The organism is Pantoea sp. X-Soil-OKNW-713, assembly GCF_059730685.1.
The window spans coordinates 56290-113050 of sequence record NZ_AP035999.1 but is presented as its reverse complement, the minus strand read 5'-3'; the positions used below and the strand labels follow the sequence as shown (position 1 = coordinate 113050).

The window sequence follows — 56761 nt, the reverse complement described above, 5'->3', positions numbered from 1 at the left end:
TAAATCACAAATTGATCCTTTCTTCATGTATTTACAGATCAAGAAACCTTTATATTAATGGACCGTTAATCATTCAAGGTGCTGGCAGAAGGGTCGAAGCGGCCTTGGTTCCCCTTCCAGATACATCAGGGAATTTTATCTCAATTAACTGCCTTGAGTCACCAACCTTCTATGACCTCACTATTTCAGCCAGAGCAATTAGCCTGGAAAATAAACTAACGGGAGTATTCATATCGTCGAACAATACCAAGAAATACTCCCCATCAATCATTATGTATAATTGTAATATCAACAGCTTTACTGGTAATTGTTTATACTCCTCCCATGGCAGACATATGGGTGTCATTGAAAATTGTCAAATTGAGTACTCACATCTGGATTCAGTGGTTATCAATGGTGTTGATTGGAATATTTCGCATAGTTCGATTGGTTACACAAAGAATGGTAATGGAATTGTTATTACACAGCCGACGTATCGAATCGCTAATTGTGATATTTATTTTAACAGTGAAAATGGAGTCTTGCTTCAGAGAAATGCTATAAACGGATATTTTTCTAATAATGTAATTAATAGTAATGGGAAGACGGCTATATCTATAGAGTCTGTTTCTCCTAATACTCAAGGGCATATCATTGCTGGTAATTTTTTCTTCAATAATTCAAGGAAAGTCAGTGGGGTATATTCTAATGTCTTTTTAGCGAAGAACGTTGTTGGTGTTAATCTAAATGGAAATACCCATTATTCTTATTCTAAAAAAGCGAAAGACCCAGATTCCTTTTGGAGTTAAGTGAAGGAGCTGACGCTGAACTTCTGACAGACCTATATGACAACACTAGTTTTAGTAACAAAGTGGTCAGCGTGGCAGATTCAACACTGAATGGAGAGTCTTTGTTCCAGATTTCAAGCAGAAAGAAAATTAAAAAAATTGTTCAATCTGGACGTGGTGATGCTTTCAATGTCACAGATCTTGAGGGTAATGATGTTTTCAAAATTAATTCATTCGGTTCAATATCAATCTATAACAAGTCTAAAAAACCTGTTGTCATTGAGGTTGATCAGAATGCACAAAACCAGATGAATTTAATGTCAGGGTTTTCAGTAGGTGAAAAAGAAACGGAAGGTAATGATGGCTTGTCATATGTGAAAATTGGTCGATTTTTTTTGTGGGATGATTTGGGTGATTCTTTAAGGATAAGTAAATCAGAACCTAAAAACCTGCTAGACGGCATTCAACTTTATAAACTTTAACTTATCGTTCGATAATTAATTCATCGAGGTAAAAATGATACTTCCCGTTGTCATGGCTGGCGGAACAGGTAGTCGTCTTTGGCCTATGTCCAGAGAAACCTATCCTAAACAGTTCCTGCGTCTAAGTGGTGAGTTATCAATGTTGCAGGAAACGATCGTGCGTCTAAATGGCCTTGATACCCACGCTCCGTTGTTAATCTGCAATGAACAGCATCGCTTCTTGGCCGCTGAACAATTAAGACAGATTGATCTACCACATAGCGATATCATTCTTGAACCTGTTGGAAGAAATACTGCACCTGCTATCGCTCTTGCTGCACTTCAGGCCGTTAAGAATAATGACGATCCCCTTTTGCTGGTATTGGCTGCAGATCATGTTATAGAAGATAAGAATGCATTTCATGATGTAATAAAGAAAGCGCTACCCTATGCTCACGACGGGAAATTATGTATTTTCGGTATCGTCCCAACGGCTGCTGAAACGGGTTACGGTTATATCCAACGGGGTGAAATGTATAATGATACTCCAGTTTTTGGTGTTCAGCGGTTTGTAGAAAAACCAAATTTAGAAACAGCTAATGAATACTTTGTTAGTGGAGAGTATTACTGGAATAGCGGCATGTTTCTCTTCAAAGCCAAACGGTATCTCGAAGAATTAGGTAAGTTTCGCCCGGATATTTTAGAAGCCTGTAATAAATCCATGTCGAAACTTAACAGGGATAATTCGCAAGATTTCATTCGTATTGACACCGAGCAATTTAGAACATGTCCGGAAGAGTCAATTGATTATGCTGTTATGGAAAAGACATCCGATGCTGTTGTTATTCCACTTGATGCTGGTTGGAATGATGTTGGCTCGTGGTCAGCCTTATGGGAGGTTAACTCCAGAGATGAACGTGGGAATTGCATAACAGGAGATGTTTTCGTTTCAGATGCTGAGAACTGCTATATAAATACAGATGACACTTTCGTTGCCGCCATTGGAGTTGAGAATTTAGTAATTGTTAATACTAAAGACGCGGTACTTATTATTGATAAGACGAAAGTTCAGGACGTTAAGAAAGTTATTCAACATCTGAAAGTTCACAACAGAAAAGAGTTCAGACTACATCGAGAATCTTATCGCCCCTGGGGCCGCCATGATGAGGTTGTTACCGCTCCGCGATATCACGTTAATCGTGTAACCGTAAAACCAGGTGGGAAGTTTTCATTACAAAAGCATCTGCATCGTGCAGAGCACTGGGTCGTTTTATCCGGGACGGCTGAAGTGACCTTAGATGACAGAGTTTTTTTACTTACAGAGAACCAATCTACTTTTATTCCTCCTGGAGTGGTTCATATGTTGGAAAACCCAGGGAAGATCCCTCTGGAATTACTGGAAATAGAATCAGGTTCTTACCTGGGCGATGACGACATTATCAGATTAAAAGCTCATTACTAAACGAGAATAAAAATGACTAAAAAAATGACTTGTTTTAAAGCGTATGATATCCGCGGAAAACTGGGTGAAGAGTTAAATGAAGATATAGCTTACCGTATCGGCCGAGCATTCGGTGAATATCTTAAACCGGAAACGGTTGTACTCGGTGCAGATGTCCGTTTGACCAGTGAAACGCTCAAATTAGCTTTAGCCAAAGGATTAATGGATTCAGGATCGAATGTTATAGACTTGGGCATGACTGGTACTGAGGAGATCTATTTTGCTACCTCCTGGTTGAAAGCAAGCGGTGGTATTGAAGTTACTGCAAGCCATAACCCGATAGATTACAACGGAATGAAACTTGTCCGAGAGGATTCTAAACCCATCAGTGGTGACACTGGTTTAAACGAAATCCAACGACTGGCTGAGGTAAACAATTTTGCTGACGTGAATCCTTTTCAACGAGGTTCTTATCAGCAACATTCTGTCATGGAATCCTACGTCAACTGCCTTCTTGATTTTGTTGACCTTAAAAACTTCACTCGCCCATTAAAAATTGTTGTAAACAGTGGGAATGGTGCTGCTGGGCAGGTAATTGACGCCCTTGAAGAACGTTTCCAAAAATTCTCAATTCCTGTCGATTTAGTTAAGGTACATCACTCACCCGACGGCACTTTCCCTAATGGGATTCCTAATCCTTTATTGCCAGAATGCCGCCATCATACTAGTGATGCAGTCATTGCCAATCAGGCTGACTTCGGCATTGCTTTTGATGGTGATTTTGACAGATGTTTTTTCTTTGACCACCAAGGCAACTTCATTGAAGGTTACTATATCGTAGGGCTTTTGGCCGCTGCATTCCTGGAGAAAAATCCTGCTGCACGCATTATTCACGACCCCCGTTTAAGCTGGAACACTGTTGACATTGTTACCAGAGCGGGAGGGGTTCCTGTGATGTCGAAAACCGGGCATGCATTCATCAAAGAAAGAATGCGTAGTGAAGATGCCGTATATGGTGGTGAGATGAGTGCTCATCACTATTTCAGAGATTTTGCATATTGCGATAGTGGTATGATTCCCTGGCTTCTGGTTGCTGAATTAGTTTCATTACGTGGTTTATCTTTAAATGCTTTAGTCGAAGAGTGTGTTAATGCTTACCCTGCATCAGGCGAGATTAATAGCACTGTTTCTGATGCTCCTGCTGCAATCAAACGTGTACTGGATCTGTATCAATCAGAGGCCAATGTTGTCGATCATACTGACGGCATAAGTTTGGAGTTTGATGACTGGCGTTTCAATCTACGCAGTTCAAATACTGAACCTGTAGTTCGTCTCAATGTTGAGTCAAGAGGAAAGCCTTCTTTGATGCTTTCTAAAACTGAAGAGATTTTATCTGCGTTACGGCAGTGATAATAATACTAATTGTAAAGTGACACTTCATATTTATCGCGTATTCATTGCACCTATATAAATAGTAAATAGGGTAGGCGTCCTCTTTTTTGTTTTTCCAGTGAGGACGCCATTTAATCACTAATGAGATCCATATCATGACAACATTACAGCATGTAGCTTCCCCCAAACCCAATGTATCATTGATATCTATAGTGCAACGCATATCGGATGTGCTAATCATATTTGTAGGTCTTTATATTGTCACCTCATTTAATAATCAGCCTTTTTCTGCCCAATCGCAGCTAATCGCGATGGCTGGTATTTTTATCTTCCAGACGATAAGCGGAATCACTGACTTTTATCGTTCATGGAGAGGAGTGTCTATATCACTAGAGATTTTTACTGTTTTGAGAAATTGGTTGTTAACATTAAGTTTTACATGGTTTATTAGCAGGCAAGTACCTACTTCTTCTTTTTTAAATCTTCTTTTCGCACATTGGTTTATTTTAGTTTCTGTCGCATTTGTTGCAAGTCGTACTGGTATTCGTTTACTGGCAGGTATGCTAAGAAAATATGGATATAACACGCGACGTGTTTGCATTGCCGGTAGCATGCCTGCTGGTATCGCGTTACTAAAAAGTTTCGAAAAATCACCATGGCTCGGCTTCGTTGTAAAAGGTGTTTATGATGATGCTTTCTCGAATAACCTTGATGGTGTCCCTTATGCCGGCAACATCTCTAGTTTGGTAAATGATGCGCGTGAAGGGAAAGTTGATCGTGTTTATATTGCAATGAACATGAAAGATGAAGCTCGTATCAGTGAGTTGGTGAGACAGTTGACAGATACGACTTGCTCTGTTTTATTGGTACCTGATGTATTTACTTTCAATATTCTGCAATCGCGTACAGAAGAAATTAATGGTGTTCCTGTTGTGCCATTGTTCGATACACCTTTTATAGGAATCAATCGTATTTTTAAGAGAGTTGAAGATATTCTGGTGTCTGGATTTGTTTTGCTTCTTATTTCACCTGTTTTATTAACTATAGCTTGTGCCGTCAAGTTAACGTCTCCAGGCCCTGTTATTTTCCGACAGACTCGTTATGGAATGGATGGCAAACCAATATCAGTATGGAAGTTTCGTTCTATGTCTGTAATGGAAAATGGTAGCGCTGTTACACAGGCAACAAAAAATGATCTCCGTGTTACACCTATTGGTCGTTTCTTGCGCAATACCTCGTTGGACGAATTACCGCAATTTTTCAACGTATTTTTTGGTCACATGTCTGTAGTTGGTCCACGGCCACATGCTGTTGCGCATAATGAGCAGTATCGTTTTCTTATTCAGGGGTATATGTTGCGTCATAAAGTTAAGCCTGGTATTACTGGACTTGCTCAAATAAAGGGATGGCGTGGCGAAACTGATACTCTTGAGAAAATGCAGAAACGAATTGACTTTGATCTTGAGTATATTCGTATGTGGAGTGTCTGGGTAGATTTGAAAATAATCTTTCTGACTATATTCAAAGGGTTTATCAATAAGGCAGCTTATTAATCATGCCGAAACATTACTTGATGTGAGGTGATATCATGTCAAATCTACGTGCCTGGTCATTAGTTGTGGGGTTTTGTGCCACAGTTTGGTTTACATTAATAGTATTGCTCTTAACAGGTTTGCATTACTTATAAGTATGGCTATTTGCAAATTTACTTCGAATTTTACAGGTGATCAGTATTACCAATTACAACTGATTAGCTGAATTTTTATCTCGCAATGATATATTCAATGGTGACATTGTGATAAAAAAAGATCTATTTCTCATGCAGCTACATAATAAGTTTATAGGATCTGCAATTGATGGCTTGTTGCAAAGTATCAATCGCCCAAGACAATTTTATATTGTTTGTGATATTCATCATTTTTTGGTTTTATTGAGTCGTGGTGATGTCAATTCCAGAACAAAGAATGTTGTCTTGATTTTCAATAATGAACTGGAAGTTTTCATTCTTCAGTCAATCTGTAATGTTTCTTTTTTCGCTCTTGATGTGCGGAGTTATGATATATTCGATTTTTTTAAAGGTACCAAGGAATTCAAGAAAGTAAAACCCTTCAAGGAAAAAGACGACAGCGCAAGAATGCGTGTTTTTCTGCTTATTCTTCGCGGCTGGGACGATGAACGAATTTGCGAGACATTACTCATTACACTTAAAAAATTACGAGAGTACAAATCACAGCTCACCTATACTTTCTTTGAAAAAAGAAGAAACCTGTTTTATCTGACTCTTAACGGCTTTCTACAGACGGAAGTCATGGCAGCATAATGAGTATGGCAGGCGGCTCTTAGTAGCCGCCTGCTCACCAGTCAAGGATTCTATGTCGTAAACCGCTTCTTCTTGGTAATAAAACTGTTACTTCATCACTCCTCAATAGCCGTCAGCAACGCATTCTGAATAATCCTCTGCGCCAGCAGCGGATTCTGTTCCACCTGCGCATCCTGCAACGCGACAATATCTAACTTATCCAACGCACGATACACATGCTTCAGGAACCGAATCGACAGGTTAGCTGCTTCCACATTATCCTCGCGGAACGGGAACTGATCCAACTGCCAGACACCCTGCCAGTTATTGATCTTCAATACGTAGAAGAACTCGAAGATCTCGGTCATATGCACCGTTCCCACCACCAGGTCATCATCCCAGCCACGTAGGTTATCGTTCACATCCATGCCGAACAGGCGGCCATGATCGATAATCAGTTGCGCGGAACCGGCAGGGGATTCTCCGGCAAATAAGGCATGACCGAAATCCAGCAGGATACCCACATTATCCAGCCCCATTTCCTCAATACCCAGTAATGTACGTGCAGCTGAGTCCCAGGTCATTTTTACCCGAGGTTCACGCGGTTTGTATTCAATGGCAAATTTAACATCCGGGTTCGCACTCGCCAGCTCGCGCATGCCATCAACCGCCAGTCGCCAGAGATTTTTATGGTCGACCTGGAATGGATAATCCCAACCATCCTGACCTGGCCAAACCTTGACATAGTTAGCCCCCAATTCGCGTACCACACTGGCGGCTTCATGCATCAGTTCAAATGCCTGTTTGCGCAAAGTCGGATCCGGATTGGTAAATGCACCCCGTGAAAAACGACGTAAGTAGATCTCCGGGGTAACCCCGATAGCTTTTAAGCCTGCGTCCGCCAGGGCCTGTTTGACATCGCTGACACTGACACCTTCGGTAAAGGGATAGGGGACATCAACATACGAAAGATCTTCTACTGTACCAGCGATGCGAATCTGTTCCAGCGTACTCAGCGCGGGTCCATAACCATCCACCGCATAGCGGTCAACATAGTTAGCGAAGTGCCACAAGCCCGCGCCAAATTTTGGGTAGTTCCAGGTACTCATAAGATGTTCTCCTTAAACCACGGCTATGATGCGAATGCCGATGTCCGGCTTACACGCCGATCCATGCGGCTCGTCGAAGAATCCTGTACTGCATGAATATATATTCAGATAGGTATATATATTCCATTGTGTGAGATCCAGGCACCTGCCTGCTAGTGTGATAATGCGAATTTGTCGTGGGAATCACAAAAAAGGTCTGATTCACATCTTTTCAGATAACTTTCATGGTGCAAGAGCGCCGTAGGTTGACGTTCGTACTCCTGATTAGATCAGCGGCTAATAGGAGAGTCTAAAGAACTGAAAAGGTGGAAAATTACTCTTAATAACGCAAGTCTTAACATCTAATATCATGAATATACATATCTTGCTGTTGCGCCTGTCATGATGTTATTCATCATGCGGCTCTCTTCAGTACTGAGTTATTACCGTAGTTGAGAAAGATTATCGGGTATGTGCACTATAATAAGTACGCTATTCGAGAGTGTATCTCTTCTTTCACGAAATAAGTTTTCCGCGTTCCGCGTTTTAATATTTGGCGTCTCGGCTTTCAATGGGGTTTTTATGATCAGAATGCCTACATCAAATGTCGTTCCAGGCGCGTCGGCGACCCTGTCAACGGTAACTCCTCTTCAGTTACCCTTACAGCAGATAACGGTATCGCAAAGTTCTACGACGATATCTTCTGTAATTTACACCAGCGCATCGGAACTTGATGATATTATCATACAAAAATTTAAATTGCTGAGTAATCCCCTGACCCAAACTGAAGCGTTACAGGACATCATTTTCCATTGCGATGACTGTATATTAACCGTGCCGAAAATAAAAAAATTTATTTATAAAATGAATTGCCGTGGTTTGATAGTTAATCAGCAAGTTATCGAGGAGATTGTTTCGTTTAAACACAAGCGCGTTGATGAAGATTTTGTTGGAATATACAATAACATCACGAATACGTATCCTGAACTGGATCAGAGAAGAACCATGTTTCTTATGGCAGAGAAGTTAATTGAAAAAAATATCATGCTCACCCCTTCTGCCTGGCAGCAAAAGCTAAAAGCATGTGGCACGAATATACCTCATTTTAATTTTCTCAGTACTTGCTGGAGTATCGCTGACGCCGATATTACAACGGACATGGGTCTTTGGATACAACACAATCAGCCCGGAAAATTGGTCCGCAAGGTGGCTCAACAATTTGAATGGCTTGCAAAGCTTCTGAAAGCGTTTCCGGATGAGCACTTAACCTGGCACCAACTGACAAAAGCCGCCTTTTGGGCTGGTATCAATCCACAAGAGAAAGTTGTCCGTGAGGTAATAAAATATGCAAACGCTGAAAAAGCTCGGCTTATGGCTGCGCCAGCCTGTGACCATGAGAGGTCCCTGATGGAGGTGCGTTTTCCGTCGGCAACCATAACAACGGACTCATGTTTACCCTTTATCTCGCAGTTACCCGTATATTTGCCACCAGTTGACAGTGCTGTTCTTCCTGGCTCGGATCAGATTTTGTTGTGCTGGGAGTGCGTGAAGAAACGCTGCCATCTGTTACAGAAGTTGTTAAATATTATTATTAGCGATGAAATCAAATGGCTGATGTTAATTCATGAAGTGCAGTTACTTGCGCCTGATAAGGATAGACTCAGTTTAGAAAAGATCACCACGTCGCTGGTTGAGCATATTTACGCAGGGGAGTTAAACGGGGCTGCGGCTAAAGCGGCATGGGATGCCAGCAAAGCTGATTTGTCAAAGCTGGATCAGTCGATGTGTTCCGCATTTTTGCGCACAATCGATGTTAAGTCGGAGGCTGAAACAAGGGATAGCATCAGGACATTGTTTATTAGGTTTCCCTGGTTAAGGAATGAATCACCGGGAACGTTAATGCTGTTGTTGTATCGATACGAGATGTTGACGCATTCCGTCTCGCTGCTGAATTCCGTGAAGTACGAGCTGAACGACAACCCTCAACTATTACGGCAGCGTGACCCGTCATCTGCAAGCGCAGTGACGGGTCACAGATAAATTACGCCAGGTTTGGACCCGCCAGTGCAATACGGGCACCTTCCGGGGTTTGCGCATATTGACTGAAGTTAGCAACAAACAGGCTCGCGAGTTTGTCTGCTGCATCGTGCCATTGTTCCGCGCTTGCCCAGCCGTTGCGTGGGTCAAGCTGGTGAGACTCCACCTCTGGCACAGCATCCGGGATCAGCAGGCCAAATACCGGCAGCGTGTTATCACCGAGAACGATACTGTCGTCCAGAATGCCCCGAATAATATTGCGGGTATCACGCAGAGAAAGTCGTTTACCTTCGCCATTCCAGCCGGTGTTGACCAACCAGGCTTCAGCACCACTTTCCGCCATTTTCTCCGCCAGCACTTCCGCGTACTGCGTTGGATGCAACATCAGGAAGGCGGCACCATAACAGGCAGAAAAGGTTGGTGTAGGTTGGGTAATGCCACGTTCCGTCCCGGCCAGTTTAGAGGTAAAACCAGACAGGAAGTGGTATTTCATCTGGTCGGTCGTCAGGCGTGATACGGGCGGTAACACACCAAAACCGTCTGCCGCGAGGAAAATCACTTTGGATGGATTGCCCGCACGGGAAACCGGTTTAACGATATTTTCAATATGTGCCAGCGGGTATGAAACACGGGTGTTCTCGGTTTTGCTGCCGTCGGCATAATCGACTGAACCATCTTCACGCACCACCACGTTTTCCAGTAACGCATCGCGACGAATAGCACGGTAAATTTCTGGCTCTGCCGCTTCACTCAGATTGATGGTTTTGGCATAGCAGCCGCCTTCAAAGTTAAAGACACCTTCGTTATCCCAGCCATGCTCATCATCACCAATCAGCTCGCGCAGCGGATCGGTGGAGAGGGTGGTTTTACCGGTGCCGGAAAGACCGAAGAACAACGCCACATCGCCCGCTGCTCCACGGTTGGCAGAGCAGTGCATAGAGGCGATACCACGCTGCGGCAGAAAATAGTTCATCACCGAGAACAGGCCTTTCTTCATTTCTCCGCCGTACCAGGTACCGCCGATCAGCTGCATCTTTTCGGTCAGGTTAAATGCGACGAAATTTTCAGAGTTGAGACCCTGCGTCTGCCAGTTCGGATTGGTGCATTTTGACCCGTTCATCACAATAAAATCAGGTTCAAAATTTTCCAGCTCTTCCGCTACAGGCGGGATAAACATGTTTTTCACAAAGTGAGCCTGCCAGGCTACCTCGGTAATAAAGCGCACCGCCAGTCTTGAGTCATTGCTGGCACCACACCAGGCGTCCACCACGTAAAGTTGCTTGCCAGATAACTGGTTTGATACCAGATGACGCAGCTCAGCCCACACCGACGGGGAAAGTGGTTTGTTATCATTACGGCCAGTACCCGCATCAGACCACCAAACGGTATCTCTGGTTAGCTCATCACGGACAATATATTTGTCCTTCGGCGAGCGGCCGGTAAATTCACCGGTATCGACCGCGACCGCCCCGGAAGCAGTCATGATGCCGCGTTCATAGCCGTTAAGCGTTGCCGAGGTTTCATGTGCGATAAGCAGGTCATAATCGGGGTTGTAGATCACTTCGCTTACGCGGGTGATCCCTAAATCTGACAGGGCTGTTTTAATCTTCTCAGAGCTGGACATGTTATACCTGACTGATTGCTGGCTGAATATTGGGCTGCATAGCACTGCGGCCGATAGTTTGTTTGATAGTTAACTGAGCTGTTAATGAAATGGCGAAGTTCAGTTATGCAACTGTTCAGGATACTAGCACCAACATTCAGATGCATTGATTGCATAATTTCTATATGCCATGCATAATTTGCATGGCGACAAATAAGATTTTGTGAGAATCAGCACGATGGTCAGTAATCTGGAAGTGAAGTGGTTTTATGATGTTATCGCTCTGGAAGAGACGCGGAGCTTCACGTTAGCCGCTGAAAAGCGCAACATTTCCCAGTCTTCATTCAGCCGTCGTATTCAGTCGCTGGAATCAGCGATTGGCTTCGCCATTTTCGACCGCAGCGTTAATCCATTGCAGCTTACCCGGCAGGGTAAAAGTTTTGTCGGCTACGCGCGCAATATGCTGGATGATATGGATTACCAACTGAATCGGATCAAAGGACTGGACAATTTCCGTCAGAGTATCAAATTCGACGCCGCTCCCTCACTGTCGGTTTTGTTGCTTCCGACGTTAATTGCCGGTTTTGCCGATAGCGCTGAAAGGATTCACTATGTTGAATCCATCAACGTGGATGAGGCGGTATATAACCTCAAAGAAGGGAAAAGCGACTTTATTCTCACCTTCTACAACGAAGAGTTTATGAATTACCCCTTTATCCACCACAAAATATTCGATTCATTTTTGCATCTGGTTTCACCCTGTGATGTCGATGGCAGACCGTTGTTTCGGCTCAACGACGGCGGGTTGCCATTGATGAAATATGCCAACGACAGTTATATGGGCCGTCAGGTGAATCAGGTGATCGATAAAATCCCTGACAATACCTTTACCCTCAGCTTCGTCTCCTCGATGAGTGAGTTGCTTAAACGTATGATTGTAAACGGACATGGGGTGGGGTGGTTGCCGCAATATTCGATTCAGCGTGAACTGCGTGAGGGCAAGCTGATGATTCTGGATGGCACCTTGTCGTTACCGATCTCGGCCTATGTGTATCGGTCGGGCGCGAGGCTGAATCTGGCAGCGGAACGTTTTTGGCAACATATTAAATCGCAGAATATCCGGGTAAATTAATCATTGTCGTATTTTTTTACACGATATGAGAAATATGACTCCTCTTTATATATTCGTTGTACTTCAGGATTATCCAGGCTCTCATACGTCACATCATCTTTATCGAGGCCGTCTAATCCTTTTATTCCGCCAATCATTTTAGGCCAATCATTTCGGCTTGAAATTTCAACGATTAATGGATTCAAATATTTATCAAGATGGCCTTTGGAAGGCTCCGCTATTTCTTCACTAAGCGCACTTAGATATTCATCTTTGTTGGTCTTCCCCCAATCTATTGAGAAGCCAGCCCGATATGAAAGTTCCATAAAAACAAGAAGTAATGTTCGCCCATTGCCATCGAGAAAGGGATGTGCAAAAGCAAATGCCCCCATCACTTCCCTTGGCTTATCTTTAAAACAATCTTGATTTGAAGCCAGGCGTAAAGCGTAGTCAATTGCAGGTCGGATATAATGGGGGGTGTTCGAAAGTGGTATGTCGAGGATTTTCTGGCGAACCTTTAAAAACTGCCAGATGAGGAACTAATGCATTTCTGTCTTTACCCGCCCAAGGGTAAAAGCCAGAAAACAGGATCTCATGAACCTTCAGTACGTCGTCATAATCAATGACTTCGAGACTGGCCAGGTAATCCAGCGCATCTTCAATACTTGATTCAAAAGCCAGATGTTCTGACTCCTTAACTTCATTTGGATTTTTCAATCCTAACGAGTTCTGTAAGTAACCAGCAGTGTTGAAATCACCAAAAGGATCAAATGTCATGCATTCAGATTCTTATCAGCATCTCTTTTTTCTCTGAGATAATCTGCCTGGATGGAAAGGATCTCCGATTTTGTGAGGACGCCTTTACGTTTTAAATTCACAAGCATCTGTTCCACGGTGTCCAGTTCGACAGTATCACCAGCAAGACGTGTTATCGCTGCAGCCATTCTGCTGGTATCGTCGCGACTTGCAGAAACATGGTGAGCAGCTGCAAGGTTACGTACTTTATTTTCTACAGTTAAGTAAGCTGTTTTAGGCATGAGCAAGACCCTCTGGTATCGTGATAATTTTAACATGCCCCAGCTGGACTGTCTTTAAAATTGGGCAATTACGCAATCCTTACGGATATGTGATTGTAGCGGCGCGATTTATCGCGCCACCCATTTATTTAAATCACCGGTGACCAGAGGTCATAGTTGAGTGCGAAGCTATTGCCCTCGCGTACCACCTTACCGGTAGTTGGCAAGTTAAAATGCATTCCGCTGACGGCAAGGTTGTCACTGGCGGCGCGATCCAGCAGTTGGCTGCGAACCTGCGCGGCAGCGGCGGGATCGCTGTCAAACGCGATGGTGACCTCAGGTTGTGTTACCTGGATATGCGGGAAATGCACAATATCCCCCCAAATCAACAATGATGCTTTCTCATCGCCGAGCAGATAGCCGCTGTGTCCCGGTGTATGCCCAAACAGCGGTACGGTCTGAATGCCCGGTAAAATCGCTTCCTCGCGGAAAGGCACCAACTGTTGATGGTAAGCACCAAACGCATTACGCGCCAGCTCAAAATAGGGACGAAACCCATCCGGGGCGCTGGCCGCAATGGTTTCATCACGCCAGAACGCTAACTCCTTTTCATGCACAAACAGCTGCTGCACATTCCGAAATAGCGGCGTCTGCAAAGGCGCCGCGAGCCCGCCAATATGATCAGGATGTGCATGGGTCAGCAAAATGGTGTCAATCTGGAGTGGGTCGATCCCTGCTGCCGCCAGCGCCACCGGCAATCTGCCGCCCCAGCCTTTAATTCCGCCAGCACCGCTGTCGATCAGGATGGTACGCTGCGCGGTCTGAACCACATACACGTTGATGTTGATGCGCGGGGCAATCGGTGCACCGCGTCGCTGGAGTAACGCCTCGGCTTTTGAGCCATCAATGCCTGATAGCAACTCAAAGGAAACATCGAGATAGCCATCACTCAGCATGGTGACGAGCATATCGCCGACTTGTTTACGATTAATTGCCGGTGCCTGCCAGTTCGGTTGCATATTCATTCGGTACTCCCTGATTTCAGTGTTTTTCAGATAGTCACAACAATCTTGCCCACCTGGCCGTTCGCTTCCATATAGCGATGGGCTTCTGCAATCTCATCGAGACTGAAGGTTTTATCGATCAACGGTTGCAGCTTGCCGCTACGTAACCCCTCAAGCACGAAGGATTTTGCACGCGCCAGTCTTTCTGCATCAGTCGTGATTTCAAACAATTCATAGCCGCGCAGCGTGAGGTGTTTACCGAGAATATCAAATACCGGGACAACCATATCGCGACTGTCGAGTGCCCCATACTGGAAAAACATCCCCTGGGGTGCCATCACCTGAGTCAGTTTTGCCACATCCGGGCCACCGACAGGATCAAAAACGATGTGCGCCCCCTGTCCTGCGGTGGCCTGCTGGAGTTCCGCTACCATATCCTGCTCGGCGGTAGCGATCACAGCCGCCGCACCTGCCCTTAACAACATCTCTCGTTTTTCGCTGGTACGGGTCAGGGCGATCGGTTTCGCTCCGAGCATGTTGCAAATCTGGAATGCTGCCAGCCCGACGCTGCTGGATGCCGCACGAATAATGACGTTCTGGCCCGCCTGCACATTACCGAATTCCACCAGCGCACCATAGGCAGTGACATACATCATCCAACTGGCTGCTGCGGTGGTAAAAGAGAGATTCTCCGGGTGTTTTACCAGGGCGTGAACCGGGGCATTGACGACCTCGCCATACATACCATATTCGTTGAACATGAAAGAAGGTATGACGCTGACCGCATCACCTGGGTGAAATTCCGTGACGTTGTCACCAGTAGTCGTAACCACACCTGCGGCTTCATAGCCAAGGCGGGCCGGGAACACCGGATCAATAACGTACTGACCGTTGCGATACATGATCTCGGCGCGGTTCAGCCCAATCGCATGAACACGAATTTGCACCTCATCAGCAGCGGGAGCGGGGACCTGCTCATTAACGATTTCCAGCACCTCCGGTCCCCCGGTGCGGTTAAACCTGACAACTTTAGACATTTTCAGACCTCGTATTTAAGTGGCGTAGCAAATGACTCTACGGGGTGACTGACGTGGCAAAAATAGTTGTTCGGGAACTTCAGTGTTATTGGTTTGGTAACAATCCGCGTTGTTGGGTGAACAATTCACTGAACCAGTCGATAAAGACGCGCACTTTGGGGGCAAGATGGCGTTTGTCCGGATACATAATCGACACCGGTTTAGCAACGGAAGGATAATGCGGCAGTACGACCTTTAACGCCCCTGATGCAATATGCGGAGCCAGCGCGATACAACTGGCCTGAATGACTCCCAACCCCGCCAGCGCGCACGACAGCAAAATATCCGAGTTGTCTACCAACAGGTTGCTGGTGGGGCGATACGCGACTTCTTCACCCTCAACGATAAATCTCCACGCCATCACTTCGCGGCTATTTTCGCTGAAGAAATTCACCGCCTGATGTTGTGCCAGATCATCAAGCGTGTGTGGATGTCCGTGCTGTTGCAGGTAAGCAGGTGCGGCACAGGTCACCATCTTGATCTCACCCAGTCGTCTGGCGATAAAACTGGAATCCTGTAGTTCGCCAAGGCGAATCACACAATCGACGCCTTCGGCGATCAAGTCACTCCTTTTGTCTGACGATCCCAGTACCACCTCAATCTCAGGGTAGCGGCTGATGAAGTTCGGCAGATGGGGGATGAGCAGCGTGTGGGCCAGCGCGAGCGGGACATCCAGCCGGAGTCGACCACGAGGTGGTTGAGTGGCAGAGAAACTGGACATCATATCGTCCACATCGGTCAGCAGCAGTTTGGCGCGCTGATAGAACGCATCACCTTCGTCGGTGACGTTGAGTTTACGGGTGGTACGATGTAGCAGCTTTACCCCAAGTTCAGCTTCCAACTGCTGAATCGCTTTACTCACCGCCGGCCGGTGTAATTGCAGAACATCGGCCGCTTTGGTGAAGCTGCCCAGTTCCACCACCTGAGTAAAGATCTGGATAAAGTCGATCATATTGGCACGCATGATTTAGCCTGGTCCTTGTGCGCTCAGCATTTGTCGCAATCTGGTGTTCACTTTGCCTCACTTCACGTTTTTGTCAGCCAGGCGTTGGGTAAATTCTGGGTGAACCAGAATCTCTGATAAGGGTATGTAAAATGAAAAAAGTAACATTTAGCGCCCGTCCAAATCCAGCAGGGGTAACTAAAGCGATCCTTTCTGTGATGGCGGCAGAAGGTTGGGAATTACTCGATGCGCAACATGCAGCTGAACCAGGCGAGATTGGTCAGTTAGATGATGTGACGGCGGAAAGGCTGAGAAAAGCCATTGAGGATGCGGCGGGGGATAAAGTGATAATCGAGGAAGAGTAAACTGATGCGGCTTTCTGTTATTCAGCGAAAGTCGCATCAACCTTCAGGGAGAACGAAACAATGGCAACCGTCACATGGGACATCACGTCCAATAAATTTCCTGTAGTGGTGATAAAAAAAGTGCGAGAAATTCTCGGCTGGGATATGGCAGTCACTAAGCATGCTGTAGATATTGGCAAAATTGAGAACATTGACGAGGCGAAAGCGCACCAAATTGCCGATGTGCATAAAGAAGAAGGGATAACAGATATAAAAATCTCTGATTGATCTCCGTCTCCTCTCCCTGACGACAGGTCAGGGAGAGGGCTGATCACTACGGCTTCACGCGATATTGCACGGTATAATCCCCGTTGGCCGGTACCCACAGCATATTGCGGTAATAGCTGGCAGGGAAGCTCAGTTCATCGGCATGCAACCTTTCACCGGCAGCAATCGGCAGATTCAGCAGGTTAGCCTGCTGATTGATAAACTGTGCCATATCGGCTGGCCATAAATACTGGCTGCCCCGCGTGACTTTAAACACCGGCAGTGGACGTTTGCTCCCATCCGGTTGCGTTACCGTCACGTCAATTTCGGTTCCAGGTGCCAAATCACGCTCTGCCGTAATACCGGGTTGTGCCGTATTCAGTTTCCACGCAGAGACGATCTCCGGCTGGGGGGTGACCTGCTGTTCCAGGTTAAAGCCTTCGTCAACGGCGGTGGGTTGAAATGCCGTGATAATGGATTGTGTGCCAGCAAAAGATGATGAGAGCGTGGCCTGAGCCATATTAAGGTTTGCGATTTGGAACGTTCCCGGTGTTGTTTCTATCCGATCATCCGGGCGTGCAACTGTATTTGGAGAAGGAAGGCTAACCGTGCCGTTGGCTGGATACATATAAGTCCCTTTATCGTGTTTTTGCTAACAATATTAAGTTAACAACTTAGTATGATGGTGGGTTTCGCGGTTTTGCATCTTTATCACATCATGGGCAAAACACGGGGAATTATAGGTCAGTACCTGTCCGTTAAGGTATTGCGGCATCAGGGGAATGATCCGGAAAGAAGGGTGCCTGAGAGCCTATGCTTTGCAACAACCGGAACGGCGGGGCGAACCCCGCCGCGATTGCTCTTACTTCCTGGATTCGTAAGCCAGTGAGACAGCAACCTCCATAATGCCGGTTCGGAATCGCACCTCACAGAGTTCCTTCCGGACGACCAACAAGACAGCCGTGGCCGTCACAAGGATAAGGGCGGTGATAATGATCACCGTCTGCTGTTTCATTGATACTCCTCCTTGTCTTTCGACAGGTAAGAGGCTACCTTTATGTTGCGAGCATGAAGGAGGCCTCAGGTTGATGGATATTAACCTGGGGCTTTTCTCTTTCTGCCGTCAGCGAAACCAATGCTTAAGACAGAAAGTCTCAAGCACCCGCCGCGAGTCTACTTATTCCCTGTCACAGCTGCAATTAACAGAATGCGCGAAATTTCGACGATTTTTTACAAGAACTTATGTTTTTTATCATTTAAATAAATATGATGAAAAAATATAAAATAATATAATTTATTTTGTCGAGAGAAGTTATTTGTGGGCAATTTCTCTGTATAAACCATCAGAAATGATTGTTACATCACAATTCGGTGATTAACCTCACAATAATGCCGATTTACTCGTTTTTATTCTTTTTTTCTGTCACGCGCTTATATTCATGACTTTGGGGTCATAACCTAACGTTCTTGTTAGCTTTTCTCTCAGGATATATCCTGTATTTTTCCGCTTTTACGGACCGATAGCCTTATGAATGCAACGACGCGCCTCCTGTCTGTGGAACACCTCAATCTGGCAACGGAAGACCAACGTCTGCTGGTGGACGATGTTTCGTTCCATCTCGATCAGCGGGAAATTGTGGCACTGGTGGGGGAGTCAGGCTCCGGTAAGACACTCACCTCGCTGGCATTGATGAATTTGCTACCGCCGGGCGTGCAACAAACCTCGGGTATCATCCGTTTTCAGGGAGAGGAACTGGATGCGAGGCGCACCGCCACATTACGCGGTTGCCGTATTGCGACGGTGTTTCAGGAACCTATGACCAGCATGAACCCTACGCTGCGAATTGGTGAGCAAATCGCCGAAGTACTGGTGCGTCATCGGCAATTCAGCTGGAAACAGGCACAGCACGAAGCGGTGGCATTGCTGGATCGCGTCGGTATCGTCAACCCGGCACAGCGCGCGCGCCAGTATATCCACCAACTTTCAGGTGGCATGCGCCAGCGTGTGATGATTGCCAGCGCCATCAGTGGGCAACCGGATGTGTTGATCGCTGATGAGCCGACCACCGCGCTGGATGTCACCATTCAGGTACAAATCCTGTCACTGTTGCAGGAGTTGCAGCAGGAGATGGGGATGGGCATGTTGTTGATCACCCACGATCTCTCGGTGGTGGCGCGTTATGCGCATCGGGTGTGTGTGATGCAACAAGGGCAGTTGGTTGAACAGGGGGATGTACTTAGCACCCTCGGGACGCCAGCGCATCCCTATACCCAAAAACTGATCAATGCTTCTTTATCACATCTTCCCCCCACTCCTCCGGTGCGTGAGCGTCAGACACCGTTGCTGATACTGCGCGACATCTGTAAAAGCTATTCAACGCCGGGACGCCTGCCGCTGATGCCGGGCAAGCGCCAGACGGTGCTGCATCCCACCAACCTGGAGATTCAGCCCGGAGAAATTGTTGGTCTGATTGGTGAATCTGGCTCAGGCAAAACCACCCTGGGCAGTGCAGCAATCGGCCTGATCGCCGCCGACAGCGGCGAGGTGTTATTTGAAGGGAAACCGTTGAAAGGTCGCCAGTTGAATAATCTGCGTCGCCACAGCCAGATCATCTTCCAGGATCCCTACGCCAGTCTGAACCCGAAGATTACCGTGGGAGAACAGATTGCCGAGCCGTTACGTGTCTGGCAGCTACGGCACGGGGCGGCGATCAACGCGCGTGTCAATGAATTGCTGACGCTGGTGGGTTTAAAACCGGAACATGCAGATCGCTTACCCAGCGCCTTTTCGGGTGGACAGCGTCAGCGTATTGCGATTGCCCGTGCGTTGGCGATGGAACCCAAACTGCTGGTGGCGGATGAGGCGGTCGCCGCATTGGATCTCTCGGTGCGCGGGCAAATTCTGTCTTTGTTCAGCGAGTTGCGTGACAAACTTGGCTTGTCTGTGTTGTTTATCAGCCACGATCTCAGCGCGGTTCAGCAATTGTGCGATCGTGTCATTGTGATGTATCACGGCAGGATTGTGGAATCTGGCGCGACCGAGCAGGTGGTTAGGCAGCCTCAGCAGGAGTACACACGCCAGCTTCTGGCTGCTGCGCCGAATGTGCAACAGGCGCTTACGCAACGTGCCATTTGTCCGTAGCGGCGCGATTTATCGCGCTATTTCGTGCACAAATCCGGAAAAACCTGCGCAATAAATCGCGCCGTGACGGGTTTTTATAGATTGCCGGTGACATAGATTTTCCCTTTTTAATACCGGAGAAAATCTATGTCACAATCCCATGAGTTTTACCGTTACGCTGCTCCCGGCGAGCGCCAGCTTAAGTACCATCATGGCACCCGGCAGCAGGTGCGTTACCTGCCTGGCGTGGAGCTGCGCAGCGGCGCGCAACAGCGTCTGCGGGTGGTCGTTGTCGGGAATAGCCATATCTATCAGGCAGTCGGTGAGAAAATTGTGCATTTTAACCTCGCCGACAGGCTCGGTAGTCTGAGCGACATAGTGGATGAACAGGGTATCCTCGTCAGCCGCGAAACCTGGTATCCGTTTGGCGGCACGGCAAGTTGGTTAACCGGTGCGCAGGCTGGTGCGGCGCTAAAATTCCAGCGTTATGCAGGTAAAGAACGTGATGCCACCGGGTTGATATATTTCGGCTGGCGCTGTTATGTGCCGTGGAAAATGCGCTGGCTGAACTGCGACCCAGCGGGCACCATTGACGGATTAAACCTGTTTTGCATGGTGAGTAATAATCCACTTACGCTGCGCGATCGGGATGGCAGGGTGGGAGAGAATGAACCGCTGGATTTGAGTATGGGGGGCGATCTGCGGGCGACAAATCCTGGGGACAGGTCGTTACCACCGATTAAGCGGTACCTGAGGATGCTCGCCATATCGCAGCCGCCGCAAGCGGAGGCCATCCCACTCTCCGATCCCATACCCCGGCCACCTGTGGCCCCGGTAACGGAGGACAGACCAGAGATACTGCAACCCGGCACATCAACCGACTCAAAGACAAAGAATAAATCCTGGTGTCGTAAGTGCGTTCCACCGAAATCTTTTAGTTCGTACAATAAACGTAACTTACATTTATTGCAGGTGCATAATATTGGATTTGAGTGTAAGCATGAAGGCTGTGGGAAAATATTTTCCGATAAACAACTCTATGAAAGTCATATAATGTCCATGCTGGCGATAAGCCATACATTTGTGAAATGGAGGGATGTGACAGCCGATTTTTCTCCATGAGTGACCTTTGCCACCATAAATATACTCATGCTGAAACCGGAGAATTTAATTGCGCGAAATGTGTGAAAAAATTTAAAACCTCAAGGACTTTAGCGGCGCATAATAGATATATTCATGGAATGAATGAAAAGCGGCGTCCCTGTAATGAGAATGGGTGTAATGTGGTGAGTTACACTTTAACGCAATATAAAAGGCATGAAAAAAGCCACCGTTCTTCGGTACGGCATTGATATTCTGCCCAGGCTAATGTAAATCGCTGAGGTTTTTATAGATTCACACTGAAGTACATTTTCGCCTTTCACTCCCGGAGAAAATGTATGTCACAACCTCATGAGTTTTATCGTTACGCGACCCCCGGCGAACAACAGCATTTGCTGATGATTAAAGCAGGGAGCAGCCATATCTGGCTGGAGGGCAGTCAGAAGATAACGCATTTTAACCTCACCGACAGGCTCGGCAGCCTGAGCAGCGTGGTGGATGAACAGGGGGTGTTGGTCAGCCGCGAAACCTGGTATCCGTTTGGCGGCACCGTCAGTTGGCTAACCAATCTCACTTCTGACAGTTTAGATCCACCGCCGCCTGTGGCGGTGGCGGCTTTGGTGACACTTGAGTCACCAAAGCGCGGTCCTTCATGCGATCCTGTGCCCATGTTGACGCAAAAAGCGTTCGTAAAGCGCTGTCCAACCTGTAGCCAGGTTTTTAAATCCCAATACTTATAAGCACGTAGAATTACAAAATGGGCAGTTCATTATGTTCTGCCCATTCATGCCAGGAACCCACATAAATCGCCACCTGCGGATAACCCGCCAGTTTTAATGCCGCCAGCACGGTGGCGGCGCGTGCGCCGCGATGGCAGTAGACCTGCAACTGTGCACCCCGTGCCAAACCTGCCGCTTCAGCTCGCTGGGCGATTTCCGCAGCGGTACGAAAGCGGCCATTTTCCAGCACATCTTCCCAGAACAACAGGCGGGAATGAGGGATACGTCCGGCGCGATGGCAGCAATCGTGCACGAAACTGCCATCAAATTCTGACGGACGCCGCGCGTCAACGTTGATCACCGTTTTGCCATCAGCGTTGATGACCTGTTGACGGCTGCTGACCCAGCGGCTGTCCCAGCTTACGACAGCGTGTTCTGAATTTTGTGTGACGGTGTAACTTAACCCCTTGCCCGGTTCCAGGTCATCACCTGTCTCCCGCCAGGAATCCAATCCACCATCGAGAATCAATGCATCGTCCCGACCCAGTAGCCAGGCGAACCAGGCACCGCGCGGCGATCGCATCCCCACCTGCTGTTCAAAAAACACCGGCGTTGCGGCCGGATAGCGATCAAACAACAGTTGCAGCGCTGCGGCAGCGTCGGCTGCCATCGCCGCCAACCCGGCAGGGGTGCTGTCCGCGATAAAATAATCGTAAACGTTGCAGTGCTGCGCACCGGGCAGCGTATTGGCTTGCCATTCGGCCACGTCACGCACATCAATCAATAAAAAATGTTCGCCGCGTGACTGTCTCAGCCGCAGCGCACTGGCCTTAATGATCATGCGTGACTCCATTAAATAATGTTTGCCAGTTTCCAGCCTGCTGTTGCTCGGCCGCTGTCAGCACGCGGGCGGCGAGGGCGATATCGAAAACGTTCAGCCCGAAGGAGGAGAAGTAGACGCTATCGGTAGCGTCGGGTCGCCAGCCATCTATCACCAGCGAGGTGAGATCGGCCGCGACTTCGTGCTCGGCGAATTCCCCCGCGCGGAACATCTGGAACAAACTTTTGGCGCTGCGCTGGGCGAAATCACCCCACGCATCCACCACCACCTGGCGACTGGCTTTGATCGCGGCAAAGCTCACTTCGTGATAGCCCACCTGGATTATCAGACGGCCCGCACGTACCGCAGGCGCATCCACAATCGGCTGCGTCGCGCTGGTACAGGTGATCACCGCGTCATACGGTTTTGCCAGTGCCGCGTCGAGATCGGGCTCGGGGGTGATGCCGTTAAGGCCAGACATATTTTCCGGCGTGCGATTCCACACGCCGATTTGCGCCAGCGTCGGAAACAAGGTCTGCAACATACGCAGATGCGCCCGGGCGTGAAAACCGGCACCCAGCAGCAACACGCGTTTTACCGCACGGGGCGCGGCATATTGCAATGCCAGCGCGCTGACGGCAGCGGTACGCGCGGCAGTTAATGCGCCACTGGCAACCAGGCCGCGTGGCACGCCACTGGCGGCATCGTTGATCAGCGTTACCGCCAGGGCGGCAGGTAGCGTATCAGGTCGCTGCGGGCGGTGGGCGGTCCACTTCACGCCCGCAGCGTTAAAATGTCCGCCAACCCTGGCGGGAAGTGCATAGGCTTTGCCGAGCGGTGTCGCGAGGTCGATATGGTTTTCGGCAGGCATCTGCGTTTCACCGGCGCGCATTAGCGTGACAACGTCACGAACATCGGCCAGCGCTAACGCCGGATCGTCGCCGCCGAGCAGCGCCACCGTGGCTTCGTCCAGCACGCGCATTTATTGCTCCAGCAGCCGGTCGGCAAAAGGATAGAGCGCGGGAGAACCACCGCAATGCACGAACGTCACGTTGGCACCTTGCGGAATATGCCCCTGTTTAACCAGCGATATCAGGCCGTGCATCGCTTTGCCGGTATAGACCGGATCGAGCAACACGCCTTCCTGCTGCGCCAGTTGGTAAATGGCGTCGATACCGCCCGCTGATGGGATGCCGTAAGCTTCACCGACATAGCCATCTTCAATCCAGATATCATCGGGTTGCCACTGTTGCGGCCATTGCAGCAAATCAGCACAATCCTGCGCCATACCTGAAATACGCAGCTGGAACCAGTCGGCTTTGGCACTGACGCTGATGCCGATCACTTTTGTCTCAGGCCAGTAACGGCGCGTGCCAACGTGCAGTCCCGCGAGGGTACCGCCGGAACCGGTCGGTGCTACCACAAAATCCGGCACCGATGCGGCGCGCTCAGCAAGCTGCGCGCTGATTTCCTCAACCGCACGTACATAACCCAGCGCGCCGAGCGGTGTGGCACCGCCCAGTGGGATGATCATCGGCTTCTCGCCGCGGGCGCTGGCCGCATCGGCGTGCGCCTGCATCGCCCCTTCGATCTGGGTGAAATAACCGTCCGGGTCGAGGAATTGCACCTCGGCTCCGAACAGCTTATCGAGCAGCAGGTTGCCCTGCCAACTGGCAGGCGGGTTGCCGCGCAGCACCAGCACTGGACGCATACCAAACTTACGCGCCGCCGCTGCTACCATGCGGGCGTGGTTTGACTGATGTCCACCGGTGGTGATCACCACGTTGACGCCCGCCTGGCAGGCCTCTGCCATCAGGTACTCCAGCTTACGGACTTTGTTGCCGCCGCCGCCGAAGCCGCTGTAGTCATCACGTTTGATGGTGAGACTTATGCCTAATACCTCCCCAAGCCGCGGTAGCGGCTCCAGCGGCGTGGGGAAGAATCCCAACGGCACGCGTGTAAACTCATCGACTGTCTTCATTAAAATTACCTGTAATATTTTGTTTTAGTACTTCTCTGGTGTTTCCCTGGTGTGGCGCGACCCGACCAAAGGTCGAGTCAGAAAATGCGGTGAGCCACAGGCTCAGTGACTGCTGGAAGCGCTCCAGTCCAGTCAGGGTGACAAATTCGTTTACGGCGTGGGCGTTGCCGCCGTGACCCAGGCCGCCAATTAAAAAAGCGGGGGCGATGGCAGCGAAGGCATACGCCGGGGCGCAACCCGGTGCCCACGGCCAGATTTGCGGCTGTGCGCCCAGCGTCTGATAGCTTGCGATCAGTTCATCGACGCCGCTGGCGTGGCGACCAAAACGAATTCCCGGATAGCGATCAACCAGTTCCAGCCGGGTGCCGGTCAAATCCGGCTGTGCAAGGCGCTGCTGCGCGGCAGCAATCATCGCATCCTGATCAAACGCAGGCGGGATACGGAAAGCCAGTTCGGCGCTGGCTCGGAACGGGATCACGCCACGACCACCGACCGGATCGCTGTGCAACTCGGCCAGCGTCAGCACGGCGCTGCCGAGCAAGGTTTGCAAACAGGTGACCGCGTCACCGGTAATCATCAGACGCTGACTGCGGCGGAAGTGCAGCTCATCATCGATGCTGAACGACTGCGCCAGCGTTGCCAGCAGCGCGTTAGCCTCGGCATCCGGCGCGATGTAGCCCAGTACACCGCTGTCAGCGGCGGGGGCGATGGCGTCCAGCGCCTGCACCAGACGCCAGGCGGGATTGGCTATCCATCCGGCGTTACTGGCGTGAATGGCGGAGGAAGGGCCGCCCCAGTCGCCGCCGTTGACGCTTAAGCGTCCGGTGGCGAGGCCGGTAAAGCCGAGATAGACGCGAGGTTCGCCGCCGCCATATTCGCACAGCGACGGAAACAGCACCGCCTCAGCCGGTGCCACCGGACAGGGCTGTTGCGCGAGGTAACGCCGCAGCTTGCCGCTGCCGATTTCCTCTTCGCCTTCCAGCAAGATTTCGAGGTTGACCGCCAGCTGGTTGTTCTGCAACAACCCCCGCAGCACAATCAACATCCCCGCCACCGGGCCTTTGTTGTTCTCTGCACCGCGTCCGACGAACACATCGCCTAAATCGTCCCAGTGGCAGACGCCACCGACGAAGGGCGGCACATCCCAGCCCGCGTCATCCGCAGGCATCACGTCGTACATGTTGTACAGCACCACGGTTTTGCTGGCACCGGTATCAATACGGACATGCACCACCGGCGGCTTGTCGGCGGCCTGGCTGGCAACCGGGTAAATCACGCGGGCATTCAGGTGCGTCACTATCCAGGATTCGAGCCACGCGGCCAGGCCGTGTTGCGCGTCAAGCTGTCCCGACACGCTTGGCCAGCGCGTCAGTTCACTCAGCAGTTCCAGGGTGGCGTCGAGTCGGTTCACAGGCGGATCCTCGGGTTCAGCACCAGATACAACAGGTCGATCAGCAGATTAATCACCACAAATACCAGCGCGGCCAGCAGGACGATCGCCTGTACCAGCGGGAAGTCGCGGTTTTGAATCGCCTGAATCGCCAGGCGACCAATACCCGGCCAGGCAAAGATAATTTCTGTCACCAGCGCGCCGCCGAGCAGCGAAGCGAAGTACATACCCTGCACCGTCACCACCGGGATCAACGCATTACGCAGGCCATGTCGCACCACGATACGCCACTGACTTAACCCTTTGGCACGCGCGGTGCGGATATAATCCTGTTGCAGCACTTCCAGCAGGCTGGCTCGTGTCAGACGTGCCACCGCGCTCATATAAAAGGCACCGAGGCTGACGGCGGGCATAATCAGCGCAGTGAAACTGCCGTAGCCACTGGAGGGCAGCCATTGCAGGTGCAGGCTGAAAAATAAAATCATCAGCAGTCCGAGCCAGAACACCGGGATGGCCTGACCACTGAAGGCCACCAGGCGGCAGATCAGATCCCAAAAACTGTGCGGGCGCAGGGCGCTGATGATGCCGAGCAGCAGGCCGAGCAGGGAACTCCACACCAGTGCGCTGACGGCCAGTAGTGCCGTCGCAGGCAGACGTTCACCGATTAATGCCAGCACCGGCTGGCTGTAACGCAGCGATTCACCAAAATCGCCCTGCAACACGCCACTCAGGTAGTGGCCGTACTGCCACAACAGTGGGCGGTCAAAGCCCATGCTGTGACGAAAGGTATCAATCTCCTGCTGGCTGGATCCGGGGGGCATCATCAGCGCAGCCGGGTCTCCGGTCAGGTGCAGGCTGAAGAAAATCAGCAGCGATACGCCGAATAACACCAGCACTGACTGTCCGAGGCGATTGAGTAAAATATTCAGCATGTTAATCCAGCCTCGTATGGGTGCGACGCAGCAGGGCATCGCCCAGCAGGTTGCAGCCAATCACCAGCGCGGCGATCACCAGACCGGGATACAGCACCAGCCACTGTGCCAGCAACATATACGAACGACCTTCACCGATCAGATTGCCGAGGGTGGGCGTCGGCGGCTGAATGCCCATGCCGAGAAAACCCACTGAGGCTTCCAGCACAATCAGACGCGGAATATCCAGTGTCAGCAGCACCACCAACGGGGTGAGCAGATTAGGCAGGATATGACGCAACAAAATACGCAGTGGCGAGAACCCCATCGCTTTCACCGCCTGGATGTATTCCAGCTCGCGAATTTCCAGCGTTTTGGCACGCGCCACGCGGGCGTAGATCGCCCAACTGGTCACCCCCATGATGACGATAATGTTGGTGGTGGACGTTCCCATCAACGCAATCACCAGCAGGATCAGCAGGATAAAGGGCACCGCCAGTTGGATATCGATCAGGCGCATAATCAGGGCATCAACCCAGCCACCGGCATAACCGGCAATCATGCCGAGCGCCACGCCGACCACCGCACCAATCGCGGCGGCCAGCACCACCACCAACAGCGACAGGCGCGTACCGGCGAGGATGCGGGAGAGCAGGTCGCGGCCCAGTTGATCGGTGCCGAGCAAATGGCCGCCAGTGCCTGGCGGCAGGAACATCTCGGTTAACTGGTTGGTTAACGGGTCCGGCAATGGCAGCCACGGAGACAGCAACGCCGCCACGATCACTACCAGCAGCAGCGCGCTGCCGATGATGGCATCACCGTAAAAAATACGGCGTGGCCGACGTTGTAAGGCTGCTGCCGGGTTAATCATTTCAGCCTCAGATCAAACAGCGGGATACGGGCATCGACACGGCCTTTAAAGGTCAGTGCGTCGCTGTGCGCATACAGCGTGTCTTCACGATACAGCGGGATCAGCGGCTGCTGTTCAGCAACGCGTTGCTGAATCTGTTGCAGCAGCACTTTACGTTTCGCGGCATCCACTGTCTGGCGGCTCTGGTCCAGCAACTTATCCATTTCAGGATCGTTCACCGTCGAGTAAGGTTCGCTACTGTGCAGTATCGGGAACAGGGCGGCATCGGCGTCCAGTGTCTGGGTCGATCCCCACGCCAGCATATACATCGGGGCTTGCTTCTGTGCCGCGACCTGCTGGGTATAAACCGACCATTCAGGCACTTCTAGCTGAGCTTTGACGCCGATCGCTGCCAGATCCTGCACGATCGCCTGGGCGACATCCGCGCTGGCGATATAACGGCGTGGTGCCTGGAGGCGCAGGGTAAAGCCATTCGGATATCCGGCCTGCGTCAGCAGAGTTTTGGCTTTGGCGACATCCTGGGTGGTGGCGGGTACCGCCAGATAACCGAAATCATTGGCTCCCGCCATCGTACCGGTCGGCGTGCCGTAGCCATGCAGCAACTGCTGGGTATATGCCTGACGATTCAGCGCCAGCGACAGTGCCTGACGTACACGCACGTCGTTCAACGGTTTTTCGTTGTTTTTCAGACCGAGATAGATGGTTAACCCACCACCTTTGACCTGCTCCAGCGCAACGCCAGGGCGATTTTTCAGCGCAGGCACCAGATCGGCAGGCACGCTTTCCACCAGTTGGACTTCACCGGTCAGCAATGAGGTGATACGGGCGGTGGCCTCCGGGATCGGACGCCAGGTGACGCGGTCAATGGCAGGTTTGCCACGCCAGTAAGCATCATTGGCGACCATCACCACTTTTTCGTCCGGGATAAAGGTATCCAGCTTGTAAGCTCCGCTGCCAATCGGTTTGCGCGCGAATTCGCTGGCACCCACTTTTTTCACATAAGCGGGCGGGACAATATAGGTCGGATAACGGCTCATGCGGGTTGGCAGCAGCGGATCCGGACCGTTAGTATGAATCAACAGCTGATAGTCGTTGACCACCTCGACCGATTTAATGGTGCGGATGTAGGAGATGGTCGGTGCGTGGTTGGCAGGGTCAAGAATGCGGTCAATGGAGAATTTTACCGCCTCGGCATTGACCGGCTCGCCATCGGTGAAATTCACCCCTTTGCGCAGGTTAAATTGCCAGGTGGTGTCATTGATGGCTTTCCAGTCGGTCGCCAGGCCCGGTTGCAGCGACATATCATCGGCGCGACGTACCAGGGTATCGAAAATATTATCCACCAGCGTGGCAGCTTCTTTGAGAAAGCCGGGATCCATAGCCGTGGCTGATGCGGGTTGGGCGATGGTCAACTCTGCCGCCTGCAAACTGGCGGGTAACAGGGCAAAAAGCAATGCGGTGGTAGCAAACTTCACTGCAGGTAGTCTCATAAACTTCATCCCAAAATGCATTCGGTAACGTAGTGAAAAGAGTGTTGCTGTGTTGATCGTGCTTCGCTTGTTTTGTAATACATGATATATCCTATAGCGGGACGTTTTGGCAACAAAACATTTAAACTTCTTACCATTTGCACAATCCGGGAAAGGAAAAAACGCATGATTGAGATGGAAAAAGCACAGCGACTCAGCCTGACCGCCCAGGTAGAAGCCACGCTGCGTAGCGCCCTGATTGTCGGTAAGCTCAAGCCCGGCGCGCGCCTGGTAACGCGTGATCTGGCGGCGCAGCTAGGTACCAGCATCACGCCGGTGCGTGAGGCGTTACTGCGTTTGGTTTCCGCTGGCGCCCTCAACGCCACCCCGGCAGCAGCATTTCTGGTCCCGGAGATGACCCTGAAGCGCTTTCAGGAGATCACTCTGATACGTAAGCAACTGGAAGGGTTGGCGGTGCGGATAGCAACACCAAATATCACGAAAAAACAGCTCTCTGAGCTAAAAAAATTGTGTGATCGCTTTATGCAGGCCAAGTTGAGCGGGGAGGTAGAAGCTGCGTTGGAGGCCAATCGTGCTTTCCGCTTTACCCTGTATGGGTATGCAAAAATGCCAACGTTGTTGCTGCTGATTGAACAACTGTGGGTGCAGATTGGGCCTTGCCTTAATTATCTCTATCCGCAGTCGAGTGAAATGGCTAAAGGACATAATTACGATCATTTGCTGGAGGTGTTGCAGACCAAAGATGTGGTGCTGGCGGAGCAGGTGGTGATGAAGGCGATTGATGACGGCGCGGCGATTTTGCTGAGGACGTATTTTGTTTGATGATTTTCTGGGGCGCGATAAATCGCGCCGCCACAAAAAAAGTTAAAGCTCGTAATGGAACCGACACGCAACTATCGTGATTACGCCATCACTGACGCTGTAAACCAGACGATGCTCCCGGTTTATACGACGTGAATAAAGGGCAGGGTTTTTGTAATGCCTTAACCGTTCAGGTTTACCAATACCCTGCAACGGATTCTCATGAGCGGCTTTGATCAGCTCTCTGACGCGTTCAAACAACTTTGGATCATTCTCTTTCCAGTAGTTGTAATCTTCGGCACCACGTTTGGTGAATAACGTTTTCAAACGTCGATTTCAACCAGATCGCCCTTGTCCAACTCGTCAAGCGAGGCATTCAGATGTGCGGCATTAGCAGGATTGCTGAACAGATACAGCGTTTCTATCATGGCGTCATATTCCTCTGCATCAATCATCACCACATCTGGTGCATCGCGACGTAAAATGCGCACGGGTTCGGCATTATCAGACACGCGCTGCATTGTATCCGCGAAATGGTTGCGTGCTTCCGTAAACGTTAGTGTATGCATGATGGTCGCTCTTTAATGAATGTGGCCTAGTGTGATTATAAACATGTACGTATATAAGTACAAGAAAACTTAACTTCCCCAGCGGCTACGCAGATAATTCACCGCCTGCTGCGTTTGCGGCTGATTAAGGTAGTTTTCTCTGAACAGAATCGTGCCGCTGATTTGCGGCAGTGATTCATTTAAATCCAACTGTTTTTTCAACTCCGGCACACCGCCGTTGACCGTCCAGTCAGGTTCACTCTTTGAGGGTTCACCCACTTTATACAATGCCACGCCGATATAGAGGCGGGTATGTGTCGGTTTCACCACATTCGCCCACCAGTTTGCCAGCACATCATAGCGCGCCGCCTGACGTGAGAACGGCCAGTAAATTTGCGGGGCAATATAATCCAGCAAGCCCATTTGTACCCACTGACGGGTGTCGGCAAAAGCCTCATCATAAGCTGCCGCACCTCGGGTATCTGAACCGGAGGGATCATGTGACAGGTTGCGCCATACGCCAGCCGGGCTGACGCCAAACTCGACACTGGGTTTCAGCTGTTTAATGGTGCGAGACACCTGCTCGATCAACAACTGCGTATTGTGGCGTCGCCAGTCGGCTTTGGACGCAAATCCCTGACCATATTGGCGGAACGTCTGGCTATCATTCAGGGCAGAACCCGGAGATTCCGCGTAAAAATAATCATCAAACTGCACCCCATCGACCGGATAATGGCTAACCACTTCCGCCACAATGCTGGTGATCCAGTCGCGTGCCGCGGGTATGCCAGGGTCAAGCACAAAGCGATCGCCGGCAGTACGGATCCAGTCACGATGCAACACAAACACACTGGCAGGATGAAGGGACAGGGTGGCGTTCAGTTCCGCCACGGTGGATGGCTTGGTGTTGACTGAGACGCGATAGGGGTTAAACCAGGCGTGCACTTTCATGCCACGCTTATGCGCTTCGTCCAGAATAAATTGCAGCGGATCATAACCAGGGTCGGCACCGATCTTACCGGTCAGCATATCGGACCAGGGCAAAATTTTAGAAGGCCACAGCGCAGTACCATCTGGTTTTACCTGGAAAAATACGGTGTTGATACCCAGGCTCTTTAACTTATCCAGTTTTTCGGTGAGCGCTTTTTGCTGCTGGCTGATGCGGCTGGCGGCACTGCTGGCATTCACCGACGCGACCGGCGGCCAGTCAAGGCGTGAAACGGTTGCCAACCAGACGCCGCGCATCGGTTGCTGATCGGTTACCGGTTTCGTCGGTAAAGGGGGCTGCGCAACGGTCGGTAGCGGGGTGACCAGTGATTTTGGCGGTTGTGACGTGCAGCCAGCAACTGCCAAAGCGACCGCGACAAGCCAGCCACTCCTTTTCAGCGAGAGGGTGATGATAAGCTCCGGTTATTCTGATGATCCTGTAAAAAGGACATTTTCTGAGTTAGGCGATCAAAGTCAAGCCGGGCGCAATGCTTTTCGTACATGGACAAATTCCGCACAGTTTTATACCCACTTTGTACAGGCTGAGGCATGAGCAGAAGGTGGAGTTACCGGCATGCCGGTAACTCTTTTGTATAATTTGGCAACCAATTAAAATACTTCTACATGAGGCGGCGGCAACGAGACGAAATGTAGTCCATCAACGACAAGATTAAGGACAAATACGATGAGCGATAAAAAAATGATTTCAATCGATCAATTCAATCCTGAGGAGCGGTTGGCGGTTGACGAGGTGTTAAGGGGATTGATGCAAAAGTATCGCCAGCGCACCGGTAAGGAACCGGACGTAAAAAAAGAGAAGGAATTCACCGCCGAGGCTCGACAGCAAATCATGGCGCTGAAGCAGGCGAAAGAGAAAGCGCTGGCAGAGAAAGCGAAAAAGAAACCGTTGAAAAAGAAAAAACCGGAGTCGCAGGCAGCCAGTGAGGTCAGTGACTTCAACTGGTCGGCCTCGGTGATGAAAGGGCGACGTTAACTCAACAATCCCGCGCCAACATTCACCGACAATCCAAGAATCGCCAGATTAAAGACAAACGAAATCACCGACTGAAGCAGCGCAATCTGGCGAATGTCGGTGGTGCCGGTAGCCACATCGGCGGTTTGTGCTGCCACGGCGATGGTGAAGGAGAAATAGAGAAAATCCCAGTATCCCGGATTGTCCGGTTTCTCCGGAAAGATCATCGGAGTGACCTTATGACTTCGGTGCAAATAGTGATGATGGGCGTAATGCAGGGCGAACGATGTTGGTAATAAAGCCCATGAAACCACCAGGGTGCTGGCCGTCAGCAGCAGATGTAACACGCGCGGCGTGCCGGTAAGGTGTTTTAACGAGGGCAGCTCGATAAGGATAGCCATCAGACTGACCAGACAACCCAGCGTCACCAGGCTTAGCACCAATGTCGCGCTCTCATCCTGTTGTCTGGCGATCTGCGGAATATCTTTCACGTCGGTACGTAGCATGCGTAGCCAGACGAGGATCAAATACAGCCACGCCAGTATATTCCAGCCGATCAACAACCGTTGCAGATAACCCAGTTGGGCAGGAAGCAAAAAAAAGCACAGTATCCCGGCGGCAATAGAAACCAGAAAACGCAATCGGGTGCGTAGGTGAGTTCGGAAAGAAAAATCCATTGTTATTTTTGCCCGACAAAATAAGCGTATAGATTAACTATAGGCGTGGAGGGCAGCGTAGTGTCCCTCCACGCCGACAATCACACATCCAGCCGATGAATTACATTTACAAACTCGTGCACACCGCGATTAATCTCTCGCAGGCTGCGTGACAAATCGCTGATTTTATCCTGTTCCGACACCACAAAATGTTTAACCTCATCCAGCTGGTGATACATCTGCTGGATCAGCCGTGCATTTTCCTCCACGACCTCGGTGATTTTATGTGTGGCGGTAGCGGTAGAAGCCGCCAGTCGCCGCACTTCGCCTGCGACAACGCTAAATCCACGTCCGGCCTCTCCAGCTCTGGCCGATTCGATGGCGGCATTCAGCGCCAGGATATTGGTTTGTGAGGCAATCAGGTTAATGGAGGCGACCACTTCGCTGATACTTTTCGCTGACGCGCTCAATTGTGCGCCGATCTCAGTGGCGGCGTTAACCTGCACCGACACCAGTCCGGAATTACGGACAGTCTCTTCAAGTACCTCGTTGGCGTTATGGGTAATTTGTGATGTCTGTTCTGAAGTGGTTACTGCGATGTCTGCCACCCGTTTTGCTGCCTCGACGCGAGCGGTGATATCCGAGGCGATCTTGATCACCTTGTAGACCTTGCCGTCAGCGTCGAATACCGGATTGTAGCTGGCTTCAAGCCAGATGCGTTCACCACTGGCGGTTTTACGTTCAAAGCGACCGACAAAGTGCTGACCCTTGGCGATTTTCTGCCAGAAATCCGGATTTTCACGGTAAAAATTGTCATAGCAGAACAAACGGTGATGTTTGCCGATAATCTCCGGCAGGTTATAACCCATATGCGTAAGGAAATTGTCGTTAGCCGTGAGAATATGGCCGTCGGGAGTGAATTCAATCACGGCCATAGAGCGGTCCAACGCCGTGATCACCGCTTCTTTTTGCTCCAGTTCCTGATGCCGCGCGGTGATATCGCTTGCCACTTTAATCACCTTGTACACCTTGCCTTTATCATCGCTGACCGGAAAATAAGTGGCGCTAAGATAAAATCGCTGATGGTGATGGTTAAAGCGTTCGAAAATACCGGTTACTGACTCGCCTGAGGCGAGCCTCTGCCAGAAGTAGCGATAGTCCGCCGTGTGGGTGTAAGCAGGGCTACAGAAAATCCGGTGATGTTTGCCCTGGATTTCTCCCAGGTTGTAGCCGGTAACATCGAGAAACTGCTGGTTGGCGCTGAGTATTTCGCCATCGGGCAAAAACTCAATCCATGCCACATGTTGTTTGATCGCCTCAATATCCTTCGCAATGCCGCCATCTCTGGAAAAATGCAGAAAAGAGCCCGACTTTTTAACACCAAACATAAGACACCCCAGGAGGTTATCGTTATCCCGATTAATAAAGCGCCTGCCGCGTATGACGGCTGCGCATGATTTTCCCTGCCGGACACTTGATCATCCGCCTGATATGGCGAAAGAGGGGTCTCTGCTGCGCAAGGCGCAGGCCGGGATGTGTTGATCGTCATTTGTCTGGTGTTGTGTAAACGAACTGAGAGTAAACTGAAAACATCGTCCCACATTTCAGTATCGGCAGAAAACACAGGAACTTCATGAAAATTTTAGAGGCATTGGTGGTTAATAAGCATTGATTATAGTGAAAGTTCTTACTTTTCTGGCTGGGGGAGAACCAGTCAATTTTAATCCAGACAGGGATGCTGACCATGAACACAATTACCCGTTCACTCAAAAAAAAGTGTCGTTACGTGAATTCTGAGAGAAACGCAGGGGGATTGAGCGGGAGATTTTGCGTAGCGCTGCCAGGTGTGTTCCGGTTATTCCGTAGCTACCGTCTTGAACGTCAAGCGGTAGCTGCGTAATTTTCATCCCACTTTATCCGCGTTTTCAGCACCCCGAAGCACTGATGAACCAGCTTGCGCATCACCGCTCCAAGCGCGGCCTTGCTGGCTTTGCCCTTCGCGATTAGCCTCTGGTACAGCGCCTTCGCCGGGGCATTCCACCTGATCGCTACGATCGCCGCCATATACAGTTTCGCCCTTACGTCTGCCGGGCCTGTTTTTGACATCCGCGCACGCCCCCTGACTGAGCTACCGGACGTTTTTTCCACCGGTACCACACCCAGCCACGCAGCGACCTGTGAAGCACTCCGGAACGGACACGAACGCAACACCGACAGCATTGTCGTGCCCACCACGCTGCCTATTCCTTTTATCGATTCCAGCAGCTCACGGTCTTCCTTCAGACCCGGATGATTATCTGTGTGGTCTGAGATGAGCGCTTCAATACGCTTCAGCTCGTCCCTGTGGGCTTTCAGGGTTCTCTCCAGCGAGTCAATGATTTCAGGCGCTGTGCGGGTTGAATGGGCCTTTTCCAGTCGGTTCTCCGCCCGCTGGACATCAGCCTGAAGTGAGTCCCGCAGACGCACCAGCTCCCGAAGTTTACGGACCTCCGGGGAGGGGGGCACCCAGGCATCAGGCTGTTTCAGCTCGCCATAACGGGCCAGGATGTAAGCATCAACGGAGTCGTTTTTAGTCAGGATAGCCATTCCACGGGCGAACTCCCTGACCCGCTGAGGATTGCTGATGCAGACTGTGACGGGGGTATTTTCATGAAGACCAAAGGCGACGTTTTCGTGATAAATGCCGGTCGCTTCGAGCACCACCATCACCTGTTCAGGATGGCATTTTTGCCTGATTAACCAGTCATTTATCTCCCGGTCGGCGTCGGGATGATTTTTGAGGGTTTTGGTTTTCTTTTTCCCGTTGCCGGGCAACAGGCAGAGGTCGAGTTTGTTTTTACTGACATCAATACCGAGATAAATCATAAGACAGCTCCCTTTCACATGAACCATCACGCCATCTTGCCTTGTACATACGAAGTCAGAGCTTCTGGTTACCGTTCAGAGTAGATGCTGGCGTGAAAGGAGAAACGGAGGGCTTTAAGCTACGGCACAAGATCGAGTCTTAAGCGGCGCGACAAGCTGCCTCCGTTTCGTGTAACGGGTAGCTAACCAGTTACAACTTCAAGATACAAGCGGCGCGATTTATCGCGCGGGTTTTACGCCATCCTGACTGGACGATGCGCGATAAATCGCGCCGCTACGGGAGAGGTGGTATTGCGGGATTAACGGGACATCGTATTTAACATAATAATGATTATCCGCACAAAATTTGTTACTCCAAAGCGCTAATGTCGTACGGGGAGATGCGGATGTTTTCCTGGACTGTTATGTTGTGATCCCCAGATGCTCCCGGTACTTCACCGGACTCATCGCACCTAATGATATTTTGATTCTCTTCTCGTTATACCAGCGTATGTACCTGTCCAGGAAGCACATAAAATCTTCCAGCGTTGCGCCCGCCCAGTTTCTGCCGTAGTACATTTCATTTTTGACCCGCCCGAAGAAGCCTTCGCACGCCGCATTATCCGACGAGCAACCCTTGCGTGACATGGACCTTATAAGACCCGATCCGTTGATACGATCCAGCCAGCCCGGCCACCGGTAATGGCTTCCTCTGTCACTGTGTATCACCGGTCTTTCATTTTCGCTGAGCGTATCGATCGCATCATCGAGCATGGCGTTTACCAGTTGTGCGTCCGGACGTGTCCCTATGGTCCAGCTCACCACTTTGCCATCAAAACAGTCGATGACTGGCGACAGGTAGACCTTGCCTGCCGGAAGGTGGAACTCGGTAATATCGGTCAGCCACTTCTCATTTGGCCTGCTGGAACGAAAATTTCTGGCGAGGAGATTTTCTGGTGCCTGACCGATTTCTCCGCAGTAAGCGCTGTATCGCCGCCGCCCGGCACGCTTAACAATCAGCTGTTCTTCAGCCATCAGTCTGCGGACGACCTTTTCTGAGATGTACGTGTTGTTTTCACGGAGCATCGCGTGGAGGCGCCGGTAGCCATAACAGCGGTAATTTCCCTCAAAGATATTTGCCATGATTACGCGAATTTCCGCGTATTTGTCATGCAGACGAAGGCCTGCTTTGTGATAAAAATAGCAACTTCGGGCAAGCTGCAGAGCACTGAGCAGTTCAGCAACGGTATAACTTTCCTTCAGGACATCAACGAGTTGGGCTTTCTCCCTGTTCTTCAGGGTCAGGACGCTGATGCCCATGTCTTTTTTTATCAGTTCATTCGCTTTTGTCAGGATGTCACGTTCAAGCTGTAGCTGATGAACCTGCTGTTTAAGCTGCTTTATTTCATCGTGCAGTGCATCCTGCTGCTTATCCGGAGGCGCTGATTTACTTTTACGCATGGATTGATAAGCCTCATCGTCGATCAGGTCTTTCTTCCATTTGTACAGGACCGGAACGCTGATACCTATCTTTTGTGCAACTTTAAGGGCCGTTCCGCGTCGGGTGCAGAGTTCGCGCACAGCCTGAGTTTTTTCTTCCGGGCTGAAGCATTTATTCGTGTTTGAGCGAATAATCATCGGGCGTCGTCCCGGATAAATCTCTTCGATCCAGCTCTTAAGCACTTCGTTACTGGGATAACCAATGGCGCGACGCGTGAAGGCCAGGCAACCGCCGTGCGTGAGATAATGCTCAACCGCCGCGACTTTCTGTGCATGTGAGTAGCGTTTTCTGGGCTTCAATTCCCTGGGTAAGCCTCCGGTTTCCTCAAAAATCCGAACCCACCGGCCAAGCTGTTTAACGGACGGATAACCCAGTTCTCTGACAACAACTGTCAGCCTTTTGCCATACCTGAAGTAAAGCTCCACGGCCCGGATCCGATCCTCATATGAGTGCATGAATTATCTCCTGATGGTCCAGGAAATCGTCCGCACCCCCAAAGCGTATGCGACACCTTTACCGATCCGGTCGCTGGCCGGGCCTCATTATTCACGGCAGGTTTTGCTAACTCCTTTGCCATCCCCGGCGGTGACCTGGCAGCCAGTGGCGCTGTTGGTCTGACGCTGGGGGTGGGTTTTCCGCTGTTCACCTATAGCGCCGATCATCCAACCCCGTCGACTCCTGTGCTGTCAAATCGCCGCGAGATAACCACCATCGACATAGATTACCTGTCCGGTGAGATATTTTGACGCATCGGAGCAGAGGAAAATGGCGGTGCCAACCAAATCATCCAGTTCACCAAAGCGGCCAAGCGGGATTTTTTGCAGCATCGCGGCGCACCAGACGCTGTCTTCATAGAATTCGGCGGTCAGATCGGTGCTGAAATAACCTGGCCCGAGGCCATTTACCCGAATCCCCTGCCCGGCCCACTCCGTTGCCAGCGTACGGGTTAACCCCGCCAGCCCGGATTTCGAGGCACCATAGGCGGCCGCACCGGGCACTCCGACTTCGCTGGTCAACGAACAGAGATTAAGGATCGCCCCGCCGCGCCCCACCATACCGCGTGCGGCAGCCTGGGCGACGAAAAACGCGCCTTTCAGGTTGGTATCCACGATGCGTTGCCACAGCGCTTCATCGACGTCGAGCGACGGGCACAGTTGCTCAGTCCCGGCGTTGTTGATCACCACATCAAACGGCGCCAGGCGGGCAAAATAATCGCGGATCGCCTGTGGTTGTGAGACATCCAGCGGCCAGGCTTCGGCTTGTGGATCGATCTGGCGCAGCGCGATCAGCGCGTTATCCAGCGTGGCTGCATCGCGCCCACACAACGTTACCTGTGCGCCCGCCTGCGCCAGACCCGACGCCAGCGCAAAGCCTATGCCGCGTGAGCTGCCTGTCACCAGCGCGCGTTTTCCCTGGAGCGAGAATCGTTCTAATCCTTTCATGGGGTGATCACCGTTTTTAACCAGGGGCTGCGACCAGCAATCAAATGTGGGTAGATGTCCGGCACGTCATCAAGGCCGATGGCAGGCGCGACCAGCGTCGCCAGTTTATCCGCCAACTGTGGCAGCAAGGCCAGCGCCTGGCGTTGTTCATCACGAAATACGCTACACCCCACCAGGATGATTTCCCGCTCCACCAGGCGGTTCATATCGAAATCCGCTGAATGGTGGAATAACCCCACCAGCACAACCCGTCCCCCGCTGCTGATCTCTTCCACCAACTGGCTCAATACCGCATTAATCCCGGTGGCCTCCACGGCAAAATCAAACGGGCCGGGTGGCTGCAACGGAATCAGGTTTGCCAGCCGCTGGAAACGCTCGGCGTTTGGCTCAACCAGTTGCACCTGGCAATGTGCCACCTCGTGCAGCAGCAAGGCGACCAGCCCGCCGATGGTGCCACCCCCGGCGACCCGCACCCGCGCCCCAGGCGCAAGCTGCAACTGGTTCACCACCCGTAGCGCCACGCCCAGCGGTTCGCTGAGCACCGCAATCTGCGGCGGCAAATCGTCTGTCACCCGAAGCAATCCGCGCGCCGGTAACAGGGTTTGCTCGGCGAAGCCGCCATCGCACACTTCCCCGACAAAGCCCAGCTTCTCGCACAGGTTGAAGTGCTGCCGGGCACAGGCCGGGCACTCACCGCACCAGACGCGGGAGTCCGCCACGACCCGATCGCCCGGACGAAAATCGCTGACGTCCGGGGCGCAGGCCATCACCTCGCCCATCAACTCGTGGCCCGGTGTCACCGGCAGATGGGCAAACCATTTGCCGGTACGGTAGTTATGCAAATCGGAACCACAAATTCCCGCTGCCAGCACACGAATCTGCACCTGACCTGGCGCCAGTGTGGGGGCAGGAACCTCCGCCACGCTCAACTGCTCAATGCCTGCTAACCGCACAGCTTTCATGCCGTCTCCTTACACCAGTTGATTGATCCAGCGATTGAAATCATCATCCCCTTCACTCCCCAGCATCACCGCCAGCGCCAGTCCCAGCGAGGAGGTCAACGGCGTATGCCCGCTGCCGCCGCCAGCCCGCAGGTCCAGTACCAGTGTCGGACAACAAAACATCGCCAGCCGCACCACCCGCTGCCAGTTAGCCGGTAACCAGCCTTTCTCACGCAACGTTGCCAGCAGCGGCCGCCAGTAGTTCTCCCCTTTGCTGTCAAGGAATGCAGCACGCAACGGCGTCAGTTGCCAGTTGTGGCTGACATGCATCGTATCGCCACGGCGTACCACCGTGGCCTGATAGCGCCCGTCGGCCTGCGCGGGTTCATACAACCACAGCGGATGGGCAAAGATGTTATGGAAGGTGGCTTTCACCTCCGCCAGCAATGCCGGAATATGGCTGCCGGCGAAGGCGGGATCGAAACTGACCAACCGCGGTTGTTCGCCCTGGGTGTCATACCAGACATTGGCGTTGTGCGCATCGCCATGCGCCACGACCACACCATGTTGCGCCAACGCTGCCGGGGCCAGCAGTTGCCCGGCTTCGAGAAACAACTGACGCAGGCTGTGAGCGTAGCGCACCCCGTTGATCTCCCACTGCAACTGGCTGAGGGTTTGCCATGACAGCGTCTCGCCCGCGAGGATAAATTCTTTATCGACGTAAAAACGCTGCACGCGCCCGCCCAGTCCGGCCGGTGCATCCGGTGAAATCAACCGGTGCCAGAACAGCTGATGGATGGGTTCCGCCACTACCTCATCTACGCTGCCACGTTGCAGCGTGGGCAGGGTTTTTTGCAGAATATCGCGGTCAGCGTGTTGCTGTGCCGTGATCACCGCCGCCTGCAACGCAGGATCGTCCCCCGCCTCAATTTCCCGACAGACATCCGCCAGTCGCCGATCGTTACGCAGGGTGTAGAGCAAAATCTGTCGCCCCGGCTCACCACAGGCGTAGCAGGGGACATCCACCGCGAAACCATGCTCGCGCAGCAATTCGGCACGGTAGTACTCTTCGATGGTGTGTTCTTCGCTCTCTTCATGGTGATACTTGAAAAACAAGCGGCGACTGCCATCAAGGGTAACGTGGCCGTTCAGCGAATTGAGGCTGTATTGATCGCGGTTGATCGCCACATCACTGGCCGTCCCCCCCGTGACCTCACTGATCAACTGGGTGAGTTTCTGTTGCGCCCCCTGCCAGTCACCCGCGCGCGCCAGGGTACGCGCCTGCGCGGCCAACGGTTGCCGTGGTTCAGCAGTCATCCTTCTCTCCCATCAGCGTTTTACGCAAGTCGGACACCGCCAGTGCATGACCGGGGAATCCTTCATACAGCGCGAAGCGATGGGCTTTGGTTGCCAGTGCATCGTAACCCGCCGAAGTAACATAGCCGACCGAGACACGTTTCATATAATCAAACACCGACAGCGGCCCGGCGGTTTTCGCTGCACCGTTGGTGGGTAACACCGCATTCGGGCCGAGCACAAAGTTACCGAGGGTAATCGGGGTGTGCTGTCCGAGCAGGATTTCTCCGGCATTACGAATCTGCGGCATGACCGCCAGCGGTTCACGCGCCAGAATCTCCAGATGCTCTGGCGCGTACTGATTAACGAATTCAACCGCAGTGGCGAAGTCTTTGGTCAGCACCACGCCGCCATGTGTGCCGCACAGCACCGCCTGGGAAAACTCCGCGCGTTTCTCGCTCTGCTGCGCCCAGTAGCCGGGCAGCGCGGCAATCGCCTCTTCCGCCACGCGGCGGCTGGAGGTGACCAGATACGCCGAAGAATCCGGGCCATGTTCGGATTCAATCAGCAAATCTAACGCGGCCAGCGCGCCATCGACGCTGCCATCCGCCAGGATGATGCTCTCGCTGGGGCCAGCCGGGACGCCGGGATCAATCAGATGTGTCAGTTGGCGTTTCGCCGCCACCACCCACGGGCTGCCGGGGCCGACAATTTTCAGGCACTTCGGCACGCTCTCCGTACCATACGCCACGGCCGCTACGCCCTGTGCGCCGCCGCATTTATAGATCTCAGTGATGCCAACCAGTTTTGCTGCGACCAGCGTGGCGTCATCCACTTTGCCATCTGGTCCCGGTGGCGTGATCACCACCGGACGCGGTACTCCCGCTACCACCGCCGGAATGGTGGTCATAATCAGCACGCTGGGAAACGAGCCTTTCCCCCGTGGCACGTAGCAGGCGACGGCATCGATTGGGACGTGGCGATCGCCCGCAAATACGCCTGGCTGCATCTCCTTCAGCCACATCTCTTCCGGTTTTTGCGCCTCATGAAACTTACGCACGTTCTCCACCGAGAAACGAATCGACTCGATAACCTCCGGGTCCATTCGGGCAAAGGCGGCATCAAACTCTTCAGGCTCAGCGCGAATCGAGAAATGTTCCGGTTGCACCCCATCAAATTCACGCGCGAAGCGGATCAGCGCCGCATCCCCTTCGTTTTTTACCGCCTCGATAATCGGCGTGACGCGCGCAGCAAAGAACGAGAGATCAGACTCGGTGCGTTTAAAAAGCGCCTCCGGCAGGGTGTCTGCCTGGGTTAAATCGTGAAAAGTTACGGACATCGTGGTTTCCTTAAGTCAGTGGGTCGCGAGGGGCTGACGAATGCGTGACAACACCCGGTGCTGCAAATCAATGAACTCGGGATCGCGGCTCATTTCTTCATGTCGTGGTCGGGGGAGATTCACCGGGAAGGTGCTGTCGATAACGCCCTGTCCCATTACCACGATGCGATCGGAGAGCCACACCGCTTCTTCAATGTCATGGGTAACAAACATCACCGTCAGGCGATGTTTTTCCCAGATTTCAATCAGTAACTGCTGCATCTGATGGCGGGTCATGGCATCCAGCGCGCCAAAGGGTTCGTCCATCAGCAGAATTTTCGGGCGATACGACAGCGCGCGCGCAATCGCCACACGTTGTTTCATGCCACCGGAAAGTTCACCCGGCCAGCGGTCACCGGCATTCTCCAGCCGAACCAGTTCGAGATGTTGCTGGGCAATCTCACGGCATTGCTTTGCCGGGGTGCCCGCCGCCTTCAGGGCAAACTCAATGTTTTGCCGCGCGGTTAGCCACGGCAGCAAGGTGTAGGATTGAAACACCACGCCGCGATCCAACCCCGGTCCGGTGATGGATCGCCCATCCACCAGCACATCACCGCCTTCGAACTCCTCTAACCCGGCGGCAATTGACAACAGGGTACTTTTGCCACAGCCGGATGCGCCGACAATCGAGACAAATTCGTTATCGTTCAGGGTTAAATCAATCCCATGCAGCACTCGCCGTTGGGTTTTGCCCAGTGGGAAACTTTTTTCCAGTTTGGATAAGGTCAGCGTGGCCATCAGGAGCGCCTCCGGTTGTAGCGGAATAACACGCGTTCAGCCGCGCGCATCAGTTGGTCGGTGATCAGGCCCAACAATCCCAGCAGCAGGATGTAGCCGATAATGGTGTCGGTCTGGAAGTAGCGCTGGGACACCACGATGCGGTAGCCGAGGCCAGAGGTGGAAGCCACCAGCTCTGCCAGCACCAGCCAGGTCCATGCCCAGCCCAGACTGATACGCAGTGCATCCCAGATAGCGGGCAAGGCGGCGGGTAACACAATGCGCAGCAGGATTTTGCGGTCGGGCATACCAAGGGTGCGCCCCAGACCAATAAAATCTATCGGTACGCGTTTCACCGCATCCATCATCATCAGCACCTGCTGGAAAAAGGTGCCGATCCAGATCACCAAAAACTTCTGCACATCGTCGGTGCCGGTCCACAAAATGGTCAACGGTACAAACGCCACCACCGGCATATAGCGGATGAAATCCACCAGCGGTTCGAAAATGGCTTTGAACAGGCCATAACACCCGGCCAGCACACCGATCACAATCGACATCAACGAGGAGATCACAAAAGCAATGGCGATGCGATAAAGGCTGCTCTGCACATCGCTCCATAAGGTGCCGTCACCGGCTAAGCGCACCATGCGTTGCCAGACCTGATCAAGGCCCGGCAGAAAGATCGCCGGGATCGTGCCGTTACGGGTTGCCAGCCACCAACTGATCAGCAACAACGCAAACACCGCGACAGCGATGCTGAGAAACTGCCCCCGTGAGGGGGCTCGACCAATGGTGAGCAGCGACCAGCGACGCCGCCGTGCATGAGAGGGACGGTTGACGGCGTCCAGTTTTAAAGAACTCATTACGCCTCCGGGGAGGATTACTGTGCGTTAACGAAGCTGGCGTCAATCACCTGCGCGGGTGTTACCGGTTGGCTGATAATCCCGGCTTCGGTTGCCGCTTTCAGAACATGCGGGAAGGTGGTGGTACTGTATTCGCCGCCCAGTACCGCTTTGTTCTCCGCCAGGGTGTAATATTTCACGCCATCAAACGCGGTGTTGAGATCCTCGACGCTGGCACCTACCGCTTTAGCAATAATGGCGCGATCCGCCGGGGTGTTGGCCTGATAATGCGCCACGGCAGCATCCCAGGTTTTAATCAGGGCGGCAATCTGGCCGGGTTTGTTTTTGATCACGTCATCACGTACCACCAGCACGTCGCTGATTAACCCCGGGTCAGATGCACCGCTGTAGAGCATCTTCAGGCTGGGATCCCCCTTCATCGCTACCGAAAGATAAGGTTCGTAGGTCACCGCGACCGGGACGCGTTTAGCGATCAACGCGCTCCCGGCAGACGACGCCGGCATCGGCACCGGTTTGATATCACTGTACTTCAGACCCGCCTTGGCCAGCGCGCTGCGCAGCAAAATGTCGCTGGTGGTGCCCTCTTCATAGGCGACCTGCTTCCCTTTCAGGTCTTTTAACGAAGTGACATCTTTGGAAACCAGCATCGCATCGGCGGTCTGACTGCGGTCCAGTAACAGGACCACTTTGACCGGCAGCCCGGCGGAGATCATGCCCATGGCGGTGTGTGTGGCAATGTTGGCGGCATCAATCTGACCACTCGCCAGCGCGGCGTTAATATCTTTATCTTCCGCGAAGTTAATCACCTCAACGTTGTCTAATCCCTGCTGCTTATACAGGTTGTGTGCGGTGGCCACATGCCACTGGCCGTAACCCAGCCAGGGTTCAATCCCCATCTTTAACGTGCCTGCTTCCGGTGCCGGTGCGGCCAGACTGCTGGCAGACGCGATCAAACCAAAACAACAGGCCGCCGCAAGGGTCGTTTTCAACGTACGCAGAGATAGCATGCTGATTTCCTTCTGGTAAAAAGTTAAGGGTGATTGTTGTCAGAGCATGTATATACAACCGCAAGCAAATTAAGTGCCAGGATTACAGCCCGCTACAGCAGTACCAACGCGAGATGTTGCACGAAAGTTGCGCACCAATGGAGAGCATTGCACAGTTTTCAGTCAGCGCAAACAGGTTGGCTGGGAATGTTAGTGATAGCGCAGGGAGCCCATCATGGCTGGGGGGAATTTGATTTTGCAGATAATGATGAAATGATCTGACAGATTTTCATCCCTGATGGGAGGCAAATCACAAACTTCGCATGCAATAATAAAAAAGCTGGTTTTTCTGAAAATATAAGGCACTGATTTAAAACAAAATTATCATTATATTATGTATTTTTACTATAAATCGTTACTTGTTCGCGGAATTGATATTTAACAGAAAAAAAACGTATTATCACGGCGGGTGCTTGAGGCTTTCTGCCTTAAGCATACAGTTGCTGATGGCGGAAAGAGAAAAGCCCCAGGAAGATTATCCATCAACCTGAGGCCGCCCTAACGCCTAGACAACGTTAAGGTAGCCTCTTACATGCCGTAAGGCAAGAGGTAACAACCTTGAAGTAAGGGCCACAACGGCGGGGTTCGCCCCGCCGTTCCGGTTGTTGTCAGGCAAAGGCCTTCAGGCACCCTTCTCACCCTCCGGTAGCGGCGCGATTTATCGCGCAATTACGGGAGAGTTGTCGGAAAAACAGCGCGATTGCAGTTACCCATAAACACTTAATGACGCGAGAATCCGGGTAAAGTAGTCATCCGCCCGTTTCTGGGCCAATTTACCATCGCGCGCCTCCAGAGCTTCCACCAGCGGCGTCAGCTCCCGTAACGTTTGCTCGCGCACGATGTCGCTAACAGCCGAGTGCAACGAATGTTGGCCGTCATACTGCACCGCGCGACGGTCGGCAATCACGTTATCGAAGATCTGAATCAGGAAGCGGTTACGCGTTGCGGCAAACATCGCCTGATGCACCGCGTAAATATGTTCTTTATATTGCAGCCACTCCTGCGTTTCACGAATGCCCTGCAAATGGTGGCGCATTTTGGCGAAGTCTTCTTCGGTCGCACGGGCAGTGACCAGTGTCATCATCATCGGCTCGAACAGCAGGCGTCCTTCGAGGATCTCGCTGTAAGTCGGCACTTCTTTGTGCCAGGCGGCCACCGGGCGGTCGGTGTCGCTCAACTGTTGGTTCAGGTTTTCCGACAGGTACGAGCCGCTACCCACCTTACGCGTGACTAATCCCTGCGTCGACATCATCGCCAACACGTTGCGAATGGTGCTGCGTGAGGTCGCAAAGCGGCGCGCCAGCTCACGCTCGTTGGGTAATTTATCCCCCGCTTTTAAATCCCCCTCACGGATGGCCTGCATAATCGAGCGATACACGCTCACGGCGGCGGTTTTATCGTGGCCGACAATGCGTTGGGAGATGTCATCAGTGCTGTTCATCCGGCGACTCCTGGAGAATATCCTTAAATGGCTGACCAATTTGGTCAGCTGGCGGCGATTATAGCCTGATTTCGCCACCTCCGCGAGTGGCGAAATCAGCAAAGTTATGCTGTCAGATCCTTTACTTATCAGGGTGACAGCCGGATATCCGGTCTTAACGTGACCCCACTCACAACCCGGTCATACAAATTGCTTATTGGTTGACCATTATGGTTGACCAATAAAAACCAGCGTGGTCATAATGCCGAAAAAATTCATACAGGGCAAAAAATGAACACCTCCGTCGCAACGCCATTATCCCCCACTGATTGCCGCTTGAGCGACCATTTGCACACGCTGGGCATTGAACTTCCTCCGGTGCCGACACCGGTCGCCAATTTTGTCACCTGGCGGGTATTTGGCAACTTTCTTTATCTCTCCGGCCAGGGGCCGCTGGAAGCCAATGGACATCTGCATACCGGCAAAGTGGGCGATGAAGTGAGCGTGGAGGATGCGTATCAGCACGCACGCCTGACCGGTCTTAATCTGTTGGCCGTCGCCCGTCAGGCCACTGGCGATCTCGGTGCGATTAAAAGCGTGGTCAAGTTGCTGGGTTGGGTCAACGCGCAGGATAGCTTTCAGCAACATCCGCAGGTGATTAACGGCTGTTCCGATCTGTTTGTCGAGGTGTTTGGCGAGCAGATTGGGCGCGGGGCACGTTCTGCCATCGGCGCAGGATCGCTACCGCAGAACCAGACGGTCGAAATCGAAGCCATTCTCGAACTTGAGGAGGCGGTTGCCGATGGATTACGTGTTTGATTTTGCCTCGCTGCTGCCGTACCGCGATGTACTGGCAAAGGGGCTGATGGAAACCGCCCTCTATGCCCTGCTGTCGATCCTGTTTGGGTTGAGTATCGGTGCGGTCTGTGCGTTGACGCTGGTGTATGCCCGCACCGCCTGGCGGCGACTGGTGCGCGGTTATGTGGAGTTTTTTCGCAATACCCCATCGCTGGTGCAACTGTTTTTGATTTACTTCGGCCTGCCCAGTCTCGGCTTGCATCTCTCGCCGCCGGTCGCCGGGATCATCGCCCTGTCGCTGTATTGCGGCGCCTATATGACGGAGATCCTGCGCGCCGGGCTGATTTCGCTGCCACGCGGTTTAAGCGAGGCTGGTGAAGCGCTTGGGCTATCAAAACGCCAGATCATCACCCATGTACTGACACTCCCGGCGATGCAGAACGTGTTCCCGGCGCTCGCCAGCCAGATGGTGCTGACGCTGATCGGCACCAGCCTGATTTCACAAATTGGCGTGGAAGAGATCTTCCACAGCGGCAGCTTTGTTGATTCACGTACCTTTCGCAGCTTTGAAATCTATCTGCTGATTTGCGGCCTCTACTTCTTCGCCGTCAGCCTGATGAAAGTGTTGCTGCGCATGGTGTGGTATCGCTTTCAGGCACGGAGGTAACCATGCGCAGTCTTTCTTTACATGATATCTGGATGATCGTCAGCGCCCTGCGCTGGACGCTGTTGCTGGCGCTCTGCACCTTTGCCTGTGGCGCGGTGATCGGGCTGCTGGTGGCGATGGCACGCACTTCCCATCAGCGCGGCTTGCGGGCCGTGGCCTGGTTTTATGTCGAACTGATCCAGGGCATCCCGCTGCTTGGCATGTTGTTCCTGCTGTTCTTCGGGATGCCGGTGTTTCTCGGTATAGACGTCAGCTCGTTTACCGCTGCGCTGGTCGCCTTCTCGCTCTCTGCCGGAGCCTTTCTCGGCGAGATCTGGCGCGGCAGCATTGTGGCGGTGCCGCAAGGACAATGGGAAGCCTCGTTGTCGTTGGGGATCTCGCGGTTGCAAATGCTGCGTACGGTGATCCTGCCGCAGGCGTTGCGCCTGTCGCTGCCGCCGACCGTGGGTTTCTCCGTTCAACTGATCAAAAACACCTCACTGGCAGCGCTGGTGGGCTTTGTGGAGCTGACCCGATCCGGGCAGATTGTCAGCGGCTCGACCCTGCAACCGCTGCTGATTTATCTGCTGGTGGCGCTCTGTTATTTCGCGCTGTGCTTTCCGCTGGCGCGTCTCTCCCTTCACCTGGAGGCACGTTTCCATGTCGCTGGTCGTCATTAATGCCGTAAAGAAAAGTTTCGGATCTAACGAGGTGCTGCGTGGCATCACCACCACCGTCGATCGCGGCGATATCGTCACCATTATCGGCAAAAGTGGATCGGGAAAAAGTACGCTGCTGCGTTGCATTAACGGGCTGGAGAAACCGGACAGCGGCAGCATTCACGTCGGCGGCCTGCCAGTGGGAGGGTCTCCTGCCGAGTTGCAGAAGCTGCGCCAGAATGTCGGCATGGTGTTTCAGAGTTTCAACCTGTTTCCCCATCTGACGGCCGCAGAGAACGTGACGCTGGCACCGTTGCTGACCCGCCGCATCACCAAAGCCGAAGCGCCCGCGTTGGCAAAACGCCTGCTGGAACAAGTCGGGCTGGGGCAGAAACGTGATGCCTTTCCCTCGTCGCTGTCTGGCGGTCAGCAGCAGCGCGTGGCCATCGCCCGCGCGCTGGCCATGTCACCGGAAGTGATGTTGTTCGATGAAGCCACCTCGGCACTCGACCCGGAGCTGGTGGGCGAGGTGCTGCGGGTAATGGAAGACCTGGCAAAAGAAGGTATGACGATGATTGCGGTGACCCATGAGATGGCGTTTGCCCGCAAGGTATCCAGCAAAGTGATTTTTATGCATCAGGGCGAGGTATGGGAGAGCGGCCCGCCTGCCGAGGTGTTTGGTGCTCCCCGCACCCCGGAATTACAACGCTTTGTACAAACCCCCGTTTAACGACACCGGAGAACAGACATGAAAACAATCGGTAAAACCCTGGCGCTGGTGGCGCTGTGTGCCCTGCCTTTACTGGCGCAGGCCAACTCGCTCGATGACATCAAATCCCGTGGCGTACTGCGCGTGGCAACCACCGTGGATGCCGCGCCCTGGGGCTTCACCGATGCCGCCGGTAAACCCACCGGGCTGGATGTGGAGCTGGCGCAGAAACTGGCTGACAACATGGGGGTGAAGCTCCAGCTGCAACAAGTTACCGGCGCTAACCGTATTCCTTATCTGATGTCACGCAAGGTCGATGTGCTGATCGCCGCGCTCGGCTCCAGCCCGGAACGCGCCAAACTGGTGAACTTCTCGGAACCCTATGCGGCGGTGTATCTCGGCGTGTATGGCGGTAGCGATGTGAAAAAAGTCACCAAACTGAGCGATCTCGGCAATGCCACCATCGCGGTACCAAAAGGCTCAACCCCGGATTTGACCCTCAGCGATCAGTACCCGCAGGGTAACTATCTGCGTCTGGAAGACACCGCGTCGGCGGTCAGCGCCTTTTTAGCCGGTCAGGCACCGATGTTCGCTGAAAATAACCTGATTGCGCAGAAAGTCGCACAGGAAAATCCGGCGAAGCATATCGAGCTGAAATACCTGCTGCGTAAAAGCCCTGCTTACATCGCGATACGTCCTGGTCAGCCGGAGCTGATGACCGCCATCAATCAGTTTATCGATAAAAGCACCCAGGACGGCGAGTTGCCTGCGCTGCGTCAGAAATGGTTCAACGATGCGCAAAACGACCTGAAAACGGAGCAGTAACCATGTCGACAGTGTTTAGCGAGATCGATTTTAACCGTCAGGGTAAGCAGGTGGGCTTTGCGCATCTGCCGCTGTCGGCGCATACCGATGCCTGGGGGACTATCGCCATGCCGCTGGCGGTGATCGCCAACGGTAACGGGCCGACGGTGTTGATCACCGGCGGGATCCACGGTGACGAGTATGAAGGGCCGATTATTATCAATGAACTGATCCGCGATCTGACGCCGGATCTGCTTCAGGGCCGCCTGATCCTGCTGCCCTGCGCCAATACCCCGGCGGTGCGCGCTTCAATGCGTGTCAGCCCGCTTGATAACAAAAATCTGGCGCGCGTCTTTCCCGGCAACCCGTGGGGCACGCCGACCGAACAGATCGCCGCCTGGATCCACGATACCCTTTTCCCGCTGTGCGATTTCTACCTTGATCTGCACAGCGGCGGCAGCTCGCTGTTTATTGAAGAGAGCGCGCAGGTGGTGGTGACCGAGGAACTCAGCCCGCAGGTCCGTGAGCAAAGCGAAGCCATGGCGCGCGCTTTTGCCGCCACGCTGACGGTGGTCACCAACAATATGGGGGATCCGCGCACCAGTTGTGGCGCAGCGGCGAACCTCGGCTTACCGGCGATTGCGGCGGAGATGGGCTGGAACGGCAGCGTGTCACCGCGCGGGGTGAAGCGTACCCGTGCCGCAGTGGCGCGGGTGCTGAATCATTTGGGCCTGATCGCCACGGAAACAGTCCCCGCCGAGGCATCGCAACAGGTGTTTATCCCGGCAGGGGGAAATTTGCTGTCGCCGGGGGACGGCTGGTTTGAACCGCTGCACCATATTGGCGATCAGGTCAGCGCCGGTGAACTGGCGGGTTGGCTGCATCGTCTCACCGAACCCGCCGCTCAGCCACAGGCGGTCCATTTCACCACCGCCGGGCAGATTTATTCACAACGCACTTTTGGTGCCACCGCGCAGGGCAACAGCCTCGCGGTGCTGGTACAGGATGTTAAGTGATGATCGAGGATATTAACGTTAACGACTATCTGGCCGCGCTGGAACGGGTGCGTCCCTGGGTACGTAAAACGCCGCTGGTGGAGGCCGCCCCGTGGCAGCCTGTGCCGGGTATTGAACTGCGCCTGAAGGCGGAATGTTCGCAAGTGACCGGATCCTTCAAGGCACGCGGCGCTTTTAATCGCGTGCTTAATCTGCCACAACAGGTTCGTCAGCAGGGACTGGCGACCGCTTCGGGTGGTAACTTTGGTGCCGCAGTCGCTTATGTCGGCCAGCAGTTAGCACTGCCTGCTGACGTGTTTGTAATGAACACCAGCACCGAGCTGACACGTCAGCGCATCGAAAGCTACGGGGCAAAACTCACGGTAGAAGGCGATTTCTGGGATCAGAGCTGGGATGCGGCCGGTGCTCGTATTCAGGAAACCGGCGGTGCCCTGCTCCATCCCTACGCTGACCGCGATGTGATTATTGGTCAGGGCACGATGGCACTGGAAATCCTCGAACAATGGCCGGAGGTCGAGACGCTGGTGGTGTCAATCGGTGGTGGAGGTTTGATTGCCGGTGTGGCGCAGGCGGCGAAGCTGTTGAAACCGGGCATTCGTATTATCGGCGTCGAGGCGGCAGGTTGCCCGATGATGTGGACCAGTCGCCATCAGCAGCAAATCGTCAAACTGGAGCAGGTGAAAACCATTGTGCCGATCCTCGCGGCCCGCTCAACCGAAGCGATTAACTTTGCGCTGGTGGAACAGTACGTTGATGAGATCGTGCTGGTGCCGGAAGATCAGGTCGAGGCATCGGCGCGTGAAGTCTGGGCAGCAACCGGCCTGGCGATTGAATTGGGGGCGGCAACAGCGGTGGCTGCGGTGACGCGTCAGCTGTTTAGCCTCAAACCGGATGAGAAAATTGCTGTGGTACTGTGCGGTAGTGGCACGAATGGAATTTAAGAGGTTTAATTAAACCTCTCACTAAGAAAAAACATCAATAAGGGCTTAATTTAAAGCCCTTAAGATGTTTCACGTTTTTGTAGCGGCGCGATTTGAGAAGGGTGCCTGAAGGCTTTTGCCTGACAACAACCGAAACGGCGGGGCGAACCCCGCCGTTGTGGCCCTTACTTCAAGATTTCACAAGCCAGTGAAACAGCCACCTCCGTTTCCAGGGTGCGATACCGTATTTCACAGAGATCCTTGCGCGAGACCAGGATGACGGCTGCCACCGCCAGTATCGCCAGAGTGAAAAACACTATCTGCTGTTTCATGGTTGTGTTTCCTCTTGCCTTGCGGCATGTAAGAGGCTACCTTTATGTTGTTTGGGCATAAAGATAAGACCTCAGGTTGATTTACAGTCACCTGGGGTTTTTTTCTTTCTGCCGTCAGCAAATGCATGCTTAAGGCAGAAAGCCCCAAGCACCCGCCGCGATAATACTTTTTTTGCTTGTTAAGCATCATTTCCGCGAACAAGTAACAATTCATCGTAAAAACTCAAAATAGCATTTAAATCTGCTTTAAAATCAATGGACTAAACAATCCATTTCTGAGATTTTTTTTACAACACTTCTCTATTTTGTGATTTATCTCCCATTCGAAGTGAGGGATCCGTTGGACATGATTATGGTCACGATAAATCGCTAAGCATGACAACCGTGTTATAATAAAGGCCATAAAATCACCCCTTATGCATAAAATTTGGCATCAGGAGCTTTATATATGTCCCTTAATCTCTACTCTGAAGCCCGGTTGCTGTCTGAATTAGGGCAACGGTTGAAAGATCACCGCCTGCGCCGCAATCTGCTGCAAAAGGATCTGGCGGCGAAAGCCGGGATCTCTGTTTCCGCCCTGAAGAACCTCGAAAACGACGGTAAAGCCACGCTGGAAAATTTTATGAAAGTGGTGTTTGCCCTGCGACTGGAAAAAGAGCTGACCGGGCTGTTTACTCCACCGGCGCTGAGTATCGCGCAGGTTGAAGCCCTGAAGCAGCCTGGCCGACAACGTGCGACCCAACGTAAGGGGAAAGGCCAATGATCAAGAACTATCACCCCCTTCAGCGGCTGGAAATTATCTACCAGGGCTGGGGTGAACACTTCCCACTGGGCATTCTGGCGGCAGGCAGGGATCGCGGCCAGTGGTTGTTTGAATACTCGCCCGAGGGTATCGAACGCGGCCTTGAATTGTCACCGCTGCTGCATCCGCCGGTCAGCACCACTTATGCCGACTTTGAACGACATCAGGAGGGTATCCCCGGTTTTATTGCCGACTCATTACCCGATGGCTGGGGCCGGTTACTGATGGATCGTCTGTTACGGCGTAATGATATCGAACCAGCGGCCTTGTCGGTGTTGGATCGACTGGCAATGTTAGGTGATAACACGATGGGCGCCCTCACCTATCGACCGCTGCTCGATATGCCCGAGCAGGACAACCCGCATCGGCATATTGATGACCTGATCGTTCTGGCCAGTCAGATCCAGATTGAAGTCGCCGGCCAGGACTCAGAGGTACTGCCAGAGCTGGTGAGGCTGGGTGGTTCACCACACGGCGCGCGTCCCAAGGTACTGGTAGAGTTCGATGCCGCAACTGGCCGTATTGCCGCACAACCCTTCGCGGGTAGCCATCCCTGGCTGATAAAGTTCCCCGCGGCTCAGGAAGGGGTATGGGTGTGTGCGCTGGAGGAGGTGTATGCCCGACTGGCACGGCAGGCTGGCATCAATTTTCCTGACAGCCGCTGGTTTGATTTGGGTAACGGTTTATCTGCTTTCGGGGTGAAACGTTTTGATCGCCAGGCAGGCATGCGTGTGCCAGTGCTGAGTATGGCGGGAGCATTGCAGGCTGATTTCCGCCTCCCCTGTCTCGACTACAGCGATATCTTGCAGGCAACGGGAATGATCACCCGTTCAAGGGTGGAACGGGAAATCCAGGCGCGCCGGATGGTTTTCAATGTTCTGATGAACAACCAGGATGATCACGCTAAAAACTTCGCCTTTATCCTGAATCAGCAAGATGAGTGGCAGGTTTCCCCCGCCTACGACCTGACCTTACAAATGGGGCCGGGCGGCCAGCATCAGACGTCGGTGGCGGGTTATGGCCGCGATATCACCCGCAAAGCCTTATTAAAAGCGGCGGCATCCGCAGATATTGCGGGCAAGACGCTGAATCGTATCATTGAAGAGGTGAGCGACGTGGCCGCAATGTTTGTACACACGGCGCAGGCGTTGGGCGATGCAATCCCGGCCAGCGTGATTAAAGCCACTGCGGATAAAATCAACGCCAATATCAGCGCGCTGGATTAATAATGAACACTTCCCGACTTAGCATAAAAATAATAACGCACGTCGAGTGATTAACAGATCACCATGCGAGTCGGGGTTATTTCACTCGAAATACATTCTGCCATCGAATAAGCCGCCCAGTTATTTTTTCCTGTCACAGAGGCAACATAATCTTCTGTGTTGAAATTAATAACAGATGTTTCGATGCCAAATGTGGAAAGATCATGCGTCAGTGATGAAAAAAGACTCTCCACTCCCTTGCTGATAGCATAATTCACCGATCTGTCTGACGGCGATTTTTTATCATGGGAAGAAGATACCAGGATGAGTCTACCCTCATTTTTATATCGGAAGTACGGAATAATTTCACGTATCAGCAAGATCGGATTGGTTAATCCGAAGCTGACAGAGGATATAATTTCATCAGCTGACATATCCTCCACCGATTTTGTTAATAAGGTGTTGTCGCACAATATCACCCCATCGACACTGGAAAAATCGTCAATAACAGACTGAAGGTATGAGGCGATTCCCCGGCTATCGTTTCGTGCGATCTCCACCCCAACAAATTGGTTTGGGAACCGGGACGTCAGGTCGGCAACTTTAATATAATCTTCAACAATAGCAGAGACATAGCATCCATTCTGCAATAACTGCACAACAATTTCTTTACCCAGCCCGGACTCCGCGCCAGTAACGATCCATTTCATCTTTTTCATCTGTCACATTGCCATCATCACACCCGGCATTGGTGTGGACTTATTAGACTAATAACACAACTGCGGGCGGTTTTAATTTACCAAACTGTGCTAAACCGTGATCAATCGCACATCAATAGAACTATTTTACCTAATTGTGCGGATTTTCCTTACATAGATTTACTGAGCAGAAAATGAATGTTACATACCATCACTGCGGAAATAAGTTCCCGCATTACTAAATATTACAAGCAGTGGTTTTTTCGAGGAATAAAATGAGCAAGCACATTAAAAAGCTATCCTTAGTGGTGGCAGGCCTGATCATGGCCAACGCATCACATGCAGCGGAAGTTTATAACAAAGATGGTAACAAATTAGATATTAACGGCATGGTAGTGGGTGAAAATTATATCACCAACGATCAAAGCCAGAATGGTGACCAATCGTACATGCGTTTTGGTTTCCGTGGTGAAACGCAAATTACTGACCAGCTGACCGGTTACGGATTCTGGCAGGCGCAGTGGAATTTGAATCAGGCGGAAAACGAATCCGACTCGATGTATACCCGTAAAGGTTTCGCCGGTGTTAAATATGGCGACTACGGTTCGTTCGATTACGGTCGTAACTCTGGCGTGATGTACGATGCTCTGAGCTACACCGATATGCAGCCTGAGTTCGACGGCATGACCTATAACTCAGACACCTTCCTGTTCAACCGTGGCAATGGTATGGCGACCTACCGCAATACCAACTTCTTCGGTCTGGTGGATGGTCTGAAGTTCGCGCTGCAATATCAGGGCAAAAACGACGGTGGCGGCGAGCCGGGCGTGCGTGATGTGCTGCGTCAGAATGGTGACGGTTACGGCATGTCAGCATCTTATGACATTGGCGCAGGCTTCAGTCTGGCCGGTGCGTTCATGAGTGCCGACCGTACCAACGAGCAAAACAGCGTGACCAGCGGCATTATGGGCCACGGTACCCGCGCAGAAGCCTACACCACTGCGTTGAAATACGATGCGAACAACATCTACCTGGCCTTTATGTACACCAAAGCCTACAACGCCTCACGTTTCGGCTCCAGCTCAGGCGGTGCTTACGGTTATGCCAACCAGTCTGACCTGTTCGAAGCCTATGCGGGCTACACCTTCGACTTCGGTCTGGTGCCGTTTGTGGGATATAACCAGACCCGTGCCAAAGACCTTGGTGCTTCCGGCGATGGCAACACCTATGGCAGCCAGGATCTGGTTAAATTTATCGACATCGGTGCGACCTATAATTTCAACAAGAACATGAACGCTTATGTTGATTACAAGATCAACCTGATCGACAGCAGCGAGTTCACTGAATCCGCCGGGATCAGCACCGACGATGTGGTGGCCGTGGGCCTTGTTTATCAGTTCTGATGCGTTAATGCTTTACAGATAATAAAATCCGGGAACATGGCGTTTCCGGATTTTTTTTGCATCTCATGGAAAGTATTTGTCTACCAAGGCATACAGGATA

The 56761-nt window shown here is 52.1% G+C and carries 58 protein-coding genes and 1 pseudogene (2 of these 59 running past the window's edge); 25 read left to right on the top strand and 34 right to left on the bottom strand.

Features of this window, described 5'->3' with window-relative positions; translation table 11 throughout:
* The 6 genes from AC6I8R_RS26645 to AC6I8R_RS26620 all read left to right on the top strand — a co-directional run.
* Nucleotides 1–788, top strand: the 3' portion of a protein-coding gene (locus AC6I8R_RS26645) for a putative phage tail protein (RefSeq protein ID WP_497833386.1). 424 nt of this gene lie to the left of the window's left edge; 788 of the gene's 1212 nt are visible here — the last part of the coding sequence; the start codon falls outside the window, past its left edge; the stop codon is at nt 786–788.
* Nucleotides 779–1249, top strand: a complete 471-nt coding sequence (locus tag AC6I8R_RS26640; RefSeq protein ID WP_497833385.1) for a hypothetical protein — start codon at nt 779–781, stop codon at nt 1247–1249. Before AC6I8R_RS26645 ends, AC6I8R_RS26640 begins: the two co-directional genes overlap by 10 nt.
* 34 nt (nt 1250–1283) lie before the next feature.
* Nucleotides 1284–2690, top strand: a complete 1407-nt coding sequence (locus tag AC6I8R_RS26635) for a mannose-1-phosphate guanylyltransferase/mannose-6-phosphate isomerase (protein ID WP_497833384.1) — start codon at nt 1284–1286, stop codon at nt 2688–2690.
* Nucleotides 2691–2702: 12 nt separating this feature from the next.
* Nucleotides 2703–4079: a phosphohexomutase domain-containing protein gene (locus AC6I8R_RS26630; protein ID WP_497833383.1), complete on the top strand. Its 1377-nt coding sequence runs from the start codon at nt 2703–2705 to the stop codon at nt 4077–4079.
* Between the two features lie 137 nt (nt 4080–4216).
* Nucleotides 4217–5614, top strand: coding sequence for an undecaprenyl-phosphate glucose phosphotransferase (gene wcaJ, locus AC6I8R_RS26625; protein WP_021185377.1), 1398 nt, complete (start codon nt 4217–4219; stop codon nt 5612–5614).
* A 242-nt stretch (nt 5615–5856) separates the two neighbouring features.
* Nucleotides 5857–6381, top strand: a complete 525-nt coding sequence (locus tag AC6I8R_RS26620; RefSeq protein ID WP_036627048.1) for a hypothetical protein — start codon at nt 5857–5859, stop codon at nt 6379–6381.
* A gap of 95 nt (nt 6382–6476) precedes the next feature.
* Here the strand turns inward: AC6I8R_RS26620 and AC6I8R_RS26615 are convergent, their stop codons facing one another.
* Complete coding sequence (locus AC6I8R_RS26615) at nt 6477–7469, bottom strand: sugar phosphate isomerase/epimerase family protein (protein WP_497833382.1); 993 nt, start codon at nt 7467–7469, stop codon at nt 6477–6479.
* 561 nt (nt 7470–8030) lie between these two features.
* Between AC6I8R_RS26615 and AC6I8R_RS26610 the strand changes: the two genes are divergently transcribed.
* Nucleotides 8031–9488 (top strand): hypothetical protein, encoded by a 1458-nt coding sequence (locus tag AC6I8R_RS26610; protein ID WP_497833381.1) that lies wholly within the window; start codon nt 8031–8033, stop codon nt 9486–9488.
* 1 nt (nt 9489) lies between these two features.
* Here the strand turns inward: AC6I8R_RS26610 and pckA are convergent, their stop codons facing one another.
* Nucleotides 9490–11109 (bottom strand): phosphoenolpyruvate carboxykinase (ATP), encoded by a 1620-nt coding sequence (pckA, locus tag AC6I8R_RS26605; protein WP_497833380.1) that lies wholly within the window; start codon nt 11107–11109, stop codon nt 9490–9492.
* Nucleotides 11110–11326: 217 nt separating this feature from the next.
* On the opposite strand from pckA, the gene AC6I8R_RS26600 reads away from it, so the two are divergent.
* A complete protein-coding gene (locus tag AC6I8R_RS26600) occupies nt 11327–12220 on the top strand; it encodes a LysR substrate-binding domain-containing protein (protein ID WP_021185381.1) in 894 nt (297 codons plus the stop codon).
* Here AC6I8R_RS26600 and AC6I8R_RS26595 read toward each other — a convergent pair.
* The 5 genes and pseudogenes from AC6I8R_RS26595 to AC6I8R_RS26575 form a co-directional block, all read right to left on the bottom strand.
* Nucleotides 12217–12976 (bottom strand): annotated as a pseudogene (locus AC6I8R_RS26595) (Fic/DOC family protein). The gene AC6I8R_RS26600 and the pseudogene AC6I8R_RS26595 overlap by 4 nt on opposite strands.
* Nucleotides 12973–13236, bottom strand: a complete 264-nt coding sequence (locus AC6I8R_RS26590; protein ID WP_497833379.1) for a hypothetical protein — start codon at nt 13234–13236, stop codon at nt 12973–12975. The pseudogene AC6I8R_RS26595 and the gene AC6I8R_RS26590 overlap by 4 nt, the downstream one beginning before the upstream one ends.
* 128 nt (nt 13237–13364) lie before the next feature.
* Nucleotides 13365–14240: an MBL fold metallo-hydrolase gene (locus tag AC6I8R_RS26585; protein ID WP_497833378.1), complete on the bottom strand. Its 876-nt coding sequence runs from the start codon at nt 14238–14240 to the stop codon at nt 13365–13367.
* 26 nt (nt 14241–14266) lie between these two features.
* A complete protein-coding gene (locus AC6I8R_RS26580) occupies nt 14267–15256 on the bottom strand; it encodes a zinc-dependent alcohol dehydrogenase family protein (protein WP_497833377.1) in 990 nt (329 codons plus the stop codon).
* Between the two features lie 85 nt (nt 15257–15341).
* A complete protein-coding gene (locus AC6I8R_RS26575; RefSeq protein ID WP_497833376.1) occupies nt 15342–16259 on the bottom strand; it encodes a LysR family transcriptional regulator in 918 nt (305 codons plus the stop codon).
* Nucleotides 16260–16390: 131 nt separating this feature from the next.
* Between AC6I8R_RS26575 and AC6I8R_RS26570 the strand changes: the two genes are divergently transcribed.
* Nucleotides 16391–16603 carry a hypothetical protein gene (locus AC6I8R_RS26570; protein WP_497833375.1) on the top strand — a complete coding sequence of 71 codons (213 nt, stop codon included), beginning with the start codon at nt 16391–16393 and terminating at the stop codon, nt 16601–16603.
* A gap of 60 nt (nt 16604–16663) precedes the next feature.
* The gene (locus AC6I8R_RS26565) at nt 16664–16870 is read left to right on the top strand and encodes a hypothetical protein (RefSeq protein WP_497833374.1); all 207 of its coding nucleotides are present in this window, start codon (nt 16664–16666) and stop codon (nt 16868–16870) included.
* 46 nt (nt 16871–16916) lie between these two features.
* On the opposite strand, the gene AC6I8R_RS26560 is transcribed toward AC6I8R_RS26565, so the two are convergent.
* On the bottom strand, nt 16917–17369 hold the full coding sequence (locus AC6I8R_RS26560; RefSeq protein ID WP_497833373.1) for a hypothetical protein: 453 nt from the start codon (nt 17367–17369) through the stop codon (nt 16917–16919).
* Between the two features lie 342 nt (nt 17370–17711).
* On the bottom strand, nt 17712–17864 hold the full coding sequence (locus AC6I8R_RS26555) for a Hok/Gef family protein (RefSeq protein ID WP_497833372.1): 153 nt from the start codon (nt 17862–17864) through the stop codon (nt 17712–17714).
* Nucleotides 17865–18377: 513 nt separating this feature from the next.
* Between AC6I8R_RS26555 and AC6I8R_RS26550 the strand changes: the two genes are divergently transcribed.
* The 3 genes from AC6I8R_RS26550 (at nt 18378) to AC6I8R_RS26540 (ending at nt 21811) form a co-directional block, all read left to right on the top strand.
* Nucleotides 18378–19991, top strand: a complete 1614-nt coding sequence (locus tag AC6I8R_RS26550) for a dipeptide ABC transporter ATP-binding protein (protein ID WP_497833371.1) — start codon at nt 18378–18380, stop codon at nt 19989–19991.
* A gap of 126 nt (nt 19992–20117) precedes the next feature.
* Nucleotides 20118–21092: an RHS repeat domain-containing protein gene (locus AC6I8R_RS26545; protein ID WP_497833370.1), complete on the top strand. Its 975-nt coding sequence runs from the start codon at nt 20118–20120 to the stop codon at nt 21090–21092.
* Between the two features lie 317 nt (nt 21093–21409).
* Complete coding sequence (locus AC6I8R_RS26540; protein ID WP_497833369.1) at nt 21410–21811, top strand: hypothetical protein; 402 nt, start codon at nt 21410–21412, stop codon at nt 21809–21811.
* A 10-nt stretch (nt 21812–21821) separates the two neighbouring features.
* On the opposite strand, the gene AC6I8R_RS26535 is transcribed toward AC6I8R_RS26540, so the two are convergent.
* From AC6I8R_RS26535 to AC6I8R_RS26505, 7 genes are read right to left on the bottom strand one after another with little or no spacing between them, the layout of a single operon-like run.
* A complete protein-coding gene (locus AC6I8R_RS26535) occupies nt 21822–22631 on the bottom strand; it encodes a rhodanese-like domain-containing protein (protein WP_497833368.1) in 810 nt (269 codons plus the stop codon).
* The gene (locus tag AC6I8R_RS26530; protein WP_497833367.1) at nt 22621–23592 is read right to left on the bottom strand and encodes an ornithine cyclodeaminase; all 972 of its coding nucleotides are present in this window, start codon (nt 23590–23592) and stop codon (nt 22621–22623) included. The genes AC6I8R_RS26535 and AC6I8R_RS26530 overlap by 11 nt, the downstream gene beginning before the upstream one ends.
* Entirely contained in the window at nt 23593–24591 is a 999-nt protein-coding gene (locus tag AC6I8R_RS26525; RefSeq protein ID WP_497833366.1) for a 1-aminocyclopropane-1-carboxylate deaminase/D-cysteine desulfhydrase, read from the bottom strand.
* A complete protein-coding gene (locus AC6I8R_RS26520; RefSeq protein WP_497833365.1) occupies nt 24575–26002 on the bottom strand; it encodes a M20 family metallopeptidase in 1428 nt (475 codons plus the stop codon). The genes AC6I8R_RS26525 and AC6I8R_RS26520 overlap by 17 nt, the downstream gene beginning before the upstream one ends.
* A complete protein-coding gene (locus AC6I8R_RS26515) occupies nt 25999–26913 on the bottom strand; it encodes an ABC transporter permease (protein ID WP_208726822.1) in 915 nt (304 codons plus the stop codon). The genes AC6I8R_RS26520 and AC6I8R_RS26515 overlap by 4 nt, the downstream gene beginning before the upstream one ends.
* 1 nt (nt 26914) lies before the next feature.
* Nucleotides 26915–27763 (bottom strand): ABC transporter permease, encoded by an 849-nt coding sequence (locus AC6I8R_RS26510; protein ID WP_021185401.1) that lies wholly within the window; start codon nt 27761–27763, stop codon nt 26915–26917.
* Nucleotides 27760–29253 carry an ABC transporter substrate-binding protein gene (locus AC6I8R_RS26505; protein ID WP_497833364.1) on the bottom strand — a complete coding sequence of 498 codons (1494 nt, stop codon included), beginning with the start codon at nt 29251–29253 and terminating at the stop codon, nt 27760–27762. The genes AC6I8R_RS26510 and AC6I8R_RS26505 overlap by 4 nt, the downstream gene beginning before the upstream one ends.
* A gap of 165 nt (nt 29254–29418) precedes the next feature.
* Between AC6I8R_RS26505 and AC6I8R_RS26500 the strand changes: the two genes are divergently transcribed.
* Nucleotides 29419–30075, top strand: a complete 657-nt coding sequence (locus AC6I8R_RS26500) for a GntR family transcriptional regulator (RefSeq protein ID WP_497833363.1) — start codon at nt 29419–29421, stop codon at nt 30073–30075.
* A gap of 42 nt (nt 30076–30117) precedes the next feature.
* Here AC6I8R_RS26500 and AC6I8R_RS26495 read toward each other — a convergent pair whose 3' ends face one another.
* From AC6I8R_RS26495 to AC6I8R_RS26485, 3 genes are all read right to left on the bottom strand, one after another.
* Entirely contained in the window at nt 30118–30381 is a 264-nt protein-coding gene (locus AC6I8R_RS26495; RefSeq protein WP_208726826.1) for a Txe/YoeB family addiction module toxin, read from the bottom strand.
* Nucleotides 30378–30623: a type II toxin-antitoxin system Phd/YefM family antitoxin gene (locus AC6I8R_RS26490; protein ID WP_208726827.1), complete on the bottom strand. Its 246-nt coding sequence runs from the start codon at nt 30621–30623 to the stop codon at nt 30378–30380. The genes AC6I8R_RS26495 and AC6I8R_RS26490 overlap by 4 nt, the downstream gene beginning before the upstream one ends.
* Before the next feature lie 69 nt (nt 30624–30692).
* Entirely contained in the window at nt 30693–31988 is a 1296-nt protein-coding gene (locus AC6I8R_RS26485; protein ID WP_036627086.1) for a glycoside hydrolase family 10-like protein, read from the bottom strand.
* Between the two features lie 286 nt (nt 31989–32274).
* On the opposite strand from AC6I8R_RS26485, the gene AC6I8R_RS26480 reads away from it, so the two are divergent.
* Complete coding sequence (locus AC6I8R_RS26480) at nt 32275–32583, top strand: hypothetical protein (protein WP_497833362.1); 309 nt, start codon at nt 32275–32277, stop codon at nt 32581–32583.
* Here AC6I8R_RS26480 and AC6I8R_RS26475 read toward each other — a convergent pair.
* From AC6I8R_RS26475 to AC6I8R_RS26420, 12 genes are all read right to left on the bottom strand, one after another.
* Nucleotides 32580–33239, bottom strand: a complete 660-nt coding sequence (locus AC6I8R_RS26475; protein WP_497833361.1) for a DUF1345 domain-containing protein — start codon at nt 33237–33239, stop codon at nt 32580–32582. The two genes, AC6I8R_RS26480 and AC6I8R_RS26475, sit on opposite strands and share 4 nt — an antisense overlap.
* Nucleotides 33240–33319: 80 nt before the next feature.
* Nucleotides 33320–34606 carry a methyl-accepting chemotaxis protein gene (locus AC6I8R_RS26470; protein ID WP_497833360.1) on the bottom strand — a complete coding sequence of 429 codons (1287 nt, stop codon included), beginning with the start codon at nt 34604–34606 and terminating at the stop codon, nt 33320–33322.
* Nucleotides 34607–35099: 493 nt separating this feature from the next.
* Complete coding sequence (locus AC6I8R_RS26465) at nt 35100–36083, bottom strand: IS110 family RNA-guided transposase (protein WP_497833359.1); 984 nt, start codon at nt 36081–36083, stop codon at nt 35100–35102.
* A 402-nt stretch (nt 36084–36485) separates the two neighbouring features.
* On the bottom strand, nt 36486–38018 hold the full coding sequence (locus tag AC6I8R_RS26460) for an IS3 family transposase (protein WP_497833358.1): 1533 nt from the start codon (nt 38016–38018) through the stop codon (nt 36486–36488).
* A gap of 231 nt (nt 38019–38249) precedes the next feature.
* Nucleotides 38250–39005 carry an SDR family oxidoreductase gene (locus AC6I8R_RS26455; protein ID WP_497833357.1) on the bottom strand — a complete coding sequence of 252 codons (756 nt, stop codon included), beginning with the start codon at nt 39003–39005 and terminating at the stop codon, nt 38250–38252.
* Nucleotides 39002–39967, bottom strand: a complete 966-nt coding sequence (locus AC6I8R_RS26450) for a zinc-dependent alcohol dehydrogenase (protein WP_497833356.1) — start codon at nt 39965–39967, stop codon at nt 39002–39004. The genes AC6I8R_RS26455 and AC6I8R_RS26450 overlap by 4 nt, the downstream gene beginning before the upstream one ends.
* 9 nt (nt 39968–39976) lie before the next feature.
* Nucleotides 39977–41263, bottom strand: a complete 1287-nt coding sequence (locus AC6I8R_RS26445; protein WP_497833355.1) for a hypothetical protein — start codon at nt 41261–41263, stop codon at nt 39977–39979.
* Nucleotides 41253–42581 carry a histidinol dehydrogenase gene (hisD, locus tag AC6I8R_RS26440; protein WP_497833354.1) on the bottom strand — a complete coding sequence of 443 codons (1329 nt, stop codon included), beginning with the start codon at nt 42579–42581 and terminating at the stop codon, nt 41253–41255. Before hisD ends, AC6I8R_RS26445 begins: the two co-directional genes overlap by 11 nt.
* 15 nt (nt 42582–42596) lie before the next feature.
* Nucleotides 42597–43358 (bottom strand): ABC transporter ATP-binding protein, encoded by a 762-nt coding sequence (locus AC6I8R_RS26435; RefSeq protein WP_021185415.1) that lies wholly within the window; start codon nt 43356–43358, stop codon nt 42597–42599.
* Nucleotides 43358–44203 (bottom strand): ABC transporter permease, encoded by an 846-nt coding sequence (locus AC6I8R_RS26430; protein WP_497833353.1) that lies wholly within the window; start codon nt 44201–44203, stop codon nt 43358–43360. The genes AC6I8R_RS26435 and AC6I8R_RS26430 overlap by 1 nt, the downstream gene beginning before the upstream one ends.
* Before the next feature lie 17 nt (nt 44204–44220).
* Nucleotides 44221–45210, bottom strand: coding sequence for an ABC transporter substrate-binding protein (locus AC6I8R_RS26425; protein ID WP_021185417.1), 990 nt, complete (start codon nt 45208–45210; stop codon nt 44221–44223).
* 745 nt (nt 45211–45955) lie between these two features.
* A complete protein-coding gene (locus tag AC6I8R_RS26420; protein WP_021185419.1) occupies nt 45956–46690 on the bottom strand; it encodes a FadR/GntR family transcriptional regulator in 735 nt (244 codons plus the stop codon).
* 270 nt (nt 46691–46960) lie between these two features.
* Between AC6I8R_RS26420 and AC6I8R_RS26415 the strand changes: the two genes are divergently transcribed.
* Genes AC6I8R_RS26415 through AC6I8R_RS26385 form a run of 7 tightly spaced genes read left to right on the top strand, consistent with a single transcriptional unit; the run spans nt 46961 to nt 52242 of the window.
* Entirely contained in the window at nt 46961–47488 is a 528-nt protein-coding gene (locus AC6I8R_RS26415; protein WP_244634083.1) for a RidA family protein, read from the top strand.
* The gene (locus tag AC6I8R_RS26410) at nt 47472–48134 is read left to right on the top strand and encodes an amino acid ABC transporter permease (RefSeq protein WP_021185421.1); all 663 of its coding nucleotides are present in this window, start codon (nt 47472–47474) and stop codon (nt 48132–48134) included. The genes AC6I8R_RS26415 and AC6I8R_RS26410 overlap by 17 nt, the downstream gene beginning before the upstream one ends.
* Before the next feature lie 2 nt (nt 48135–48136).
* Entirely contained in the window at nt 48137–48793 is a 657-nt protein-coding gene (locus AC6I8R_RS26405) for an amino acid ABC transporter permease (protein WP_497833352.1), read from the top strand.
* Nucleotides 48774–49502: an amino acid ABC transporter ATP-binding protein gene (locus AC6I8R_RS26400; RefSeq protein ID WP_497833351.1), complete on the top strand. Its 729-nt coding sequence runs from the start codon at nt 48774–48776 to the stop codon at nt 49500–49502. Before AC6I8R_RS26405 ends, AC6I8R_RS26400 begins: the two co-directional genes overlap by 20 nt.
* A gap of 18 nt (nt 49503–49520) precedes the next feature.
* Nucleotides 49521–50306, top strand: a complete 786-nt coding sequence (locus AC6I8R_RS26395) for a transporter substrate-binding domain-containing protein (protein ID WP_021185424.1) — start codon at nt 49521–49523, stop codon at nt 50304–50306.
* Nucleotides 50307–50308: 2 nt separating this feature from the next.
* Nucleotides 50309–51301 (top strand): succinylglutamate desuccinylase/aspartoacylase family protein, encoded by a 993-nt coding sequence (locus AC6I8R_RS26390; RefSeq protein ID WP_497833350.1) that lies wholly within the window; start codon nt 50309–50311, stop codon nt 51299–51301.
* Nucleotides 51301–52242 carry a threonine ammonia-lyase gene (locus AC6I8R_RS26385; RefSeq protein WP_497833349.1) on the top strand — a complete coding sequence of 314 codons (942 nt, stop codon included), beginning with the start codon at nt 51301–51303 and terminating at the stop codon, nt 52240–52242. Before AC6I8R_RS26390 ends, AC6I8R_RS26385 begins: the two co-directional genes overlap by 1 nt.
* Before the next feature lie 164 nt (nt 52243–52406).
* Here AC6I8R_RS26385 and AC6I8R_RS26380 read toward each other — a convergent pair whose 3' ends face one another.
* Nucleotides 52407–52553 carry a Hok/Gef family protein gene (locus tag AC6I8R_RS26380; RefSeq protein ID WP_497833348.1) on the bottom strand — a complete coding sequence of 49 codons (147 nt, stop codon included), beginning with the start codon at nt 52551–52553 and terminating at the stop codon, nt 52407–52409.
* Nucleotides 52554–53001: 448 nt separating this feature from the next.
* Between AC6I8R_RS26380 and AC6I8R_RS26375 the strand changes: the two genes are divergently transcribed.
* The gene (locus AC6I8R_RS26375) at nt 53002–53316 is read left to right on the top strand and encodes a helix-turn-helix domain-containing protein (RefSeq protein WP_208726844.1); all 315 of its coding nucleotides are present in this window, start codon (nt 53002–53004) and stop codon (nt 53314–53316) included.
* Nucleotides 53313–54581 (top strand): type II toxin-antitoxin system HipA family toxin, encoded by a 1269-nt coding sequence (locus AC6I8R_RS26370; protein WP_497833347.1) that lies wholly within the window; start codon nt 53313–53315, stop codon nt 54579–54581. Before AC6I8R_RS26375 ends, AC6I8R_RS26370 begins: the two co-directional genes overlap by 4 nt.
* 50 nt (nt 54582–54631) lie before the next feature.
* On the opposite strand, the gene AC6I8R_RS26365 is transcribed toward AC6I8R_RS26370, so the two are convergent.
* Entirely contained in the window at nt 54632–55279 is a 648-nt protein-coding gene (locus tag AC6I8R_RS26365) for an SDR family NAD(P)-dependent oxidoreductase (protein ID WP_036627100.1), read from the bottom strand.
* A gap of 254 nt (nt 55280–55533) precedes the next feature.
* On the opposite strand from AC6I8R_RS26365, the gene ompC reads away from it, so the two are divergent.
* The gene (gene ompC / locus AC6I8R_RS26360) at nt 55534–56661 is read left to right on the top strand and encodes a porin OmpC (RefSeq protein WP_021185429.1); all 1128 of its coding nucleotides are present in this window, start codon (nt 55534–55536) and stop codon (nt 56659–56661) included.
* A 63-nt stretch (nt 56662–56724) separates the two neighbouring features.
* On the opposite strand, the gene AC6I8R_RS26355 is transcribed toward ompC, so the two are convergent.
* Nucleotides 56725–56761, bottom strand: partial view of an N-acetylmuramoyl-L-alanine amidase gene (locus AC6I8R_RS26355; protein ID WP_497833346.1) — the final stretch only. The gene runs 728 nt beyond the window's last position; the window shows 37 of its 765 coding nt (coding positions 729–765); its start codon lies beyond the right edge, outside the window; its stop codon occupies nt 56725–56727.

Bases quoted from the DNA above. Each gene is read 5' to 3' on its own strand.
- AC6I8R_RS26635 (WP_497833384.1), top strand. From the start codon at position 1,284: ATGATACTTCCCGTTGTCATGGCTGGCGGAACAGGTAGTCGTCTTTGG.
- AC6I8R_RS26630 (WP_497833383.1), top strand. From the start codon at position 2,703: ATGACTAAAAAAATGACTTGTTTTAAAGCGTATGATATCCGCGGAAAA.
- wcaJ (WP_021185377.1), top strand. From the start codon at position 4,217: ATGACAACATTACAGCATGTAGCTTCCCCCAAACCCAATGTATCATTG.
- AC6I8R_RS26615 (WP_497833382.1), bottom strand. From the start codon at position 7,469: ATGAGTACCTGGAACTACCCAAAATTTGGCGCGGGCTTGTGGCACTTC.
- AC6I8R_RS26610 (WP_497833381.1), top strand. From the start codon at position 8,031: ATGATCAGAATGCCTACATCAAATGTCGTTCCAGGCGCGTCGGCGACC.
- pckA (WP_497833380.1), bottom strand. From the start codon at position 11,109: ATGTCCAGCTCTGAGAAGATTAAAACAGCCCTGTCAGATTTAGGGATC.
- AC6I8R_RS26600 (WP_021185381.1), top strand. From the start codon at position 11,327: ATGGTCAGTAATCTGGAAGTGAAGTGGTTTTATGATGTTATCGCTCTG.
- AC6I8R_RS26590 (WP_497833379.1), bottom strand. From the start codon at position 13,236: ATGCCTAAAACAGCTTACTTAACTGTAGAAAATAAAGTACGTAACCTT.
- AC6I8R_RS26585 (WP_497833378.1), bottom strand. From the start codon at position 14,240: ATGAATATGCAACCGAACTGGCAGGCACCGGCAATTAATCGTAAACAA.
- AC6I8R_RS26580 (WP_497833377.1), bottom strand. From the start codon at position 15,256: ATGTCTAAAGTTGTCAGGTTTAACCGCACCGGGGGACCGGAGGTGCTG.
- AC6I8R_RS26575 (WP_497833376.1), bottom strand. From the start codon at position 16,259: ATGCGTGCCAATATGATCGACTTTATCCAGATCTTTACTCAGGTGGTG.
- AC6I8R_RS26570 (WP_497833375.1), top strand. From the start codon at position 16,391: ATGAAAAAAGTAACATTTAGCGCCCGTCCAAATCCAGCAGGGGTAACT.
- AC6I8R_RS26565 (WP_497833374.1), top strand. From the start codon at position 16,664: ATGGCAACCGTCACATGGGACATCACGTCCAATAAATTTCCTGTAGTG.
- AC6I8R_RS26560 (WP_497833373.1), bottom strand. From the start codon at position 17,369: ATGGCTCAGGCCACGCTCTCATCATCTTTTGCTGGCACACAATCCATT.
- AC6I8R_RS26555 (WP_497833372.1), bottom strand. From the start codon at position 17,864: ATGAAACAGCAGACGGTGATCATTATCACCGCCCTTATCCTTGTGACG.
- AC6I8R_RS26550 (WP_497833371.1), top strand. From the start codon at position 18,378: ATGAATGCAACGACGCGCCTCCTGTCTGTGGAACACCTCAATCTGGCA.
- AC6I8R_RS26545 (WP_497833370.1), top strand. From the start codon at position 20,118: ATGTCACAATCCCATGAGTTTTACCGTTACGCTGCTCCCGGCGAGCGC.
- AC6I8R_RS26540 (WP_497833369.1), top strand. From the start codon at position 21,410: ATGTCACAACCTCATGAGTTTTATCGTTACGCGACCCCCGGCGAACAA.
- AC6I8R_RS26535 (WP_497833368.1), bottom strand. From the start codon at position 22,631: ATGATCATTAAGGCCAGTGCGCTGCGGCTGAGACAGTCACGCGGCGAA.
- AC6I8R_RS26530 (WP_497833367.1), bottom strand. From the start codon at position 23,592: ATGCGCGTGCTGGACGAAGCCACGGTGGCGCTGCTCGGCGGCGACGAT.
- AC6I8R_RS26525 (WP_497833366.1), bottom strand. From the start codon at position 24,591: ATGAAGACAGTCGATGAGTTTACACGCGTGCCGTTGGGATTCTTCCCC.
- AC6I8R_RS26515 (WP_208726822.1), bottom strand. From the start codon at position 26,913: ATGCTGAATATTTTACTCAATCGCCTCGGACAGTCAGTGCTGGTGTTA.
- AC6I8R_RS26510 (WP_021185401.1), bottom strand. From the start codon at position 27,763: ATGATTAACCCGGCAGCAGCCTTACAACGTCGGCCACGCCGTATTTTT.
- AC6I8R_RS26505 (WP_497833364.1), bottom strand. From the start codon at position 29,253: ATGAGACTACCTGCAGTGAAGTTTGCTACCACCGCATTGCTTTTTGCC.
- AC6I8R_RS26500 (WP_497833363.1), top strand. From the start codon at position 29,419: ATGATTGAGATGGAAAAAGCACAGCGACTCAGCCTGACCGCCCAGGTA.
- AC6I8R_RS26490 (WP_208726827.1), bottom strand. From the start codon at position 30,623: ATGCATACACTAACGTTTACGGAAGCACGCAACCATTTCGCGGATACA.
- AC6I8R_RS26480 (WP_497833362.1), top strand. From the start codon at position 32,275: ATGAGCGATAAAAAAATGATTTCAATCGATCAATTCAATCCTGAGGAG.
- AC6I8R_RS26475 (WP_497833361.1), bottom strand. From the start codon at position 33,239: ATGGATTTTTCTTTCCGAACTCACCTACGCACCCGATTGCGTTTTCTG.
- AC6I8R_RS26470 (WP_497833360.1), bottom strand. From the start codon at position 34,606: ATGTTTGGTGTTAAAAAGTCGGGCTCTTTTCTGCATTTTTCCAGAGAT.
- AC6I8R_RS26465 (WP_497833359.1), bottom strand. From the start codon at position 36,083: ATGATTTATCTCGGTATTGATGTCAGTAAAAACAAACTCGACCTCTGC.
- AC6I8R_RS26460 (WP_497833358.1), bottom strand. From the start codon at position 38,018: ATGCACTCATATGAGGATCGGATCCGGGCCGTGGAGCTTTACTTCAGG.
- AC6I8R_RS26455 (WP_497833357.1), bottom strand. From the start codon at position 39,005: ATGAAAGGATTAGAACGATTCTCGCTCCAGGGAAAACGCGCGCTGGTG.
- AC6I8R_RS26450 (WP_497833356.1), bottom strand. From the start codon at position 39,967: ATGAAAGCTGTGCGGTTAGCAGGCATTGAGCAGTTGAGCGTGGCGGAG.
- AC6I8R_RS26445 (WP_497833355.1), bottom strand. From the start codon at position 41,263: ATGACTGCTGAACCACGGCAACCGTTGGCCGCGCAGGCGCGTACCCTG.
- hisD (WP_497833354.1), bottom strand. From the start codon at position 42,581: ATGTCCGTAACTTTTCACGATTTAACCCAGGCAGACACCCTGCCGGAG.
- AC6I8R_RS26435 (WP_021185415.1), bottom strand. From the start codon at position 43,358: ATGGCCACGCTGACCTTATCCAAACTGGAAAAAAGTTTCCCACTGGGC.
- AC6I8R_RS26430 (WP_497833353.1), bottom strand. From the start codon at position 44,203: ATGAGTTCTTTAAAACTGGACGCCGTCAACCGTCCCTCTCATGCACGG.
- AC6I8R_RS26425 (WP_021185417.1), bottom strand. From the start codon at position 45,210: ATGCTATCTCTGCGTACGTTGAAAACGACCCTTGCGGCGGCCTGTTGT.
- AC6I8R_RS26420 (WP_021185419.1), bottom strand. From the start codon at position 46,690: ATGAACAGCACTGATGACATCTCCCAACGCATTGTCGGCCACGATAAA.
- AC6I8R_RS26415 (WP_244634083.1), top strand. From the start codon at position 46,961: ATGAACACCTCCGTCGCAACGCCATTATCCCCCACTGATTGCCGCTTG.
- AC6I8R_RS26410 (WP_021185421.1), top strand. From the start codon at position 47,472: ATGGATTACGTGTTTGATTTTGCCTCGCTGCTGCCGTACCGCGATGTA.
- AC6I8R_RS26405 (WP_497833352.1), top strand. From the start codon at position 48,137: ATGCGCAGTCTTTCTTTACATGATATCTGGATGATCGTCAGCGCCCTG.
- AC6I8R_RS26400 (WP_497833351.1), top strand. From the start codon at position 48,774: ATGTCGCTGGTCGTCATTAATGCCGTAAAGAAAAGTTTCGGATCTAAC.
- AC6I8R_RS26395 (WP_021185424.1), top strand. From the start codon at position 49,521: ATGAAAACAATCGGTAAAACCCTGGCGCTGGTGGCGCTGTGTGCCCTG.
- AC6I8R_RS26390 (WP_497833350.1), top strand. From the start codon at position 50,309: ATGTCGACAGTGTTTAGCGAGATCGATTTTAACCGTCAGGGTAAGCAG.
- AC6I8R_RS26385 (WP_497833349.1), top strand. From the start codon at position 51,301: ATGATCGAGGATATTAACGTTAACGACTATCTGGCCGCGCTGGAACGG.
- AC6I8R_RS26380 (WP_497833348.1), bottom strand. From the start codon at position 52,553: ATGAAACAGCAGATAGTGTTTTTCACTCTGGCGATACTGGCGGTGGCA.
- AC6I8R_RS26375 (WP_208726844.1), top strand. From the start codon at position 53,002: ATGTCCCTTAATCTCTACTCTGAAGCCCGGTTGCTGTCTGAATTAGGG.
- AC6I8R_RS26370 (WP_497833347.1), top strand. From the start codon at position 53,313: ATGATCAAGAACTATCACCCCCTTCAGCGGCTGGAAATTATCTACCAG.
- AC6I8R_RS26365 (WP_036627100.1), bottom strand. From the start codon at position 55,279: ATGAAAAAGATGAAATGGATCGTTACTGGCGCGGAGTCCGGGCTGGGT.
- ompC (WP_021185429.1), top strand. From the start codon at position 55,534: ATGAGCAAGCACATTAAAAAGCTATCCTTAGTGGTGGCAGGCCTGATC.